The sequence below is a fragment of the Kitasatospora sp. NPDC051914 genome (assembly GCF_040680995.1).
Classification (GTDB): domain Bacteria; phylum Actinomycetota; class Actinomycetes; order Streptomycetales; family Streptomycetaceae; genus Kitasatospora.
Map to the genome: position 1 here is coordinate 1 of NZ_JBFAXX010000010.1, position 57,671 is coordinate 57,671.

The window sequence follows — 57,671 nt, forward strand, 5'->3', positions numbered from 1 at the left end:
TCTGCTGGGCCTCCTACGGCCCTGACCTGGCCGAAGCCATTCGTGGTCTGTGAGCCACGCGGGCGACCTTGATCCACTTTCGCAACAGACCCTAGGTGGCGAAGGTGTTCGCGGTGCGATCGGCGAGGACGTCGATCGGGCGGTGGGTGTCCATGTCCACGAGGACTGTCGCGTAGGTGCGACCGCGGCGAACGGCGAACTCGTCCACGCCCAGATGCGGGACGGGCCCGACGGTGGGACGGGCAGCGCGCGGATGAGACGGAGCAGGGTGTCCCGGCACGTGGTCATGGCCAGACGCCCGGAGATCCGGGCTCCGGCCCGTCCGCCGAGGAACAGCGCGATGTCGGTGAGCTGAGCGGTGAGGGCGGTTGTGCGACGCGCGTGCCGGGACGTCAGAGCCGGGATCTGCTCGGCGAACGTCCGTCGCCCACCGGTTGTTCCCGCACACGAGACGACGCGCCCTCAGGTCCAGCCGCACCCGTCGGCCGGCTATCGGACGGTCCGCAAGACGCCGCCGGTAGTAGCAGTGCAGCCGCGATGATCTCCGCTCGCACCCCGGGCAGACGGCCGAGGCCGCCGCCGACCGCACGGCGAGACGAACCTCGTCATCCCGAGAACCATCTCCTCGACCTCCACGCCGATCCCGGGAAGAGAAGGTCAGCCACACGCACCGCATCCATCACGCCGAGGTCATGCCCACCACCCGAGCACGGTCGGCACGGACCCCTCAATCAGCGACAGAGCCCGTAATTCCCCACCCGCACCGTCACGCTTCACCTTGGGGACGGCGGTTACGAGTGGATGCCCGACGGCAGGGGAAGGCCCGTCCCCGCCTCTCCCTGCCATGCACATGAACAACGGGTCGACCGGCGGCCATGGGTAGCCCAGTTGCTCGGCATCATGCGAGCCTCCCCAGGCCTCGGCGGTGGCACGGGGATCGTCTGCGGTCAGCCGCGCTTCAAGGCGCTCGGCCTGGTCCGTTGGGGTGTCCGCGGGGATCGGGAGAGTCATCCCGAACTGGAGCCAGGGCAGATCTGCATCGGCCCTATCGGCCCGGTCAGGGGGATGCCTCAGGACGACGTGGATTCGATCGGGTTCCTTGCGGGAGGCCCAGACGCCTTCCAACTCGCACTCCCACCGAACGAGCCAGTCCCCGCGTTCTCTCAGCCCCGCCTCGAGCAGCCGTGCAACCGCTCCTGCCGGCCATTCCCAACTGCGGTCCTCTTCGGCTCGCAGGACCTCGGCCTCGTACTGGCCTGCGGTGAACGAAGCTCCGGCAGGTCGAAGTCCTGATTGGCCGGGTCGCGCCAGCCCGCCCGGACAACAAGATCCCCGTCACGCCCGACCGTCACGTACAGGGCACCACAGCACGCCTCCACGCCGCGCCCGGACCAAGCGAGACGAACCTCACGGGCCGTCGCCGCGGCATGCAACGGCCCGTCCTGGCCCAACAGATACCGGGGGCCTGCTCCCAGGTACCGGGAGCCTCCCGCGCCACCGGGGACCACCTCGGCCAGAAGATCCCGGCCATTGACGATCGGGCGGACCTCCACGCCGCCCTCGTCGGGCGGTGGACACACGATGCTCAGACTCAGAAGGTCCGGTCCCATGGTCATCGGCCGATGATCGCGGAGCCGGCTCGCAACCGTCATGCGGATTCGCGTGGAATCCCGGAGGAGGGGTGGTTCAGCCCCGCAGGCGGATCGCGGCGCCGGTCTCCGCGGTGGAGCCGTCGACGAGGATCCGGGCACTGGCCTGCGCCTGGCCGCCCCGGAACTCACCGTTGCTCGACGGGACGAGGGCCGTCCAGGTCCCGGTCGCGCCCGGCGTGCACTCCGGGATGTCGGCGAAGGAACTGCCGGAGACGGTCGACACCCGGCCGACCTGCTGCGAAAGCACGAGCTCGATGGTGGCGAACCCCGAGCTGTCCCCGCAGGCGAAGGTACCGGTGAGCGTGGCCACTCCGGTCTGCGCGTCGAACGTCCCGATCGACGCCACGGTCACCTCGGGACCGGTCTGGGCGAACACGGCTCCGGCCGGAATGAGGGTGAGGGCCGCGGTGAGTACCAGGGAGCCCAGGAGTGTTGTTCTTTTCATAATGTTCTCCATGCTGAGGACAACCGGACTGCCAACGTAGGTGGCAGCGGGGAGTCGGCATGTCGATCTCGACCGCGGGCGGGAGGTTCGAAGGCCCTCCGGGATGCTCGGGCCGACGGCCGTAGCTCCTTTCGTAAACGAACACGCTGTCGCCACACCGGCGGTTCCCGGCCGACCCAGTGTCCTGCGCCGCAAATCATGAGGGCGAGTTTTGCTCTGACGTCGGGCCTGGCGGGTTGATCTTGGTGAGGTAGTCGGCGAGGGATTTTGAGGATCCCGTCGGCGGTCTTGGACCAGACGGAACGCCGCCGCGTCACCGTAGCCGCCCGCGCGGAACGAGCCGGTGCCGTTCCACTGTGCCCTGTCCGGAAGCCGACGCCCCTCACGGCGCCGCGTGACCCCAGCCCGTGCCCGGCCTACCCGGCCTACCCGGCCTGCCCGGCATGCCGGGTCGGTCCGCCGGCGCGGGCCGTTCGGGATGCGGGGCAGGATGGGACGTGCCTGAGCAGCGCCGCACGCTATGGCGCAGGAATCAGTTCGCCGCGTGCGATGGCCTCGCACAGGACGTCCTTGAACTGCTGGGGCATCAGGTTCAGCGCTCCGACAGCCTCCTCGGTGAGCGGGATCTCTTCGAGGATGTACTCGCCGCGGTCGGTGCGGGCGAACTCGGGGCCGGTGCGGTTGTTGAAGTCCCACTTCTCGATTCGGGCCAGGTAGAAGTACTCCGTCTCCCCCTGGGGGTTGTCCAATTGGTGGAGCAGGCACAGGACCTCGGCGGCGCCGGCGATCTCCTCGCTGATCTCGCGCAGGAGTGCGGCCTCGCGGTCGGTGTCGATGGCCTCGACGCCGCCGCCGACGATCACCCAGTACGGGTCGATGCCGGCGCGGATGCGCTTGATCAGGAGCGTGGTGTTGTTCGGGGTGATCAGGACGGCTCGGACGCGCTCGGTCATGGGGTGGGTCCTCTCTCGTGGTTGGTGGAGCGGGTTGGTCAGTGAAGCAGCCAGCCGCCGTCGATGTGCAACGTCCGGCCGGTGATGAGGGATGCGGCCGGGCCGGCGAGGAAGGCGATGGCGTCGGCGTCGGGCTGGCCCCGGCGGGGGACGCACTGTCGGGCGACCTGGTCCTCGGGCCTGGCGCGGTGGTGTATGGGCAGGACGTTCTCGGCGTTGACCTGGATCGTCCCCGGGACGACAGTGTTCACGCAGATGCCGTGCGGGCCAAGTTCCCTGGCCAGGGAGCGGGTGAGGCCGATCAGGCCGGCCTTGGCGGTGCTGTAGGCGGCGAGGCCGGCGCGGGCGTTGATGCTGGAGATGTCGACGATCCTGCCCCACTGGCGGTCGATCATGGTGGGCGTGACGGCATGGCAGACGCGGTAGTGGGTGGTGAGGTTGAGCTCGATCGCGCGGGCCCCCGGCGGTCTCGTCGGTATCCTCTCAGGTGAGGCGCGGGTAGGCGCCGGCGTTGTTGACGAGGATGTCCACCGGGCCGATCTCGTTGGTGACCTGGCTGGTCATCATGGTGACGGCGTCCGGGTCGGTGAGGTCCGCGCTGATCTCGATGCCGTCGGCGCCCGGACGACGAGCGCCGTCCAGGACGGTGCGGGCCTGCTCGATCGGGGCGAAGTGGTTGACGGCGATGGTGGCGCCGACCGCGGCGAGGGCCTTGGCGGTGGCGGCGCCGAGATCCGAGGTGAGGCGTGTGAGCAACCGGGAGAGGGCTGTGCGCCGTCCGGGACCGGTCGGCCAGGAGTACTGCAGGTCGAGGCGGGCACCAGCTGGTATCCCGGCCCTGCGCATCGTCCATGGTCTCGGCAAGTTTCGGTGCCGACACACCGGCGCACTCGTCCGTCGACCGCGGCGTTCGGCGGCGCCGGCAGCAATACCAGGCAGCCCCCGGACCTGTCAGTGCCGGCCGATAGGTTGCCCGGCATGACCTCCTCGAACACCATGGCGACCTGTCCGAAGACGATCCGGTCGGCCACCGGCCCCGGGCGCACCGCCAACACTCGCGACGCTGCTCATGTTCGGGTCGTTCCCCTGTGGGAGGCACCCTGCGCCCCTGCCTTGCAGGTCTCCACGAAGCGCTGAGCCGAACGGGCCGGCCGAACCCGGACGGCCGACGTACTACACCTGCTTGCCGCCACCCTGACCGCCGGCACTACCCTGCGCATCAACGGCGGGGCCTACCTGATCACCACCGCCCGCACCGTCTACGCGACGTCGCGGGTCTGTCCAGTGATATGAACGGCTATGGCCTACATCCGGTGGTGACGCGTGGTGACTATCGCTGCTTACCGCGATTTGCCCAGCTCACGGCGGAGGCCAGCGGCCTGCTTCCTGGGTGCGCCGAAGAGAATGGCAGAGACCAGGGCAGGCTCTACCAGGCCCAATTCGTCATCCCTCTCCGTCGCCGGCGTGGGTCCTTCCGGCGTCGGCGAGGAGCCGGCCCAGATTCGCCAGGGCGTCCATGTCGTCGGCCGTAGGCTTACCTGGTGACGACACCTGACAGCCCGATAGCAATCGATCCTGCGACACCGTCCGACGCCGACCCGGTGACCGCACTGGTCGCCGACCCGTACGCCGGCTACGCCCGTCTGCGGGCGGCCGGTCCCGTGCACCGGGTCACCGGGCCGGACGGACTGCCGGTCTGGCTGGTCACCCGGTACGCGGATGTCCGCCAGGCGCTCGCCGACCCCCGGCTCGCCCTGGACAAGCAGCACGCCGCACCCGGCAACTACCGCGGCTTCGCCCTGCCGCCCGCACTGGACGCCAACCTGCTCAACATGGACCCGCCGGACCACACCCGGATCCGGCGGCTCGTCGCCCGGGCCTTCACCCCGCGGCGGATCGCCGCACTGCGCGCACCGATCGAGCAGATCGCCGGCGCACTGCTCGACGCGATGGCCCCGCACGGCCGGGCCGACCTGATCACCGCCTACGCCGCACCGCTGCCGATCACCGTGATCTGCGACCTGCTCGGTGTGCCCGCCGAGGACCGCCGCGACTTCCGCGCCTGGACGGACAGCCTGATCACGCCCGATCCGGCCCGCCCGCAGGACGCCCGGGCCGCCGTCGCCGCGATGCTCGCCTTCTTCACCGCACTGATCGACCGCAAGCGCGCCGAGCCGGGCGACGACCTGCTCTCCGATCTGATCGCCGTCCGCGACGAACAGGACCGGCTCGGCGAGGACGAACTCACCTCGCTCGCCTTCCTGATCCTCTTCGCCGGCTACGAGAACACCGTCCACCTGATCGGCAATGCCGTCCTCGCCCTGCTGCGCCACCCCGATCAACTGGCGCTGCTGCGCGAGGACCCGGGCTTGGTCACGGCCGCCGTCGAGGAGTTCGCCCGGTACGACGGCCCTGCGCCGCTGGCGATCCGCCGCTTCCCGCGCGAGGACGTCGTCATCGGCGGCGTCACCGTCCCGGCAGGCGAGACGGTGCTGTGCGCCCTCGCCTCCGCCAACCGCGACCCCGAACAGTTCCCGGAGCCCGACCGGCTCGACCTGCACCGGCAGGAGAACGGCCACCTCGCCCTCGGCCACGGCATCCACTACTGCCTGGGCGCCCCGCTCGCCCGCCTGGAAACCTCGATCGCACTGACCGCACTGCTGCGCCGCTTCCCCGAACTCTCCCTGGACGTACCGGAGTCGGAGCTGCGGCACCGCCCTTCGCTGCGGGCCCGCGGTCTGCTCGGCCTTCCCGTCCGGTTCTGACACCGGAACGTTGACTTCCTCCCGGCCCTAGCGCGTATCGAGTCGTGATCATCGGGTGGTCCTGGTGAGGTCCTTGATCCAGATCATCGAGGCGTGCAGGTGTAGGCCGGCGAGGTAGCTGTCGGGAGTCTTGTCGTATCGGGTGTCTCACCGTCCCCGTTCCGGCCTCCTGGTACGTCACGCTCCGGGGCGGGTGAGGCACGTGGAGCCGACGTGAGCCGACCGGTGCACTGATGTCCGGGCGGGGACCCATAGGACATGGCCCGGCACCCGGCTCAGGTTCCGGGGAGGATACGGCGCGTTTCGTAGGCCCACATCGCGATCTCGACCCGGTTGCGGGCGCCGAGTTTGGCCATCAGGCTGGCCAGATGCGTCTTCACCGTACTGAGGCTGATGTGCAGTGCATCGGCGATCTCGGTGTTGGTCAGCCCACGAGCGACGGCGAGGAGCACCTGCTCCTCGCGGGCGGTGACGGGTGAGACCGGCTGGGCCGCGGGCCGGCCGGCGGGCAGGTCCGCGAATGCCTGGAGCAGACGGACGGTGACGCTGGGCGCGATGAGCGCCTCCCCGTCGGACGCCGACCGTACGGCCTGGGCCAGAAGGTCCGGTCCCGTGTCCTTCAGGAGGAATCCGCGGGCGCCGGCACGCAGCGAGCCGTAGACGTACTCGTCGAGGTCGAACGTGGTGATGACGACCACGGCCAGCGGGTCGGCGACGCCCGGGCCGGCGACCAGCCGGGTGGCCTCGAGCCCGTCGAGTACGGGCATGCGGATGTCGAACAGGCAGACGTCGGGGCGCAGTTCGCGGGCCAGACATACCGCTTCCTGTCCGTCGGCGGCCTCGCCGACCACCTCGATGCCGGGCTGGGCGTTCAGCATCATCCGCAGCCCGGTGCGGATGATCGTCTGGTCGTCAGCGACGAGGACGCGTACGGACACCGCTCTCGCTCCTCACTCTCGGCAGCTCGGCTTCGACATGCCAGCCCCGGTCGGTGCCCGGGCCGGCTCGTAGTGTGCCGCCGATCAGGGTCGCGCGCTCGCGCAGTCCGGTAAGTCCGTATCCGTCGCGACCCCGGCCGGTGCGCCGGCCGTCGTCCCGCACGCTCACCCGTACCGTGTGCCGTTCCGCGGCGACCCGGACGACGACCTCGGTCGCGTCGACCGCGTGGCGCAGCGCGTTGGTCACCGACTCCTGCACGATCCGGTAGACGGCGGCGTCCACGGCCGGGGGCAGCGTGTCCAGCTCGCCGTCGAGCCCCAGGTCGACCCTGATGCGACCGCCGGGGGTGCGCACCAGGCGCTCCAGATCCGCGACGCCGGCCGGGGGCGCCAGCTCGGCGCCGACCCCGCGGTCGCGCAGCGCGGCGACCATGGCGCGCATTTCCTCCAGCGTGCGCGCCCCTTCCTCCTCGACCCCCTCCAGCGCCTCGACCGCGGCGGACGGGTCGGTGCCCGCGAGCACCCGGCCCGCCTGGGCGATGATCACCATGGCCGACACGTGGTGGGCCACCGTGTCATGAAGTTCCCGGGCGAGCTGCTCGCGCTCGCGGGAACGCACCTGCTCCAACTGCCGCTCGCGAGCGGTCACCCGGAACCGCACCGCAGCCCCGAGTACGCCGGGCAGCAGCCCGAAGACGAAGCCCACGACCTTTTCGACGACCGGGGCCTCGGCCGTGACGGCACACAGCGCGCACGCCGCGACGATCACCGCGCCGCCCAGCACGATCTCCCGTCCCGATCCCCACCGGGACAGCGCGTACACCAGCACGAGCACGACCGCGCCCGTGTCCAGGCCGACGGGCCCGTGCGGTGCGGCGACGAGCGCGGCCACCTGAAGCAGGATCACCGAGCCGAACGCCAGCGTGACCGTCGCCAGCGGGCGGGTCCGGCGCCACAGGGGCATCAGGCACAGCCATACGGCGAACACCACCGCCACCGGACGCCACACGACGTTCTCGCGCAGCGTGGCCTCCAGCGCCACACCGGCAAGGCCCGCGGCGAGCAGCGCCCAATCCCGCCGCACCCGGGCGGGCGCGTCGGGCGGCCGGGGTTCGGTCCACAGGGTTCGCAGGTCGTCTCGGAGCACGGTTCTCAGCCTAGGGGTTGCGGCGTGCCGCGCATCGGCCGAAAGGACGGGTCGTCACTCCGCCCCGGGGCCGACGGATCCGCGGCCCGGGGGCCGATGCCGCGGAGCGCCGTGGCGGCGAGGCTCGACATCGGCGGCCGTACAAGGACGGCCGACGAGGTGGTTGGAGGACCCGATGCTCTCGAAAGCCCTGTTGCGCCTGGGCGCAACCGCCGCCCGCCGTCCCTGGCGGGTGATCGCGACATGGCTGGTCGTCGCCACGCTCGCCGTCCTCGCCGCCGTCGCCTTCGGCGGGCGGAATGCGGATTCGATGACCGCTCCGGGACTGGACTCCCAGCGGGCCGCGGAACTGATCGAACGGGCCGGCACCGGCCAGGAGGGGATGACCGCCCAAGTGGTCGTCACCCCCCTCGACGGCGCTGCGACGTTCTTCGACCACGACAGTGCGCGCACCGCTCTCACGCGGCTGCAGACCGAGGTGCAGCGGCTGCCGCACGTGCTCGGCACGAGCGACCCGGCGGGGGCGCTCGACGCAGGCGGGGACACCGCCGTGCGCGGCGGCCTCGTCTCGGCCGACGGGCGGATCGCGGTCGTCCGGGTGCAGTACCCCGACCAGAGCCGGCTGTCGGCCGAAGACCTCGACGCCCTCGTCGATCTCGGCGACCGGCTGCGCGCCGAACTGCCCCTGCGCATCGAGATGGGCGGGAGCCTCTTCTACGCCTTCTCCGACCCCGACGGCGGCGCGAGCGAGTTGATCGGCCTCCTCGCCGCGGCCACGATCCTGTTCCTGGCCTTCGGTTCGCTCGTCGCCGCCGCGCTGCCGATCGGCATGGCGGTCTTCGGACTGACCGTCGGGGTCGCCACGATGACCGTGCTGGCAGGGGTGACGGACGTCCCCACCTTCGCACCGGTCCTGGGCAGCATGGTCGGGCTCGGAGTGGGCATCGACTACGCGCTGTTCGTGCTCGCCAGGCACCGGGAGTACCTCGCGCGCGGGCTCGATCCCCGTGAGGCGGCGGGGCGAGCGGTGGCCACGGCGGGAAGGCCCGTGGTCTTCGCCGGCGGCACCGTCGTCGTATCGATCCTCGGCCTGGCGGTCGCGAACGTACCGTTCATGACGGTGGGCGGGCTCGCCGTCTCGATCGTCGTTCTGACCATGGTGCTCGCGTCGGTGACGCTGCTGCCGGCCTTCCTCGGCGCCGCCGGCCCACGCCTGGCACGGGCCGGCCGGATCGGCCGGGCTCTGCAGACCAGGAAGCCGGGCCGACTCGCACGGCGGCAGGGCCCGGCGGCAGGCACCGCCCAGGCCGCCGGGTGGCGTCGCTGGACCGGGCACGTCAGCCGGCACCCGGTGCCGTACGCGGTCGGCGCGGCGGCGCTGCTGCTGACGGCGACGCTGCCCCTGCTCGGCCTGCGCGTCGGCCTGCCCGACGACGGCTCGCTGCCGCAGAGCCGTACCGAGCGCCGTGCCTACGACCTCGTCGCCGAGGGGTTCGGCCCGGGCACCAACGGTCCCCTCGTCATCGCCGCGGACCCCGCCGGTGATCCGGGAGTGCTGAACCGTCTCGTCGCGACGGTCGCGGCGGATCCGGGGATCGCGTCCGTCGCGCCGGCGCGCATCGATCGGGCCACCGGCGTCGCGACCCTGGTGGTGTTCCCGACCACCAGCCCTCAGGACAAGGCCACGACCGACACCATCTCCCGGCTGCGCACCGAGGTGCTGCCCGCGGCGATCGGGCACGGCCCGGCCAGGGCGCACGTCGGCGGCGCCGCCGCGAGCCTGTCCGACGTGGGCCGACGCACCAGCGACCGCCTGCCGCTGTTCGTCGCCGCCGTGCTGGCGCTCTCGTTCCTGCTGCTGATGCTGGTCTTCCGCTCGGTCGCCGTACCGCTCAAGGCGGTGCTGCTGAACCTGCTGAGCATCGGCGCGTCCTACGGCATCATGGTCGCGGTCTTCCAGTGGGGCTGGGGAGGCGCGCTCATCGGGCTGGAGGCGACGGTTCCGATCGTGTCGTTCATCCCGATGTTCCTCTTCGCCATCCTGTTCGGCCTGTCGATGGACTACGAGGTGTTCCTTCTCTCGCGGGTGCGCGAGGAGTACGTGCGCACCGGCGACAACGGCACGGCGATCGTGGAGGGCGTCGCGGGCACCGCCCGGATCATCACGTCGGCCGCGCTCATCATGGTGGCGGTCTTCCTGTCCTTCGCCGTCGCCGAGGACCCCTCCGCCAAGATGTTCGGGCTCGGCCTGGCCACCGCGATCCTCATCGACGCGACGGTCGTCCGCATGGTGCTGGTACCGGCGACCATGACCCTCCTCGGCCGGGCCAACTGGTGGCTGCCGGGGTGGCTGGACCGGCTGCTTCCCCGAGGCCCGGTCGGCACCGACGACACCGACGCGGAATCCACGGGTGAGGACCCGCGTCCACGGCTGGTTGACCGTTGACTCAACTCCTGCCCGTCGGGCTTCGCGGCCCGGGGCACCGCCTCCGCCGGCTAACGCAGCCCTTCGGAGACGAGTTCCCGCGGATCGAGACGCCGTCCAGCCAGGTACCCCGCAACGGCGAGGGCCCATCGCCCCTTCTTCAGTCGGCCGAGGACGTATCCGACGACGACCGCGATGCCGAGGGCGATCTTGGTGGTGATCTTCATCGGGCGCTCCCTTCGCTCGTGCCCTTCTCGGTGCACATCGCCGTGCGGAGGGCGGCGCGAGGTGGGACACCCTGCCCGGCCGGGTACGTAGCGCTTCTGACCGGGGTCGGCCGGCGAGTAACCACGATCGGCGCCCCAATGCGGGGCTCTGCCCGCTGCAACCGCTCTGCCGAACGCCAAGACCGAGGACGCTGCCCCGCCCGGCGCCGTGCACGTGCACTCGTTCCCAGCAGGTCCGACGCAAACGGCGGACCTCGGCGAGCAGCTGCACTCCCTCCTCGCTGGCTGGGACTGAACGCACTCTGCCGATGACCTGCCGAAGGCCCGGTTCCGCACCGGCGCCACCTGGATGGCACCGCAGGCCACCCTCTGTTGCACCGCACTCTCCGTCCCCTTCGTCACTGCCTGCGCCTCCGACCTCGCCGAGGTCGGAGGCGCCGGTCACAACGGCAACCGGCACCCTCGAGCAGCACGACGGGGCCGAGGCCGGAGGGCATCCGGAGCCCCGCCGGTCAGCGCAGCAGGGAGGCGTCCGGGTCGGAGAACGCCACGGCAGGCACCGTCGCGGGCCGGACGGGTTCCGCCCCGCGGGCGGTCTCGTCCCCGGGTGGGACCAGGAACAGCGGCGAGCCGGCAGGCGAGAGCGGTCGGTGGTGGCGCGGCACGGTGGCGGCGGCCCGCTCGGTGGGGGCCGGCCAACGAACAGGGCGCAGGCGGTGGTGATCAGCTGTCACACCGGGCAGTGTGGCCGGTCGCCTCTGCGGTGAAACACCGCCGGTGACCTGCAAACGGCCGAGGGCGGAACGGAGCCCTGCGTCACCGGGCGCGGAACACCGCAGTGCCGCGCCGGCTCTTCCCCGCCCGGCATGAGCCGGACGGGGAACGAGAAGCCTTCACGGGTCAGTCGGCCACCGCATACAGGCCGCGGCCGGTGCGCTTGGCCCGCGAGGCCTTGGCGAGGCGCTCCAGCATCGTGCGCACCGCGTCGACGGCACCGTTCGTGTCGGCGAGCCCGAGGCGGTCCGCCACGTCCCGGGCACGCAGGGGCTCCTCTGCCTGCCGGAGAACGCCGAGAACACTGTCGGCGTCGGTCCGCCGCCGGCGCCCCTTCGACGGCTCCTGCGCCTGGTCGACCGCGGCCGGTGCCGTCTTCGCCCTGGTGGACTTCCTGGCCGCGACCGGGGTCGCCGTCTTCGCCCGCACCGGGCCCGGGCCCGTCGTCCTGGCCGCCGACCGTGCGGTCTTCTTCACGGCGGCCGGCTCCTGCTCGGCGTCCTGCTGCGTGGCGCTCGGGGCGGCGGACTTCTTGGCCGCCCGGCCCTTCCCTACGGCCGCCTTCCGCGGGGCCGTCTTCTTGGCGACAGCCTTCTTCGCAGTCGCCTTCTTCGTCGTCTTCTTCGCTGCCGTCTTCTTCACGACGGCGGGAGCCTGCTCGTCAGCGACGGCGGTCTCGACGGGCGCCGCGGCTTCGACGGGCTCGACGGACTCCGCGAGCTCGCCTGCAGCGGCGGGCGCCTCGTCGGCGGGCTGCACCGGCAGGACGGCCTGCGCATCCTCCGCTTCGCCGAGCGGCGCATCCGACAGGGCGGCCAGGCCCTCGAGCACGGCCACCATCGCGTTCTCCTGCGCGATGACGGCCGCCAACTCCTCCTCCAGCCTCGTGCGCTCTTCCCGCACGGCCGGCAGCCGCGCCTCGAGGAGTGCCCGCGTCGATCCCACACCGCTGTCCGAGCCGAACGTTCGTCCGTTTCCCACAAGCACTCCCATGGCGTCAACTGTTGGTCGTGCCATCGAATTTACGGCGGTTGTACAAGGACCGCCCGGCAATACTGCAAAATCCGACCTTCCGGCATCCACTACAGGGCACGGCCGAGACACCACAACCGTCGCGGAGCCCCTTTCACGGCGCAGGATGTCAGCGGAAATCCGCACCAGAACGGCACCAGCCGCTCCCCCGCGGCCGCCGGCCTGGTCGTGCATGCACGGGCACGCCCACGCGGGCTACGAGCTGTCGCCGCGTCCACCGCGGCGGTCGCCGGCGCCCGGCGGACGTCGAGGTGCGCACGGGTTTGCCGCCCGGCACCCCGGGCAGCCGCTCAACGGTGCCCGGCTCCCAAGAACCGTGCGGTCGACGACCCGCGGATCGAGGCACCGGGCGACGCGCTCGTCCGGACCACGCCGGCGAACGGTTGCGGATCCGGCCTCCACCCGTCCGAGGGGTGCGCCCCGGTCGAGACCGGCGAGGTGCTCGGCCCGGCCCGGCCGAACGCGGGCACCTCGTCCCGCTGCGGGCCGGTCCCGCCGGCCGCCTGATGAGAGGAACCCGGGCGTGGAGGCGTTCGAGAAGTTCGTCGCACTGCTGGACTACCCCGTGTTCGTGGTCACCGCCGCGGCGGAGGGCGAGCGGGCGGGCTGCCTGGTGGGCTTCGCCGGACAGTGCTCGATCGATCCGCCACGGTTCGTCGTGTGGCTCTCGAAGGCGAACCACACGTACGGGGTCGCCTGCCGGGCCGGGGTCCTGGCCGTCCACCTCCTGCCGCGCGACCACCATCTGGCGGAGCTGTTCGGCGGGACGACCGGCGACGAGGTGGACAAGTTCCGCGAGGTCCCCTGGTCCGCCGGGCCCGACGGTGTGCCGGTCCTCGCCGACGTCCCCGGCTGGTTCGCCGGCCGGGTGCTCGACCACGCCGACTGGGGCGACCACACCGGCTTCCTCCTCGCCCCGGTCGCCGCCCGCGTGCCGGGAGCGGCCGATCCGGTGCTCCGCTTCGGCGACGTCGACGACATCGACGCCGGACACCCGGCGTGAGGTCCGCCGCCTGCCCGGTCCGCTACGGCGTGCTGGTGAAGACGCGCCGGTAGGAGCGAGGAGGCACGCCTCGGCGCCGTACGAACTGCTCGCGCGGCACGGCCGCGCTTCCGTAACCGACCCGGCGGGCGACCTCCTCGACCGGGAGGTCCGTGCCTTCCACGAGTTCCTCGGCTCTGTTCGGCCGCAGGCCGGCCCGGAAGGCCCCCGAACACACGGCTGGGTGGGCGCAGAGGCCGCAGACCGTCAGGTCTTCACCGCTGGGGGGTGAGGCTGTGCGACGCCGACTCGGAGCGGTTCTCGAAGCACAGGCAGAGGCAGGGGCTGCGCCGAGGAGAACTCCGGCGGTGGTGCCCGTGTCGGTTGGTGTGTGGGTCGTTGGTCTTCGTGTCGCTGCCCGGGGTGTGGAGGACGGTGACGTCCCGCTCCCCGGCCGGCGGCCGGGATCCGGTCAGGCCGGGCGGTGGGGCGTGCGGCCCACGGGGAGCCCGCGTGGCTCTTTGATCCGCTTCATGATGATCTGGGAGTTCACTTCGGTCACCCCGGACAGTGATGTCAGCCGCTCGATCCACAGCCGCTCGTACGCTTTCAGGTCCGCCACCGCGATGCGCAGCAGGCAGCCGGGACTGCCGAAGAGCCGGTAGGCCTCGATGACGTCGGGGATGTCCTGGAGTGCGGCTTCGAACGTCTCCACGGCGTGGCGGTCGCGTTTCACTTCTACGGAGACGAGCACCTCGAAGCTGCGGCTGCTGTCCTGCGGGCCCCGGGCCGGGCTCGCCGAGATCAACCTGCCCGCCGTACAGGCCGGCTCCAGCATCATGCCGGGCAAGGTCAACCCGGTGATCCCCGAGGTCGTCAACCAGATCGCCTTCGAGGTGATCGGTAACGACCTGACCGTCACCATGGCCGCCGAGGCCGGCCAGCTCCAGCTCAACGCCTTCGAGCCGGTGATCGTGCACAGCCTGCTGAAGAGCCTCACCCACCTGCGGGCCGGCTGCCTGATCCTGGCCGAGCGGTGCGTCGGCGGCATCACCGCCAACCGTGAACACCTGGCCCGTCAGGTCGGCCGGTCCATCGGTCTGGCCACCGCCCTCAACCCGCACATCGGCTATGAGCAGGCCACCGCGATAGCCCGCCGGGCCCTGGCCACCGACCGCAGCGTCCACGACCTGGTGCTCGAACAGGGCCTGCTGAACCCGGACGAACTACGAACGGTGCTGCACCCCGACAACCTCGCCCGTCCGCACGTCCGCCCCACAAGCCCCGCCTCCCCCACCACCGACCCGGCCGGGGAGGTCGGATAGCCGTTCAGCCCGCAGAGCACCCCGTGCCGCCGCGGGGCGACACCGACTGCACCCCGGCGCTCGCTTCCGAACCGCTCCACACCGCCTCGGCCCGACCCGCCCGGGCGGCGGCCTCCAGCAACGCGATGCCCTCCGGACCCGCCAACTCCTCGTCCGGGACACGGTCGAGGAGCCGGGCGAACCCGGACTCGTTGCCTTCGGCGAGTGCGAGGGTCAGCGCGTTGCGGTCCATCCGCGCGAGTCTGCCGTGACGAGCCGGCACCGTCGAACAGTTTCCCCGCTCGGCTGACGGGAGCATCGTCCAACTGCGCTGGACTCGACCCAGCCGGGGTATCGGCGCAGTGTCAGGGGCAGGCTCTGTGGTGCATGGCCGTGGATGCTGCTGATCTTGACCACCGGGCCCGGACGCGGTCCGGATGCATCCCGCCGGGGCTGGTCGCGCGGCTGCTCGAACGAGGCCGTTTCGACGTGGTGGAGCTGCAGGCGGGGCGTGGAAGAGCTCGTCATCTCCCGTGTGTCCCATGCTCGGCAGTTGCGGGCATCCCGCGCCCGGCATCGCTGAGCCGGCACCCGCGGATCAGCTCCGCCGCCCGGGGGGCGGCTACCGCGTGGGCAGGGTCGGCAGCTGCGCACGCGCCTGGTCCTTCATGGACAACTGCGCGCCGATCATGACCTGCGGCGAGCCGCTGCCGATGCCTGCGCAGAAGCGCCCGTCCTTGACCGGGACGGTCAGGAAGAGCTTGCCCTCGTTGCGGGCCAGGACGAGCCGGGAACCGCTGGTGCAGTCGGCATCGGAGCCGGTCGGTGGGGCCGACAGCCAACTGACGGCGTGGTAGAGCGACTCGCCCGGATTGATCACCATCGATTCCTCCCTGGTGGTGATGAACCGCAAGGTGCCCAGGACACCGGTGGTGAGCTCGGTGTACGAGCCGCCCGTGCCGTCGGTCCGCACATCAGCGGGTCCGGACAGCTTGCAGGAGTACGGCAGGGTGTTGGTCACCTGGATGAGGCCGGAGTGCCGGGAGCCGCTCTCGTGCAGCTCGATCAGCCGGGCGGTGACATCGGCTCCCGGCCCCGAACCACCACACACCGGATCCTTCGGGACGTTCGTCAAGGTGGGCCTGGCGCCGGCCGCCGGCACGCCGTCCTGGGTTGCGGACGCGGAGGCGGGCGCTGCGGCGACGGGAGCCCGCCGGGGCCGCCGTCGGACTCGCGTCGGGCCGCTGACCTGCCCGGCGCGCTGTGGCAGGCACTCGGTGACGCCGCCGACGGGCTGCTCCCGGCCAGTGGCCGTTCGGTCCGGCGGGCGGTTGCAGTCGGTGCGACAGTGGCTGTGCCGCCTGGCGGGCCAACGGGCGCCCACGCCTTTCTGTCCGGCCTCGGCAGATCGTCGTCGCCGGGACGGCGGACACAACACGGCCCGGCCGCCAGGGGGAGGAGGGCCGGGCACCAAGGGAGCGAAACGGTCACCGTCTCGTTTGAACGACCATACGGCCGACGGCTGCCCGGAACGGGAAGGCGCGCCCCGTGTCCGGGCCGCCGCCCTCGGCACAGGACGCAGAGCGCGGCATCCGGCACGGCGCCGCCGCGCCACCACCCGGCCGGCCGCGGCGGCCGGGATGCGGCGCAGGGGGCGTCCGGGCCGACCGCTGCGGTCGTCCGCGCGTGCTGCTGGTCAGCGGCCGGGTCCGGGCTGTGTGAGCACGGCGATCCGGGCCACCAGGATCCCGGCCGCCACCCAGGTGCTGCCCCACACGGCGGCCCCGGCGAGCACCCCGGTTGCCGTGGCGGTGGCCCAGCCGGCGACGACCGCCGCCGCCCCGCCGACCGCGAGTACCACCAGCAACTCGGTGAGTGTCCGCACACTCCCCCACCAGCGCGGACCGACACGGTGCCGGACCAGCCTCCGGGCCAGGCGCCGGTCACGGGCGAGGTCACCCTCGGCTTCGGCAAGCAGAAGCAGTTCACGCGGTGTGAGCACGGGGCACCTCCCGAACCAGTACGAAATCGCACATGTCGGCACCAGATCCTGTACCCGCAGGCAAAGGCACGATGCACGAAGTCCCCGGGCAGCCCAGGGCCCGAGCCGAGCCGTCGGTCGGTCAGCGCCTTGCTCTGTTGGAGGCGTAGGCGAGGAACACGCCGACCTGGCTGTTCTCGATCCGGCCCGCAGTGCGGTGTACTGCCGTTGCACGCCCGCCGAGCTTCTGCTCTTCTTCGAGAACCCCGTCTCGTCGACGATCAGTACGCCGTCGTCGGTGCCGAGGTGCTCGAAGACGCAGGCGCGGACGTCGTCGCAAACCTTGTCGGCGTCCCAGCGGGCGGATCGCAGCGGCCGCTGCATCGGCCCGCGGCCACCGCGACCGGACCGCTCGGTATGGCGGCCGGCGTCCGGCCGGATTGGCCGCGGTGCCCCGCGAGGGGCGCGGGGCACCGCACGGGGCGCGGGCCGGGCGGCTCGGTGTCGGGCCTGCCCATGCATGCGGGTTCCCCGCGCGCCCGTCCGCGGCGTGCCGACCACCCGGACCACCCGGGCTACGTCGTCATGGTGGCGAGGGTCGCGGGCCAGGACTCGGTGGGTTCCGGGGCGAGGTGGGGGGCGAGGGCCGGCGAGGGGTAGCGCCAGGGGCGGGCCAGGTCGGGGTCGGCCGTGGTGGTGAGGTGGACGGCGCTGGTGGAGCGCAGCAGGCGGACCAGTTCGGTGGCGAGGTCGGGCCAGGCGACGTGCCCGGTGACCGCGTTCAGCACCTGTCCGGCGCCCGGTCCGCAGGCCTGCGCGCAGGCGGCCACCGCCCGCGCCAGCGCGGCGGAGTGCACCCACGCGGCCCCGTACCACTGCCACCCGTCCGTGACCGGATCCGGTAGCTCGATGGCCCGTCCGGCCAGCGCCGCCTGGTACAGCGCGCCGGTGGCCCCCCAGCGGAGCTGCTCGCGCAGGCGGCGGTGCGGCCCCCACACGATCGGCGAGCGGACCACCACGCCCGCGCCCCGCCCGCCGGTGCCGGCGGCCTCCAGCAGGATCCGCTCGCACTCCAGCTTGGCCCGCCCGTACGGGCTGACCGGCCCCTGGGCGGCGGCGCCCTCGGGCACCTCGGCGGCGGTGGGCCGGCCGTAGGCGTCCACGCTGCTGACGAAGACGAACCGGCCGCCGCCGCGCCAGCCATCGACCAGCGCCCGCATGGCGGCGACGTCGACGTGGTGCTCGGTGAAGGTGCAGGCGGCGTGGATCACGCTGTCCACGCCGGCCACCGCACGGCGCAGGCCGTCCGGGTCGGCGAGGTCGCCCTCCACCACCTCCACGCCGTCCAGGGCTACCAGGTGCGCGGACTCGGGCCTGGCCAGCGCCCGGACCGGCCGCCCCTGGGCCATCAGCTCCTGGAGGACGGCGGCGCCGACCCCGCCGGTCGCCCCCGTGACCAGTACGGTTCCCTCCCTGGCCGCGGCGGCCGGCCGGCCGCCGCGGCGGAAGCCGGGACCGGCGGCGGCGTCGCGTTCGACGCGCCGGGCCTCCAGCAGGGCGGCCAGGGCGCGCGGGGTGCGCTGCTCCAGGACGTCCAGGCCGGTGAGCGGCAGGCCGGTGCGGATCCGCAGTCGCTCCGCGAGCTGGACGGCGATCAGCGAATGCCCGCCGAGGACGAAGAAGTCGCCGTCGGGTTCGGGACGGCTGCCGAGCAGCTCGCCGAAGGCGGTCAGGACTGCCTCCAGCGGCCCGCGCACCGGCGCGGCCCTGCGGGCGGTGCCGGGCAGCCGGACGGCGTCGACCTCCCCCGTCGGAGTGCGCGGCAGGGCGTCCAGCAGCGTGACGGCGGCCGGCAGCAGGTCGGCGGGCAGACGGCGGCGCAGCGCCGCCCGCAGCTCTGCCCCGCCGGGGCCGCCCGGTCCGCGGACCACCGCGAACGCCAGCAGCGGGCCGCCCTCCGGCTCCGCGACCGCCGCCTCGACCACCCGAGGGTCGGCGAGCAGAGCGGTCACCACCGGGTGCGCCACCGGGGCGGTGTCGAGCCGCCCGGCCGGGGCGGTGTCGAGCCGTTCCCCCGGCAGCCGGGACAGCGGCGCGGAGCCGTCCGCCGCCACGGCGGCGAGCAGCGCGGCGAAGGAGTCGAGCAGCCGGCGGGCGACGGGTTCGGCCAGCGCGTCCACGTCGTGCTGGATCAGACAGCGCGGCCGGGGGCCGTCCTCCACCAGCAGGGCCAGGGCGAACTTGGCGAGCTGGAGGTCCACCCCCACCGCCTCGGCGGCGAGACCGGGCAGCGCGAGGGCGCCGACCGGCTGGACCAGGTCGCAGCTGACCGCCGTCAGCGGGCTTCCGTCCGCGCCCCGGGCACCGGCCCCGAGCCGTTCGACGACCAGGTCGAACGGCACCTCGTGATAGCGCTGCGCGCCGAGCAGCGCGGCCCGTACCCGGGCGAGGACCTCGGTGAACTCCGGGTCGCCGGGCAGGTGGGCCCGGATCGGCAGGGTGTTGACGTTGAGGCCGACCATCCGGCGCAGCTCCGGCCGGCCGCGGTGGCCGCTGGCGCAGCCGACGGTCAGGTCGGCCTCGCCGGTGGCCAGGCGGAGCGTGGCGAAGGCGGCGGCCAGCACCACGGTGAACAGGGTGGCACCGTGGGCGGTCCCGAGCCTGCGCAGGCCCTCCAGGGTGGCGGTGGTCAGCGGGGCGTGGTGCAGGACGGCGGTGCGGGCGCGCGGCCCCGGCGCCAGGGGGCGCAGCAGCGGGAGCGGCCGGGCGCCGGCGAGTTCCAACGCCCGGGTGTCGGCCGCGGCCGCGAGTTCGGCGTCCCGGCTGCGTTCCCAGCGGGCGAAATCGGCGTAATGAGGGCCGGCCGGCGGCAGGTCGGGCCGGCAGCCGGTGCGCGCGGCGGCGTACAGCGCGGCGAGGTCGCCGGTGACCTGCGGCAGACAGCCGCCGTCCACCGCGATGTGGTGCAGCGTCAGCAGGAGGGTGTGGTCCTCGGCGGCGTGGCGCAGCAGCAGGGCGCGCAGCACCGGCCCGGTGGCCAGGTCGAAGGGCCGGGCGGCCTCGGCGCGCAGCAGGGCCGGCGCGTCCCCGGGGGCGGCGTCCACCACCGGCAGCGGGACCGGCCCGGCCGGTCGGATCTCCTGGTGGGGCGGGGCGTCGCCGTGCTGCCGGTAGCGGGTGCGCAGGATCGGGTGGCGCTCGGTCAGCGCGGTCAGCGCCGCGGCCAGCGCGGCCGGATCGAGCGGGCCGCGCAGCCGGGTGGCGACCGGCACGTTGTACAGGGCGCCGCCCTGCCCGAGCCGGTCCATCAGCCACATCCGCTGCTGGGCGTGCGAGAGCGGTGCGGGGCCATCGCCGGTGCGGGGGATCGTCGTCGCGCGGGCCGCGGTGCCCCGCCCGGCCGCGGTCCGCTGCCGGGCCAGGCGCAGCAGTTCCTCCTGGTCGACGGTGTCGGCGGGCGGCGGGGTGGTGGTGCCGGTCATCGGGCGGCCTCCGCGGTGGCGGCGAGCAGGGCGCGCTCGACCAGGTCGGCCTGGGCGGCGACGGTCGGGTGGTCGAGGAACTCGGCGAGCGAGAGGTCCACGCCGAGTTCCTCGCGCAGGTCGTCCACCACCCACATGGCGAGCAGCGAGTGCCCGCCCTCGGCGAGGAAGTCGGCCTGCGGGTCGGTCACGGTGCGCTCCAACGCCCGGGACCACACCGCGGCGACGGCCTGCTGGAGGGGGGTGAGGGCGGCGGGGGCGGCAGACGGGCCGGCACCGGCCCCGGTGGAGGGCTCCTCGGCGAGGGCGCGCCGGTCCACCTTGCCGGTGCCGGTGAGCGGCAGGGCCTCCAGCAGGGTCCAGACGGTGGGCACCAGGTGGGCGGGCAGCCGGTCGGCGAGAGCCCGGCGCAGCGCCTCGACGGTGGGGCGGCGGTCCTCGGCCGGGACGACGAAGGCGGCGAGGGCGGCGTCCTCCCGGCCGGGGCCGCGGACCACCACCGCGGCCTCGGCGACCTCGGGCAGGCAGCGCAACGCGTGCTCCACCTCGCCCGGTTCGATCCGAAAGCCCCGCACCTTGACCTGGTCGTCGACGCGGCCGTGGAAGGCCAGCGTGCCGTCCGTCCGGTGGGAGACCACGTCGCCGCTGCGGTACATCCGGCCCTCCCCGGGCAGGACTTGGAACCGGTCGGCGGTCAGCTCGGGCCGGCCGAGGTAGCCGAGCGCCAGCCGGCTGCCGCCGATCCACAGCTCGCCGCGCTCCCCCGGTGCCACCGGCCGCCGCCGCTCGTCCAGCACCAGCACCCGCGCCCCGCCGAACGGCCGGCCGATCGGCGGCGGGCCCGCGCAGTCCGCCGGGCGGAGGGGGTGCAGGGTGGTGAAGGTGGTGCCCTCGGTCGGCCCGTACCCGTTGATCAGCCGGAGCCAGGGGAAAGCCCGCAGCACCGCCGCCGCGTGCTCGGCGGACAACGCCTCGCCGCCGACCACCACGGTCCGCAGCACCCCGAAGATCCGCGACCGGCGGGCGGCCAGGTGGTGGAACAGGGCGGTGGTGAGGAAGGCGCAGGTCACCCCGAGGCGCTCGACGTCCCGGGCGAGTTCCTCGGCCGTGGGCCGGTCGGCGGTGCAGACGGCCAGGGCCGCGCCGCGGGTCAGCGGGGCCCACAGCTCGAAGGTGGAGGCGTCGAAGGCGACCGGGGAGTGGAACAGCATCCGCTCCCCCGGGTGGAGGACGATCCCGTCCGCCGCCGTCACCAGGTCGGCCACCGCGCCGTGCGGCACCACGACGCCCTTCGGGCGGCCGGTGGACCCGGAGGTGTACAGCACCAGGGCCGGGGCGTCGGCGCCGCACGGGTGGGGCGAGGCGGCGCGGGCGGTGGATCCGGCGGCCGGCGAGTCCTCGACCAGGACCAGCGTCCGGTCCACGGACAGGCCGGCCTCGGCCAGCAGTGCCTTGTCGCCGAGGGTGAGGAGCACCCCGGCGTCCTCGGCCATGGCCGCAATCCGTTCCCGCGGGTACGCGGGATCGAGCGGCACCGTGTGGGCACCGGCCCACCAGACGGCGAGCTGGGCGACGACCAGGCGGACGGACCGGGCCGCGAGCAGCCCGACAGCACTACCCGGACCGACCCCGCGGTCGGCCAGCTCGGACGCCAACCCTGCGGCACAGGCCACGAGTTCGCGGTAGGTCAAGGCGGTGGTGCCGTCGGTCACGGCGAGGGCGTCGGGCCGCTCGGCGGCTTGGCGGGCCACCAGGGCGGGAACGGCGGCGTAGGAGGGGAGGATGGTGGGAACGGGCGGCAGCGGTTCGGCTGCGGTGGGCATGGCGGGCTCCTTCCGCGGCCCCCGGTGATCGGACCGGGGGCCGCTGGGACGGCGGGCGGTCAGGAGGCGGCGGCTGCGGTGGCCGCGGTGGCTGCGGTGGCCGGCCGGCGGTCCGCGACCAGCCGGGCGACCGCGCGCAGGTCGGGCTGGCGCAGCAGGTGCGGGGCGCGCAGCCGGACGCCGTACTCCTGTTCCAGGGCGGTGAGCAGCCGGGCGGCGGCGAGGGAGTTGCCGCCGGCGTCGGTGAAGTTGTCCTGGGGAGTGAGGTCCGCGCGCCCCAGTAGTTCGCGGCACAGCCGCAGGACGGTTCGCTCCACCGGGTCGGCCGCCGCGTCCCCGTCCGGGCCGTCGGCGGCTCCTGCGGCGAGCCCGGCGGGTCCTGCGGGTTCGGTGGGTTCGGCGGCGAGCAGGGCGGCCCGGTCGACCTTGCCGTTGGCGTCCAGCGGGAAGGCGTCGACCAGCCGGACCACCGCGGGTACGGCCTGTTCCGGCAGCCAGTCCCGGACGGCCGGCAGCAGGTCGGCGCCGGAGGCGGGCGCGGCCTCGGGCGCGGGCTGGACGAAGGCGAGCAGCCGGGCGCCGCCGGCCGGGTGGGGCAAGGCCGCGACGGCGGCACGCCGCACCCGCGGATCCCGCTCGAACGCGGCCTCCACCTCGGCCGGTTCGATCCGTACCCCGCTGACCTTCACCTGGTCGTCCAGGCGGCCCTGGAACTCCAGTACTCCGTCGGCCCGCATCAGCACCCGGTCGCCGGTGCGGTAGTACCGGCCGGCATCCGCGCCGCCGGCCGCGCTGCTGTCCGGTTCCACGCCGTCCGACGGGCGGACGAAGCGGCGGGCGGTGAGCTCCGGGTCGAGGTAGCCGAGCGCCAGGCAGCGGCCACCGACCCACAGCTCCCCGGCGCGCCCGCGAGGCACCGGCCGGCCGTGCTCGTCGGCCACCCGGACGACCGCGCCCGGGACCGGCAGGCCGATCGGCGGCGCCCCCGTGCCGTGGTCCGCCCCCGGCGCCATGGTGTGCACGGTGGTGACCACGGTCGCCTCGGCCGGGCCGTACGCGTTGTGGACGGTCGCGGTGACCTCCGGGCCGGGGGCGCGGCGCAGCCGGTCGCCGCCGATCGTCAGGTGGCGCAGCGGCAGGCCGGCCGGCCACGGCCGGTCCAGCAGCGGCTCGGCCAATGGCGTGGGCAGCACGGCGACGGTGATGCGGGCCGCGCGCCACCAGTCGGTGAGCGCGCCCGAGTCCCAGCGGACCGCCTCGGGGGCGACCACGAGCGCGGCGCCCGAGGTGAGCGCGGCCCACAGTTCCATCAGGTGCGGGTCGAAGGCCACGCCGATCAGCATGCTGTGCCGGTCGCCGGGGCCGAGGCCGGTCAGTTCGCGGTACCAGTGCACCAGGTTGGCCAGCGACGCCTCGCCGACGGTCACGGCCTTCGGGGTGCCGGTGGAGCCGGAGGTCAGCACCGCGTAGAAGGTGCCCTCCGGCGCGGGCCGGGCGCCCGCCGGTGCCTGGGCGAACGCGGCGACCGTGCCGGCGTCCGGCAGGGGCAGCGGCAGATGGTCGGCCGTCCGGTGGCCGGGCGGCAGCACCGCCGGGTCGCCGACCAGGCAGGCCAGCCGGACGTTCTCGGCGACCGCCTGGAGCCGGCGCCCACCGGGGCGGGGGCCGAGCGGCAGGGCGGCCGCGCCGAGCCGGGCGAGCGCGACGGCGACAGCGGCCAGCGCCGCCGAGTGGTCCAGGCAGACGCCGACCAGGTCACCGGGGTGCACCCGGTCGCGCAGCATCCCGGCCACCTCGTCGGCCAGGGCGTCCAGTTCGGCGTAGCTGACGACGCGGTCGGCGTCGACCACAGCCGGCGCGTCGGGCGTGCGCCGGGCCCGGTCGGTGAAGCGGGCGAGCACGGATCCGTCCCGGTGCGGCCGGCCGTGCACGATGCTGGGGGTGAGAGCGGTGTCGCCGGGGGTGAGAGCGGTGTCGGTCATGTCGTGGTCTCCGAGCAGGTGGCGGTGGTCGGGTCAGCCCAGGCCCATGGCCCGGGCGACGATCACCTTCTGGACCTCGGAGGTCCCCTCGATGATCGTCATCATCCGGACGTGGCGGTACAGGAACTCCAGCGGGTGCCCGCGCACCCAACCGGTGGCGCCGTGGACCTGGAGCGAGCGGTCCACCGCCCGCACCGCGGTCTCCGAGGCGGTCAGCTTGGCCAGCGCCGCGTTCTCCGGCGCCTCGGTGCCCTCGTCCACCAGCCGGGCGCAGGCCAGGGTGAGCAGCTTGGACGCCTCGACCTCCGCCCGGGTGCTCACCAGGTGCTCCTGGACGTGCTGGTAGCTGCCGATCCGCGCCCCGAACGCCTCCCGCTCACGGGCGTACTCCACGCCCAGGCGCAGGGCGTACTCGGCGACGCCGTTGCACATCGCGGCGACCACCAGGCGCCCGCGGGAGAGGCTGTCCATGGCCAGTGCGGTGGCCGCGCCGATCCCCTCCGCACCGCCGACCACGGCCGAGGTCGGCACCCGCACCCCGTCCAGGGTCAGCTCGAACAGCGGCTCCCCGGACATGCCCTCGTAGCGCTGGCCGATCCGCAGGCCCGGCCGGTCCATCGGGATCGCGAAGGCGGTGGCGCCGGCCGTCGGCCCCGCCCCGTCGCCCAGGTCGGTGGCGGTGACCACCAGGGCCAGGTCGGCCCGGTCGGCGTTGCTCACGAAGGTCTTCCGACCGTCGATCACCCAGTCGTCGCCGTCCCGGACGGCGGTGGTGGTCAGCCGGAACGCGTCCGAGCCGGCCTGCGGCTCGGTCAGCGCCAGGCAGCGCGCGGCCTCCCCGCGCACCAGCGGCACCAGGTACCGCTCGATCTGCTCCGGGGTGCCGTGCCGCAGCAGCGGACTCGGCCCGTCCGACCCGGCCAGCGCGTACGGCGCCAGCGGGCAGCCGCTGCGCCCGGCGGCGTGGTGCAGCAGCACCACCGCGGTGAACGGCATGCCGGAGCCGCCCAGCTCCTCCGGGTAGTCGCCGGCGTAGAACCCGAGGGCCGCCGAGCGCTTGCGAACATAAGTCCGCAGCTCGGCCGGCGGCTGATCGGCAGTCTCCGGCAACTCGGCTGCCAACGGGACGAGTTCGCGGCGCACGAAGCTCTCGAAGGCATCCACCAGCTCGCGGTGGCCGTCCTCCAGGACGGCCGAGGGGAAGGAGTTCACCGCTCGCCTCCCGTCAGGGCGCGGGCCTGGTCGGCCCCGGTCAGGGCCCGGGCCTGGTCGGCCAGGACGGGGTGCTGGAACAGGGTGCGCAGCGCCGGACGGCTGCCCAGCCTCGGCTCCAGCCAGGCCGCCAGCTGCGCGGCGAGCAGCGAGTGCCCGCCGACCTCGAAGAAGTGCGAGTCGGGCGTGAACCGGTCGTGGCCCAGCACCTCCCGCCAGGCCTCGGCCAGCAGCGCCTGACCCGGCCCGGTGAAAGCGGCGTCCGACCGGGCGGGCGCCTGCTCGGCGGGTGCCGGCCGCTCGGAGGCCGTCCGGGCGAGCGCGACCCGGTCCGGCTTGCCGCCCGGCAGGACGGGCATGGCGGGCAGCGCCGTCCAGTGGGCGGGCACCAGCGCGGCCGGCAGCCGGCGGGCCAGCGCCGCGTGCAGGGCGGCCTGGTCGGGCTGCTCCGCGCCCTCCAGGAAGCCGACCAGACGAGGGCCCCCGACCGGGTCCCGGTGGAGGACCACCGCGCAGGACCGGCCGCCGAGTTCGGCGGAGGCCGCCGCCTCGATCTCCTCCAGCTCGATCCGGTGGCCGCGCAGCTTGACCTGGTTGTCCTGCCGGCCGAGGAACCACAGCCGGCCGGTGAGGTCGCGGTAGCCGCGGTCGCCGGTGCGGTACACCCGCTCCCCGCCGGGCAGGGCGGTGAACCGCTCGGCGGTCACCTCCGGCAGGCCGAGGTAGCCCTCGGCGAGCGCCGCGCCGCCGATCGCCAGTTCGCCCACCGCGCCGTCCGGCAGCGGCCGCAGCCCCGCGTCCAGCACGTGCACCCGCACCCCCGGCAGCTCGGTGCCGAGCGGGACCTCCGGGTGCTCCTCCAGGTCCGCCGCGGTGACCGCGTGCACGGTGGAGGTGACGGTCGCCTCGGTGACGCCGTACGCATTGAGCACGGTCGCCGAGGTCTCGCCGAGCAGACCGCGCAGCGCCTCGGCGGGCAGCCGCTCGCCACCCAGCACCAGCAGCCGCGGCGACCAGCGGCCGTCCCGCAGCGCTTCCCGCAGGTCCTCCCGGACGGCCAGCAGGTAGCTGGTGGGCAGGTTGGCCACGGTCACCCCGCGGGCGGCCAGCACCGCGACCAGCTCCGGCCCGGTCGGCACCTCGCGCTGCGGCAGCACCAGGGCCGCCCCGGCGGCCAGCGAGGGCAGCACCTCCTCCAGCGCCACGTCGAAGGACGGCCGGGCGAACAGCAGCACCCGGTCCTCCGGCCCCAGGCCGTACCGGCGGGCCACCGCCGCGGTGTAGCGGGCCAGCGCGGGCCGCCCGACCAGCACCGGCTTGGGCACCCCGGTCGACCCGGAGGTGTGGATCACGTACGCGGCGTCCGCCAGCACCGCGGCGGGCGCGGCCGACGGGAAGGCCGGGCCGTCCAGCAGGGCCGGGACCACGCCCTCGGCGGGCAGCGCCAGGGCGCTCTGCCGGGTGGCCAGCACCAGCGCGGGGGCGAGCCGCTCCAGCAGCAGACCCAGGCGCGCCGCCGGGTCCTCGGTGGACAGCGGCGCGTACACCGCCCCCATCCGCAGGCAGGCGAGCAGCGCCACCACGCTGTCCAGCCCGCGCGGCAGCACGGCGGCCACCGGCTGTCCCGGCGTCACGCCGGCGGCCCGCAGCCGGTCGACCAGCCCGGCCACCCGGCGGTCCAGGTCGCCGTAGGTGAGCCGCTCGGTGCCGGCGATCAGGGCGAGGGCGGCGGGGTCGCCGGCGGCGGCCGGATCCAGCACCGAGGCCGGGTCGGCGGCGTCCGAGACCGGCGCCGAGGCCGAGTCGGCGGCGGGCGCCTGCGCGGGGGCGAGGTCGGCGAGCGCGGCCCCGGGCTCGTCCAGGTACGAGCGCAGCAGCTCCAGCAGGCGCTCGGCCAGCAGTTCGGCGGTCTGCGGCGCGAACAGGTCGGCGTCGTAGTCCCAGACCAGGGTCATCCCGGCCGCGCCGTGCTTCTCGCCGACCACCCGGCGGTCGTCCGGGAGCAGCACCACGTCCAGGTCGAACCGCGTGGTGCCGGTGTTGTGCCCCTCGAACAGGGAGACCTCCAGTCCGGGCGCCTGGATCCCGGGCAGCGCGGCGTCGTGGGCGCTGAACATCACGTCGAACAGCGGGTTGTCCGCGCCGCCGGTCCGCAGTCCGAGCGCCCGCGTCAGCTCCTGCACCGGCACGTCCTGGTGGGGCAGGGCGCGCAGCAGCACCTCGGTGACCTCGTCCACCGCCTCGGTGCCGGGCGCGTCCGGGTCGAGGCGCAGCCGCAGCGGCACCGTGTTGACGAACATCCCGACCGTGCCCTCGAAGCCCCGCGGCCGGTTGCCCACGGCCGTGCCGACCACCAGCTCGCGGTGCCCGCCGTGACGGCGCAGCAGCTCGGCGAAGAGCGTCAGCAGGGTGCTGAACGGCGTGTGACCGTCGGTCCGGCTGCGCTCGCGCAGCCGCTCGGCCAGGTCGGCCCCGACCGACTGGCGCAGCTGCCGTCCCCGGTGCCGGCGGACCGCACCCGGACGGGCCAACCCCGGCAGGACCAGGTCGGTCGGGGCGTCCTGCAGCTCCCCGCGCCAGAACTCCAGCCCGGCCGCCCGGGCCTCCTCCCGCGAGCCGTCGCTCTCGGCCCGCACGTGCTCCTCGTAGGAGGGCGCCGGGGGCAGCTCGTACACCTCGCCGAGGACCTCGGCGCGGTAGACGGTGAACAGGTCGCGCAGCAGGATCGCGAAGGAATGCCCGTCGTGGATCAGGTGGTGCTCCACGTGGACCAGCCGGTGGTGGTCCTCGCCGATCCGGACCAGGTGCCAGCGCAGCAGCGGCGCCTCGGTGGTGTCCAGCGGCTCCTCGGCCTCGGCCTCCAGCAGTCGTTGGAACGCGGCCTCGGGGTCGGCCTCGCCGCTCAGGTCGCTGGTGCGCAGCCGCGGCTCGGTGCGGCCGCCGACCCGCTGCGCCGGCAGGCCCTCCGGGCGCTCGACCAACTCCAGGCGCAGGCCCGGGTGGTGGGCGAGGACGGCGGTCAGGCCGGCGCGCAGTGCGCCGGTGTCGAGCGTCCCCCAGAGGTCGAGTGCCGCGGTGAAGTTGTACGCGCGACTGCCCGGCAGCATCTGCTCGTGCAGCCAGACGATCTCCTGCGATGAGGAGAGAGCGAACATGAACGCATCCCTTTGCTGGTGGCGGGTTGGGTGTTCGGACGGGCGGGGTGGGGCCCGGTGGCGGCGGGAGCCATGGGGTGGTGGCTCCCGTCGTGGTGGCCTCCGCCGGTGGTGGGACGCACCGGGTCGGGGCGGTGCGTCACGTCGGCGACGACGGTTGACGGTCCGCCGGACCGCGGTGGCGGTCGGGCGGTGCGCGGGGGCTGGTCGGTTGGTCGGGCGGGCGGTGCCCGGGGGCTGGTCGGTTGGTCGGGCGGTGCCCGGGGGCTGGTCGGGGTCAGCCGGTGGGATGCAGGTGGTGCCGCAGGGTGCTCAGCAGGGTCCGGAAGGCGGCTTCGGCGGCGGTGTCCCGGAACCGGTCACGGTCCCAGGCGAGCCGGACCAGCAACTCCGAGCCGTGCGAGGCGGAGACCGCGAAGGGGGCGGCCACCGGGCGGCCGGCGAGGTGGGTCTCCCGGCCCACGGCGTCGTCGAGCACCAGCGGGGGCCGGCGGCCCAGGTCCTCGAAGGTCAGTAGCCCGTCCAGGGCTCCGGACCAGTGCGCACCACCGGACCGGGCGGCGTGCACCACCTCGTCGAACGGAGTGTCGGCGTGGTCCAGGTCGTCCCACCAGGAGGCGCTGAGCCCGTCGAGGTCCCCGGGGCCGGGTGCGGCCGGGTGGACCAGCGTGTTGAGGAAGCATCCCAGGACGTCCGGCGCGGTGCCGGCCGGACGCCCGCCCCAGGGGTAGCCCAGGGCGAGCGGACGGTCCGGGCCGAACAGCGCGTACCCGGCGGCCGACACGGCGTCCAGCAGGGCGGGGAAGACGGCGCCGCGCGCGGCCCCGGTGGCGGCCGGCAGCCGTTCGACGAGCATGCCGGTGGGCCGGGTGCCGGGCCGGGTGGCACCGCTCACCGGCGTACCGGACAGGCCGCCGAGCCGGGCGCCCCAGTGGGCGTGCGCGGTGGGACTCGCGGCGGCCGCCTCGGCGGCCAACTGCCGTTCCACCGCGTCCCGGTAGGCGGCCAGGCCGTCCCCCGGAGCGCCCGGGTCCACGGCGCCGTCCCGATAGTGGGCGCCGAGCCCGTCGGTGACGATGCCCAGCGACTGCTCGTCGCAGGCGGCGTGGTCGAGGACCAGGGCCAGCACCTCCTCGTCGGCCTCGGGCTCGGCGGCGACCAGCAGCCGCAGCACCGGGCCGTCCGCGGGCCGGTCCAGCAGCGCCTGCCGCAGCGCCTCGACCGCCGTGCCGCCGGGACCGACCGCCACGGTGGCGACCTCCACCGAGGGTTCGCCGAGCCTGAGCACCGGTGTCCCGCGCAGCGCGGTGAGGCGGCCGCGCAGGGCCGGGTGGCGGGCGGCCAGCCGGACGGCGGCGCGGCGCAGCCGCTCCGGGTCGACCGTGCCGCGGGGGAAGGCGAAGAACAGCGGCACCACGTCCGGGCGGCCCTGCGGGTCGAGCCGGCGGGTGAGCAGGAAGCGGCGCTGGGCGCCGGTGAGCGGCAGCAGCTCCGCCGGGCCGCCCGAGTCCGCGACGGACCGGTACCGGTCGAGGTACGCGGCGGTGATGCTGGTGGGCACGGGTGTCCTGCTTTCTGGGACGGGTCTCGGTGGTGGGTGAGGGGGGCGTACCCGGCGGGCCGGTGGCGTTCCCGGTGGGCCGGTCGGCTCAGGCCGTTCCGCTTCTCGTCTCCCGGTCCGGGGCGGCATCGCGCGGTCCGGCGGTGCCGGACTCGGCGGTGGGGACGGCGACCTCCGTCGCGGCGGGCAGGTCGCGCATCCCGCGCAGCGGGGAGAACAGCAGCGGGAGCGGTACGGCGAGGAAGCCGAGGGCACACACCCACAGGGCGGCTCGCGGCCCGGCGGCGTCGGCGACCGCTCCGCCCGCGAGGGCTCCGAGCGGCAGGGTGCCCCAGACCAGGAAGCGCATGGTCGCGTTCATCCGCCCCAGCAGCTCCGGCGGACAGACGGACTGCCGGAAGCTGACCTGGGCGACGTTGTAGACCACCGCGCCGCACAGCACCGCACCCGAGCCGACCGCGAACAACACGCCGCCGCCGGCGCCGCCGCGGGCCAGCGGCCAGAGCAGCGCGAACGGCGCGGTCACCGCGGTGGACAGCAGGATCAGCCGGGCCTGGCCCACCCGGCCTGCCAGCCATCCGGCGCAGAGCGCGCCGGCCAGCCCGCCGACCGCCGAGACCGACAGGAGGAGACCGACGGCCACCGGGGAGAGTTCCAGGACCCGGATCCAGAAGACGGTCTGGACCGCCATCAGCACCGCGGCGAACAGGTTGGACAGCGCCGTCGCGGCCGCGATCACCCGCAGCAGCCGGTGCCGCAGCACGAACCGGATCCCCTCGGCGACCTCCGCGCGCAAGGTCCGCCCGGGCTCCGGCGCGGGCGGCGCCGCCTCGGTGACCCTGATGCGCAGCAACAGCACGGCCGAGGTCAGGTAGCCCACCGCGTCGGCGGCGATCGCCAGCGGGGCTCCGAGCAACTGCACCAGGCCGCCGCCCAGGCCGGGCCCGGCGATCTGCGCCGAGGACCGAACGGTCTCCAACGCGCCGTTCCCTCCGACCAGTTGCTCGCGCGGCAGCACCTGCGGGAGGAAGGACTGGTGGGCGACGTCGAAGAAGACCGTCGCCACCCCGGTGACCAGGGCGACCAGGTAGAGCTGGGCCATCGTCAGCACACCGGCCAGCGCGGCCGGCGGGATCGATCCGACGGCCAAGCAGCGCACCACGTCGGCACGGACCAGGACCGGCAGCTTGCGCACCCGGTCCAGCCACGCGCCGGCGGGCAGGCCCACCAGCAGGAAGGCGGCGGTCTCCGCCGCGGTCAGCAGGCCGACCTGGAAGGGGCTCGCGTCCAGCTCCAGCACCGCGACCAGCGGTAGTGCCACCAGGGTCACTTGGCTGCCCGCCTGGGCGGCGGCCGCGCCGGCCAGCAGGTGTCGGAAGTCGCGGTGGGCCAGCAGGCGGTCCCGGCCCGGACGAGGCGTGTCGTTCATCTCTTCGACTCTCGGTCACGAATTCGATACCGCGAAACCGACAGGACCATTTCCGGACTTCCCCCCTGACATCCGGATCCGGCCGCGCCCGTCCCGGCTCCGGCGGGACGCGAGGCGCCCGGCCGGCACCCGAAGGCCGTACGGGCCGCGGGGAAGGCGGCACTCCGGGGCTCGACCGGCCACCCACTCCCATCGTCGTCCGTTATCCGGACGCACACTTTCACGCCATCGGACGGACCTCTCCAACATGGCCGGATCGCGTGAACGGCTGGCGGATCGTCATGTTCCGCTCACCGTACGGTGATACGGTCGATCGTTCGTCTACGCCCTCCGCGCGTGGCGGGGACCAGCGGGCGCTCCGGCCCGGGCGGGACCGGCGGCCGCCTCGGCACGGGTGGCGCATGCCGGCGCCGGTGGTGATGCGGCGACCGGGACTTCGGTCCCGTCCGTTCGGCCGCTCGACCGGCCCGTTGCCGGTCGATGCCGCCGTCAGCTGCGTGCTCCTCCGACAGGTCACCGGCGCCGGCCGCACCCGTCGCCTCCGACAACGGCAGCCACTGCCCCTGCGCCACCCTGCCGACGCCGGACCGCGATTGCGATCCTCGACCGCCTACACCCGCGTCTCGCCCGTTCGGCCGCTTCCGCCCCGATCGCCCCCGCGGATCACCGATCAGCCTTCCCCAGATCGTCCGACTTCAGGAAGACCGGGCCGGGCGTGGTGTCCGGGAGTGCCCCGGCGGGCTGCCCCGCGGCGGCGGCGTGCGACCACAGGACGATCTCGACCGGGCCGCCGGGCACACCCACGGCGAGGAAACACCCGTCCGGGTTCGGACAGTCGATCCGCTTCTCCAGCTCGAGCTGCCGCGTGCAGAAGTCCAAGGCGCGGTCCTGGTCGGTCACGTAGAGCGTCACGTACATGATCGCGTTCAGCCGGCGGCCAGGTGGTGGCTGAAGACCGACGTACGGGCCGATTGGGCACAGCTTCCCGAGGAGACGGTGTTCGAGGGCGAGCAGCTCGACCGGTGGGTCGTGGCGCAGCGCGCCGGCCGACCCGGCCTGGAGAGCGATCAGCAGGACCTGCTGGCCGCGATCGGCGTCGAGGGCCTGGCCGCCCTCGCCGCGTTCGTCGAGCGGGAGGGTCACGTGCGGGCCCCGCGTCCCCGCAAGGAGCCGCTGGAGGTCACGGTGGTCGGCGCCGGTGGGGAGGAGAGCACCGAGGTCGTCCACGTCGGCCTCGGTGCATGGCTGAACAACCAGCCGGCCCGCCGCGCGAAACCGACACCGGCAGCCGGCGCGACTCGCAGAGCACGGCGTGGAGCGGGCGGCGGTGTGGTCCCGGGTCGGCGTTGGACGTTCACTCGGGCGGAGCAGTCCGGTCGCCTCGTATGCGATCTGTTTTCCCTCTCGCCGACAGGGCCAGAAGGGCGCAGCACTGCCGGGAGGGCCTGGTGCCGAGTGGCGCGTCGACCGGGTCTTCGTACCTTGAGTGATGGTTCGACTACTCAAGGCAGGGATCATGTGATGCGCCTTCGTGTTGCCCTCAGTGCCGCAGCCCTCGCCGCCGGCGCGTGCCTCCCGCTGGCCGGCATGTCCCATGCGCAGGATCTCGACTGTGCCAACTTTTCGACCCAGGAACAGGCTCAGGCGGTGTTCAACGCCGACCCGTTCGATTCCGACAACCTGGACGCCGACAACGACGGCATCGCGTGCGAGGTCTTGCCCCGCGCCACCACGGGTGCCGTCACGACAGCTCCGGCCGCTGACGGCTCGTCGGCCGTGTCCGCTCCGGCGTCCGCCCCCGCAGCGGCGGTGCAGGTGCCCGTCGGCGGCGTGCCGGCCGGTACCGGCCCCGCACGGGATGGCACGCGGCTCCTGGTCGCCGCCGGCCTGGCGGGCGGGGCCGTGCTCGTGGCCGTCGGCGCCGGCATCGCGCGCCGACGGCTGGGTGGCCGATCGAACTGACCACTCGCTCCTGGACGTGGGGCCCGCGGCTGCGGCCCCACGGCCGGCCATTGCGCCGAGACCGAACCGTGGACCGATGACGAGAGTGAGGGGGCGGTGTGTCTGACCACCCAGAGCCGGTTGAGACCGTACCCACCCATCGGCAGAGCGCGGTCTTCGTGCCGATGGTCTTGGTGGTCATCGCGCTGTTCCTGGCGGCCGCCGCCTGGGTGACCTTCTCCGAGGCCGTCGCACCCATGCCGGTCCGGCCCCGAGCGGCGCAGAACCCCCCAACCAGGACGGCGGCGCCGACACCGGAACCGCAGGGTGCTCGCGTAGCGATGTTCCGCTCGGATCCGACACGGATCCGCATCCCGGACTTGGGAATCGACGCCCCATTGATCCCGGTACGTCTGGACTCCACAAGCACGCTGCAGCCACCCGCATCGGACGACCGCAACCTGGCCGGCTGGTACGACGGCGGGGTCTCGCCAGGTGAAGTCGGCACCGCCCTCGTCGTGGGCCACCTCGACACCCGCACCGGGCCCGCCGTCTTCTACCGACTCTCCGCCCTCACGCCCGGCCAGACAGTGGCGCTGGACCGCCGCGACGGGCAAACCGCGGTCTTCACCATCGACGCGATCGAGGACTACCCCAAGACCGATTTTCCGAGCAACCGCGTCTACCAACCGGCCACGCGGGCCGAACTGCGCCTCATCACCTGCGCCGGGCCCTTCGACCGCGAACGCGGCGGCTACCAGGACAACACCGTCGTCTACGCCCACCTGACGGCAGTCCGGTGTTGTCGTGCAGGCAAGGCGCACCCACTCGGGCCCCCAGCGTTCACCGGATCTCCTGCCCCTGCCCCTGCCCCTGCCCCTGCCCCTGCCGTTGCCGTTGCCGTTGCCGCCTCAGGGGTACGGCAGGAAGCCGGCCCCCGGCCCCGTCCGCATCACCGGCCGCTTGGCTTGCCGAGCTGAGATCAGCGGCCCAGGGCACGGCCGGCGAACCCGGGGCGCTCGCCCCGAAGCGGCGGCGGGCGAGCGTCAGCTGGAGCAGGGTGCGTGATACTCACGCTCCGTGACGGTGACGACGCTGCGCAAGGGCAGGTTGCAGCCGGGGGCAGCCAGCGGGCTCGGGACGGTGGGGGCGCGAGTGTGCTGCAAATCGGGACCGCAGACGGTTTGCCTGCGCCCCTCCGCCCCGGTGCCGGGCGAGCAGAAGCCGAGAAAGCCGGTGGGGGCGTGGGCTGCGGGACGTCGACTGCCGCAGCTGGGATCTCACCGGCCCAGGCCGGCCGCACAACACGGCCCGGCTGTCAGGGGGAGGACGACCGGGCCGGGCACCACGGGGACGGGGCGGACACCGCCTCGCCCAAACGGCCATACGACCGACCGCGGCCCGGCCAGGGAAGGCGCGCACGTGTTCCGGGAGTCTCCTCCGACGCGGTGCGTGCGCGGCAGCGGGACGAGGCGGCGCGAGGCCACACCGCCGCCCGGCCGAGGCTGCCCGCACGTGTGCGGTGCACGGGTGGCGTGGCTCAGCCGGGCGGGTGATGTTGCCGGGGTGTCGGCCGGGCAGCGGCCGCGGTGTGTGCGATCGCTGGAAGGGCGGTGCCCCGGGCGGCGGCCGCCCGATCGCCGACCCTCTCGGGGAGTGAAGTCCGCCATGTCCGTCGCCCACCGGATCCTGCAGTTACTCCTCGCCCGCGCCGCCGGCCTGTGGACCGCCACCACCGCCCCCGCAAGCGCGCCCCCGCCCGAACCGCGACTGCCGCGGGCACGGCCGCCGGACAGGGCATCGACTGGGACAAGGTCGCGGCGTGCGAGAGCGGCCGCCGCTGGCACCTCAACACCGGCAACGGCCACTACGGCGGCCTCCAGTTCGACCAGTCAACGTGGCGCGCCAACGGCGGCACCGCCTACGCGGCCCGCCCTGACCTCGCCACCCGCGAGCAGCAGATCGCCGTCGCCGAACACCTTGCCGCCCGCCGGGACTTACCCCCTGGCCCGCCTGCGGCGCACGGGCCAACCGCACCACCAGCCACCACAGCGTCCCCGCGCCCCGGTCCGCCGCCGACCAGCCCGCCGCCCCGAAGCCGACCACCGGCCAGAGCGCGACGGCCGCCGAACCGGACACGGCCGCGGACTCCGGCCCGGCGGATGACGGCATCGTCGTGGTGCAGGACGACGACGACACTCTCGGCGCCATCGCCCAAGGCCTGCAGGTTCCCGGCGGCTGGCCCGCCCTCTAGCAGGCCAACCACGACACCATCGGCGACAACCCCGACCTCATCCTGGCCGGACAGACCCTCCGTCTCCCCTGACGTCCCGATCCGGCTCACCCCAGGTCAACAGCCACCTGACTGCCTCTCAGGACGTCGCGGACCCGTCGGAACCTGGAGTCGGCCGACGAGGACGCGGTCGGCGTGTACTGCGGAGGGCGTCGACCGTCGGTGAGGTAGTGGTCGGCGCTGCCGCGACGTGTCCTGCTCCGCCGTCCCCGGGGTGGGTGGGAGCACCACGCTGCAGCGCTCGCGGCGCCGTTCCAGGGAGCTCAGATGGTCCCGCGCAGTTTGGCCAGTGCCTCGTTGAGCAGGATCTCGCCGTCCTCCTGGGTGCGGCGTTGCCGGACGTAGCCCAGGTGCGTCCGGTAGGGGGCGTGGCCCTGGGCGACAGGCACGTCGTCGGGGTCGGGGCCGGCGGGCAGACCGCAGCTGCGGCAGTCCCACTCCTGCGGGATGACCGCCTCGATCGCGAAGCTGATCTGGGTCCGGTGGCCGTTGCCGCACCAGAACGACACCGCCGTACGAGGGGCGAGATCGCCGCGCTCGGACTCCCCCATCGGCCCCGAACCGATCCGCGCACCCCTGATGCCGCCACGTCCCTGTGCCACGATCGCTCTCCTCGGTCATGATGTCCACGCCTCGGATGTGCATGGGGACGCCCAGCGTACGCCCACGCCGGCAAACCTGGCCCACACCCCCCGCGCAGGCGCCGGGCCGTCGCCGATCTCTGGAAATCAGCCCCTGTGGCTTCCCGCCTGAACTGCAGCTCGCTGAAGTGCGCAGCGCGCGCCACCGTCAACCGGCACACAGCCCGAGAAGGGCTCGACGGAACAAGACAAACCGCATGACGCACAAGCGATCGGCGCACCCTGGCCGTCGGCACCCTGCCAGAACTGCGAAATCCGCAGCTCACCATGGGCCCGCTACGCAGAATGAACGGGCCGCTGCACCAGGCCGGCTCGGCCGGGACGACGACCAGCTGCACACCGGTGAGCCGTCCCGTTGCCTCGCCCGCCTCCTCGTCCAGCACCTGGAGCGCCACGGACTCGACCTGGAGGACGCACCCGTGCTGGAGGCCCCGGAATCGTCGATCGCCCCGCTGGGCGAGGCGATGGCCGAGTGCATCGCCCAGACGCTGAACGCGAGCCGCTGGATCGTCTACGCGACTGTCAGCGCCAACACCACGAACTCAGTGGGTCCGGACCGGCCGATGTGGTCGCGGCAAAGCCGCCGGTGCGGTTTGGCTTGGAGGCCGCGGGTGTGGTGCGCGGCTCGCGCGCGAAACCACCCGCAGATTCCCCACGGGCGTCCGGAAGGGGCTCGCCTCCACCGTTGTCACTACTTCTCTTGGAGCTCGCGCAGATTGGCGGGGTGGGGCTTCGACGGCAAGGCAGGCACAGGTGTCAGTGATCATGGAGTTGCGACGCTCTGCAACCACTGGGGAGACCTGTGCCCGTCCTTCCGGCATGGCTGACCGACCCGCTGTGGGACCGATTCGCGGCGCTGCTGCCTGCCGTGGGGTTAGCGGCCGATCTTGTCCAGCTCGGCAAGATCGTCGTCGGAGAGCCGGCGTCCCGCGCCTGCGACGTTCTCTCGCAGGTGTGCCACCGACGAGGTGCCGGGGATCAGCAGGATGTTCGGCGACCGCTGCAACAGCCAGGCCAGAGCGACCGACATCGGCGTTGCGTCCAGCCGGGAGGCCACGGCCGTGAGCGCGGAGGACTGCAGCGGGCTGAAGCCGCCGAGGGGGAAGAAGGGCACGTAGGCGATGTCATGTTCGGCGAGTTCGTCGATCAGCTCGTCGTCTTGGCGGTGGGCGAGGTTGTACATGTTCTGGACGCACACGATCGGCGCGATCGAGCGTGCCTCTGCGACCTGTGCCGCCGTCGCGTTGCTCACGCCGAGGTGCCGGATCAGTCCCTGCTGCTGGAGTTCGACGAGTGTTTCGAACGCCTCGGCGAGCGAACCCGGCACTGGACTCTGGGCGTCGCCGAGCCGGAGGTTGACCACATCCAGCGTCTCGAGGCCGAGGTTCTCCAGGTTCTCCTGGACAGCCCTGCGCAGCTCTTCGGGCCTGCGTGCCGGGGGCCAGCCGCCCTCCTGGTCCCGGGTCGCGCCGACCTTGGTCACGATGTGCAGCGTGTCGCGGTACGGGTGCAGGGCTTCGCGGATCAGTTGGTTGGTGATGTGCGGGCCGTAGGCGTCGGCGGTGTCGATGTGGGTGATGCCGAGGCCGGCGGCCTCGCGCAGGACGGTGAGTGCGCTGTCGCGGTCGGCGGGCGGGCCCATGACCCAGGGGCCGGCGAGCTGCATGGCACCGTAGCCGAACCGGGTGACGGTCAGGTCGCCCAGGGTCCAGATGCCGCCGGGAAGCGTGGCGGGGAGCGTGCTCATTCTCTGCCTTTCGTGTCCAGCGAGGTGGTGGTGCCTGTCGGCACCTTGCACCATCATTGGTGGGTAGCTTCCTGACAGGAAGTAGGTACTACGGAGTGCGTAAGGCACTCGCGGGTGAGAGGAGCGGCCGATGGCGACGATGACGGCGGCCCAGCAGAGGGCACTGGCCAAGGTGGAGTACGACGCCTTCGTGGCGCTCTGCCCCAGTCGCAAGCTGCTCGACCGGATCTCCGACAAATGGGTTGCACTGATCCTGGCCGCGCTCGGCAGCGACGCCCCGCATCAGCCGGGCACCGACTGCGCCGGCGAGCCCCGGGCGTTGCGCTACTCGGAGCTGCTGCGCCTGCTGGCCGGCGTCAGCCAGAAGATGCTCACCCAGACACTGCGCTCCCTGGAGCGCGACGGCCTGGTGTCCCGCACCGTGGTGCCGACCGTGCCGGTCACGGTCTCCTACGAGCTGACCGATCTCGGCATGTCGTTGTACGAGATGATGCGCGGCCTCAAAGCCTGGGCCGAGGCGCACATGGACGATGTGCTCGCCAACCGCGAGACCTACGACACCCGCGTCGTCTGAAAGCCACAAGGGCGGACGAGGCCGACTGCCCGTTTCGGGCACCTGGCCTGGATGCTCATGGGCGTCGCTTCGGGCGGTCGTCCCAGCGGTGGGTGGTCCAGAGGCCCGCTCGATGCGCTGGGGATGATCTGGTCCGTCTCTGACGCCGGGTTCGAGGCCGGCCCGGGCTGGGCGCAGGTGCCGGCGAAGGAGCATGCCGGCTCGTTGGCGGCGCCGGCGCGGGCGTCGATCGGCGGGTATCCGATCGGAACGTGGCTCGCCGAGCTGCGGGCCGCCGCCCAGGTGCCCACGGGCGAGCCGGTGCCCTCGCGCCGGAGCGGCGCCGCGCGTTGGAGGAGATCGACCCGTGGTGGTGCCCGAGCCGGCCGATCGTGTGGCAGCGCATCCATGGCGTAGCCAGGTCGTGGTGGCTGGAGTCCGACGGCCAGGTGGACTGGGCGCAGTTGCCCGAGGAGACCATGTTCGAGGGCGAGCAGCTCGGCCGCTGGGTCCGGGCGCAGCGGGCGGGCTTCGCCGAGCTCGACCAGGAGCAGCAGGACCTCCTGGCGCCGGCGGTCGGCATCGAGGAGGACCAGGAGCCGGCGGCCGCGCGGGCGGCGGCCGCGGCGGAGCCGAAGGTGTCCCGCGCGGACCGCTTTACCCAGGGCCTGACGGCGCTCGGGCAGTTGGAGGCCCTGGGCGTGGCCTGGTAGGGCCCGCCGGTCGGTCAGCGGCTGCCCCTCCGGACAGCCAGGAGGAACCAGTGCTGGAAGAAACCCAGGAGACCGAGGAGATCGTCGAACTCGTCGCCGCCCTGGACATCGGCAAGAAATCGGATGTCGACGCCGTAGGCGTCCGGGCCCGGCGGATCCGCCGGGCCCGGACGCTCGGTGTCGGCAGGCGAGCCTGCGAGCCTCCGTCAGGGGAGCGCGACGAACGGCTCGAGGAACGCCCGCGCGGCCGGAGCGTCGAGCCGGTACGACACGTTGGTCGCGTAGCAGGGCCCGTCCCCGGTGATGGTCGTCGCAACCAACAGGAACTGCCCGTCGATCTCGGCGAAGTTCGGCCCGCCGGAGTCCCCGTAGCAGGCGCCACCGTTGCCCTGCGGCGCGGTCATTGCCAGCCGTACCCACGGCGCGTTCAGCGCGTCGAACGTCACAGGGGCCTTCATCCGGACGCCGCCGCCCGGATGGGTCTGTCCGCCGGGTCCGCGCTGCGCCTCCTGGGTGCCGTAGCCGACCAGCTGGAAGGATGTCGTGTTCAGCCCCTGCGGGCCGAGCCCGTCGAGCTGGCCCGCCGTGGGCAGGGCGGCCGGGGTGAACGCCCAGCGCGCGGCGACCGCCCGCCCGGGCAGCTGGATCACGGCGATGTCGTGCGGATCGGCGGACGGGCCCGGGTACGCGGGGTCCTGGTGGGCGACACCCTCCACGGCGACCGCTGAGGCGACGGCGGCCGGATCTCCGGGGTGCGCGGCCGCGGCGGCGTCGAGGGCGGACTGCACGTCCTGCCCCAGGGAGACGTAGAAGCGGGCACCGGTCGGCCAGTCGCTGGTGCAGTGCGCGGCGGTGAGGAACGTGTCGCGGTCCACCATGGTGCCCGAGCACATCCAGTCCACCCGGTCCGCAGTGGCGGGGTTCTCGTCGTCGTCCCACTGCACCACCAGCGCCCCGACCTCGGTGCGCTCGGGCGCGGGCGCGGCGTTGTACGAGTTGATCGCGGCGGCGGGCCCCGCCAGCGCGGCGAGCAGACCCGCGCCGGCCGCGGCCGTACCGACCGCGACGCCGGCCTGTCTCAGCAGGGCCTCGGTTCTCTTGCTGGGCATGATTCGGATCTCCTTCCGGGCCGCCCGTCCCCGGCGGCCTCGCCTGGTGTCGGTCTTCTCAGTCGACCGGTTGTGGTCCGTCGACGAGCGCCGGGGCCCGGCCGTACCCGCCGTGCGCGCGGCGGCCGGGCCCCGGGCCGGTCAGAAGACGCTCACGTTGTACTTGGCGAGCGCCTCGTTGACGGGCTGGAAGAAGGTCGTGCCACCCGTACGGCAGTCGCCGCTGCCGCCCGAGGTGATGCCGAGCGCCTTGGTGCCGTCGTAGAGCGGGCCGCCGGAGTCGCCGGGCTCGGCGCAGACGTTGGTCTGGATCATGCCCCGGACGGTGCCGCCGCCGGAGTAGTGGACGGTGGCATCCAGCCCCGTCACGGTGCCGCCGTGCGTGCCGGTGGTCGACCCGGTGCGCTTGACCGACTCGCCCACGTACGCGTCGGGAGCGGAGGAGAAGCCGCCGGTGTGGCTCAGCGAGGCGTTGTCGTACCGGACCAGCGCGTAGTCGTTGCCCGGGAAGCTGGAGTTGACGGTCGCACCGATCGGCGTGCTCTGGCTGGACGTCGTGTACCAGGTGTTGGCGACGTTGCCGCAGTGCCCGGCGGTGATGAAGTAGTAGGTGCTCCCGCTGACCACGTTGAAGCCGAGCGAGCAGCGGTAGCCGCCACCGTAGATGGCGTTGCCGGCGGCCAGCAGCGGGGCGAACGTACCGGCCGCCCGCTGGATTCTGAGCGCGCCGGCATCCGCCCCGGCCGCCTTCTTGATCTTGGCGAGCGCGGCGGGGGAGACGGTGCTGTCGGCGGTCACGACCACGCGACCGGAGCGGTGGTCCACGTACCATGCGGTGCCGCCGACGTCCGCGCCCAGCACGGCCTCGCTCACCGCGGAGAGCTGGGCCGGGCTGAAGGACTCGGCCGGAGCGGCGATGGCGCTCGGCGCGGCTACCGCGGTGGCGGACAGCAGGCCGATGGTGGCGGCGAGGACTCGGGTGTGCCTCGCGATCCTTCTGGTGGGGGTGGTGCGCTTGATCCTCACTGATCTCCTCCTGGGAGTGCCCGTGTCGGGGTTGGGCCGTGAGGCGCAGTCAGGAAGGTGGCAGCGTAGGGTGATCTGCCCCTGACAGGCGCGCTGAGAGGGAGTATTGGGCACCTCGGCGTGGCGGCACAAGACTGCCGCCACGATGACGGCGACCATTTCGCTCCGGAAGGCTGATGAAGATGTCGGGTTCCGGCCCCGCCGCGCGAGTGGTAGTGGCGGCGGGCGGCCGCGGAGCGCAACGCACGTACGAAGGCGGGGCGTTCGGGCAGATCCCGCTTCATGCTCTCGTCCCAGGTCAACCGACGGGTGGAGAGGATGCGCCTACGGCTTGTCCCTTCCACCCGCCGCTGCTGGTCGTACACGCTCACCGCCTTGATGAGGGCCGGTAGCCGACCGACCCCCACCGCTCCTTGCGGTGAGGGTCGGAGGCACGGGCTCCGAACTTGACCTCCTATTCGGTGCGCAGGGCCGTGGCGGTTCGGGCCCTGGCTGCCCAGCCGGCGGGCAGGAGCGCACCCAGGGTGGCGATGAGCAGGCCACCGAGTGCGAGCGGGAACAGTTCGGCTCCGTGGTAAACCGCGATGACGGAACCGGGGAGGCGGAGCCCCACGCTGTCGCCCATCGCGGGGACGACCCAGCCGTGCAGGGCTACGCCGAGCGGCACGCCCAGAGTGCCCGCGACCAGTCCGGTCACGACGACCGAGGTGATGACCATCGCGATGGTCTGCTGGGGCGTCATGCCGAGCGCCTTGTGGACGCCGATCTCCCGGACGCGCTCGCGGGTGTCGAGCAGCACGCCGTTGAGCACGCCCAGCGCGGCGACGGCGACGAGCATCAGCGTGAGGATCGCGGACAGCGCGTTGAGCGTGACGACCATGTCGCTGCCGGCGTCAAGCCCGCCGGCCCGGGCGGTGACACCCAGCGGTGCCAGATCCTTGTTCAGCGTGTCGACGTAGGCGGAGACATCGGTGCCTGATGTGACCGCGATGTGATGGCTCGTCTCCGCCAGGTCGGGATGCGCGGCCGTGAGGGTCGAGGCGTCGGTGAAGACCTGCATGCCGTCGTTGCGGGGGTCGAGGACCTCGCCGACGATCCTGACCGTGACCGGCTCGGCCAGGCCGTTCAGGGTGACGGTGTCGCCGATGCGGGCGCCGGTGGCGGCCAGGAAGGGGGTCGGGACCACGGCCTCGCCGGGCTTGTCGATCCAGCGGCCCGAGACCATCGTGTAGCCGCCCCAGGAGGCGTCGCCCGTGAAGGCGTTCACGTCGATGGTGCCGGTCAGGCCGGACACGGTCGCCCGTACCGTCGCGGCACTGTAGTGCTTCCCGGTCCCGGCGGCGGCCTCGATGGCAGCGGCAACCGCAGCAGGATCGACCTCGGACTGCTTCTCGGGGCCAGCGCCTCGGGGGCCGAAGTCCGGCAAGGGCGCGGGCACGACGACATCGGCGGTGTCGTGGGCCCTGGCTTTCATCACCTGGCCGAGCGAGGCGCCCATCCCCACGGTGAACGTGACGGCGATGGCGCCGAACAGGATCGCCGTGCCCATGGCCAGCGTGCGGGCGGGCCGCGCGAAGGGCCGGGCAAGGCCCAGGGCGACGGGCTGCGGCAACGGCAGCCGTCCGGCCAGGCGGGCCGCCCACCGGCCGCGCCCCGCCGAAGCGGTACGCCCGACGGCGAGCGCATCGACCGTACGCAGCCGCCCGGCCCGCCAGGAACTCGCCCAGGCGGTCACCGCCACCAGGCCGAGCACCCCGGCGACCACCGCCAGGTCGACCCAGGGGGTGATGGCCAGGGACGAGGTGCCGTAGACCTCCTCGGTCTCGGCCAGTACGGGGACGGCGAGCAGGTGACCGGCGAGGACACCGAGAGCCGTGCCGACGGTGGTCGGGATCAGCGCCTGGCCCACGTAGGCCCGCACGACCTGGGACGGGGTGAAGCCGAGGGCCTTGAGGATGCCGATGCGGCGCGTTCCCGTGCCGACGGCCGACGCGACGACGTTGCCGACGATGAGCACCGACATGACCAGGCCCAGAGCGCCGAACGCGATGAGGAACGGGACGTAGACGGCGGTATCGCGCTCGGCGGTCTTCTTGACGGTGAGCCATGACTGTTCACCGACGGCCGTTCCCGGTGGCAGGGATTCGGTCACTGCCTTGCCGCCCGCGGTGATCTGCGCGACGGTACCCGCGTCGGTGAAGCGGTAGAGCATCTGGTAGCCGCCGCTGCCGGGCGCGGTGAGCGCGGGTATCTGGGAGGGAACCACCCAGGCGTCAGCGGTGTGCGTGACCGAGCGGGCCACACCGACCACCGTCAGTGTCGGACTACCGGACAGATCGGGGAAGGCGATCTTCATGCCCATGGTGGGGAAGAGCGAGGAGTCGGCGGACAGCACGATCTCGCCGGAGCGCGTGGGCCACCGCCCGTCGAGCAGTGCCACCTCGTCCACGTCCCGGCCGGGATCGCCCCGGCCGACCACGGTCATCGGCCACCCGGGGCCTGCCCCGTCCGACTGCGGGGTGACCGTCGCCGTACGGAACGGCCCGGCCGCGTCGCTCACCCCTTCGGCGTCCTTGGATCCCGACAGCTGCCCGGCGCTCACCTTGCCCGCGTCGAACTGCACGGACAGATGCGCGCCGTGCTGCCGGACGAAGGCGTCGTCGAAGGGTGCGCCGGAAACCACGAGCAGCGATCCGCCGAGGACGGAGGCGGCCGCCGCCATCATCGTGGCGAGCCCGATCGCCAGCGTCTGCACCCGGCGTCGTCCCACCCCCGAGCGCACCACCTTGCCGAGCGCGCTCATCGAACGGCCTCCGATGCGACGGCCTGCGACCGGACGTCCTCGGTGATCCGGCCGTCGGCGATCCGGACCGTACGGTTCGTGCAGGACCGGGCCAGGGCCAGGTCGTGGGTGACCACGACGATGGTCTGGCCCTCGGCGTTGAGGCCGGAGAGCAGCTCGCTGACGTCCTGTCCGGCGGCCGTGTCCAGGGCCCCGGTCGGCTCGTCGGCCAGGAGCAGCGCCGGCCGGTTCATCAACGCCCGGGCCACCGCGACGCGCTGCCGCTCGCCGCCGGACAGCCGCCCCGGGTAGGCGCGGGCGTGCCGGTCGATGCCCAGCAGCTCCAGGAGTTCCGCCGTCCGGCGGTCTGCCTCGCCACGTGCCGTACCCGCGAGGCGCGCGGGCAGGACGACATTGTCGGTGACGGTCAGATCGTCGAGCAGGTTGAAGAACTGGAAGACCATGCCGATCTTCGACCGCCGGTAGAGCGCCGCTCCGGCTTCGCCCAGCTGGTCCACCCGCACCCCGTCCACAGTGACGGTTCCCGTGTCGGGCCGGTCCAGGCCCGCGATCAGATTGAGCAGCGTGGACTTACCACTGCCGGAAGGGCCGAGGATCGCGACGGCCTCGCCGGGCTGCACGGTCAGCGACGCCTCGTGCAGAGCGGGCGGTCCGCCGTCGTACCGGCGGCTCACCTCGTGCAGTTCGATCACCGGCATGGTCATGAAAGGCTCCTAGGGTACGGGCAGTTGGCTGTGTGAACGCTAGGAGCAGGTCCGGCCCGCACGCGTCGCCCGCCCGAACCCATTGCGGTACCGCACTCGGATGAGCACCGGAAACGTCATCCCTGCGATGTAGGCGGGTGATGTATCCGGTACGGCGGGAATGACCACTGGGACGGATTCCGCGGGTTCGCACGGCGGCGACAATGATCCGGTGATGGACGCACGTACGACGATGGAGCGACTGCGGGAAGCCGCCCGCCGGACGGTCCGCGACGCCAGGCTCCCGAGCGGTCCACCGCTGCGGCCGACCCGGCGCGCCTGGCAGTTCGACGCGCTGGTGGCACTGGTACTCGGAATCGCCACCGTCTACTACGGCATCGACAATGCCGATAACGTCGTGCTGCGTGAGATCGCACCCGGCGTGGAGCTCGTCATACCGCGCCCGTCCGGCCCCGGCGGCCTGGCCTTCATGGTGACCCTCGCGGTCGTCGCCTCGGGCGCCCTGGCACTGCGCCGCCGCTACCCGCTCGCTGTGCTGTGCGTCGTGACGGCCGCGACACTGGCGACACCGCAGAGCGTTCTGCGGCTGACCTTCTACGCGTTCATCGTCGCCGTCTACAGCGCCGCCGTGTACAGCCCGTACAGGGTGGCGACCCTGGCGGCGCTGCCGGTGTCGGTCGTCCTGGTCGGCACGTCGGGGAACTCGGTGACACCGATCGTCCCCAACGAATACATCGCCCTGCTGATCCTGGTCCCGATGGCCGTGGCCGCCGTCGGCCTGCGTACCTGGAAACTCCGCACCGACGAGGGCCGCACCCGGCTCTCCGTCCTGGAACGCGAACAGGCCGAGGCGCTGCGCCGGGCCGTCGAGCACGAGCGAGCCAGGATCGCCCGCGAACTGCACGACGTCGTCACGCACAACGTCAGCGTGATGATCATCCAGGCGGGTGCCGCCCGCAAGATCATGAAAACCTCCCCCGAGGAGGCCGGCGAGGCGCTGCTCGCCGTCGAGGCGGGCGGACGGGCGGCCATGACCGAGCTGCGCCACGTCATGGGACTGCTCACCATGGCCGACGAGGGCGAGGGGACGGACGGAGGTGCGGACCTGGCCGACACGGCGGCGGAGCTGGCCCCGCAACCCGGCCTGGACCAGCTGGAAACGCTGGTCGGACGGGTCCGGGACAGCGGACTGCCCGTCGACCTGACCGTGGCCGGCCCGCCCCGTCCCCTCCCGCCCGGCCTCGAACTCGCGGCCTACCGCGTGGTCCAGGAAGCCCTGACCAACACCGTGAAGCACGCGTCCGGCGCCACCGCCGCCGTGACCGTCGAATACGGCCCGGAACGGCTCCGGGTGGAAGTCACCGACACCGGTGGAAGCCCGGGCGCGGGCGCCGGCAGCGGCCGGGGCCTGATCGGCCTGCGCGAGCGCCTCGCCGTCTACGACGGAACCCTGAACACCGGCCGACGTCTGACCGGCGGCTACCGTGTGGAGGCCTTGATCCCCTTGGAGACACCGTGACCGAGCCGCTGCGTGTGCTCCTCGCCGACGACCAGACACTGGTCCGCACCGGATTCCGATTGATCCTCAGGGCCGATGGCATCGACGTCGTCGCCGAGGCGACCAACGGAGCCGAAGCGGTCGAAGCGGTCCGCCGGACACGTCCCGACGTGGTCCTGATGGACGTCCGAATGCCCGAGATGGACGGTCTGGAGGCCACCCGCCGCATCCTCACCGGCGCCCCCGACCAACCTCGCGTCATCATCCTGACCACGTTCGACCTCGACCGCTACGTCTACGCGGCACTGTCCGCCGGGGCCAGCGGCTTCCTCCTCAAGGACGTCACCCCCGAGCATCTGACCGCGGCCGTCCACACGGTCCGTACCGGCGACGCCCTCCTCGCGCCCGCCATCACCCGCCGCCTCGTACAGAGGTTCACCCGGCGCGGCAGCGACACCACCACCCTCCACCGCGACCTCGCCTCGCTCACCCCACGCGAACTGGAGGTCCTCGGCCTGCTGGCCCGAGGGCTGAGCAACGCCGAACTCGCCACCCGCCTCCACCTGGCCGAGGCAACCGTCAAGACGCACGTCGCCCGCATCCTCGCCAAGCTCGGCCTCCGTGACCGTGTCCAGGCCGTCATCGTCGCCTACGAAACAGGCCTGGTCAGCGTCGGCGCAGGCGAGGCCGCCCAGCAGTCCACCGAGCAGACGTAGACCTGGAGGGACGCGATGCCGCTTCGGAGCGTGACACGGGCCGATGCCCCGCTCCTGCCGTGATGCGACACGACCCGTGTGGGACACAGCGACTGCAACGACTCGCTGGGGCCGGCCGAAGCTCCTCGCCCACCTGCAGGAACGCCTCGGTGTCGCGTACCCCAAGAGCTACCGCCGGGCATGCCCGTACCCGGTGTCGGCCGGCTCCCTGCCCGACCACATGACCCGGGCCCAGCGCTTCCCCGCGCAGAGCAGTTCGGGCAGCTGAGACCCTGGGCGTGGCCTGGTGGCCCGCTCCCCGGTCGGGCCGCTGTCCTTGCCTGGCTGTACGCTGCTGCGGCCCTGAGAAAGCACTGGAAGGCCGCCACCCTGCGGGGTGGCGGCCTTCTGGCGTTGCGGCCCACCAAAACCATCGCAGGGCCAAAGAGGTTGTCAGCGTGTCGGGGGTTACTCGGGGCAGACGGGCCCGGGACTCCCTGTTGCGGCCCCACCTCGACCGCGACGGCGACAGGCCGCCCCGGCTGCGCGTGCTCCTCCTCGACCCGGACACGATGAACCGCCCCCGGCCGAGCCAGGACGGGGGCGGTTCCTTGAGACGGCGGCGGGCGAGGGCGAGAACGGCTTGCTTGTGGGTCTTGCCCTCACTCCTCTTGCGCTCGTAGAACATCCTGAACGTGGGGCAGCAGCGGGCGGTGACCTGGGCGGATGGTTCGAGTTGGCGAGCGTGAACTGCCGCAAGGGCCCGAAGTACGCCTCGATCGGGTTCGCCCAGGACGCGTCGGCCGGGGTGAAGCACAGGTGGACGTTGTTGTTCTTTGCCCAGCACAGGACCTTCTTACCGTCGTAGGCGAAGAGGTTGTCCAGGATCACGTAGACCTCGGAAGGATCGGAAGATCGCGACGGTGATAGTGTCCGGCGGTCGACGACCGGACTCGGATGCCCTCCAGGACCACCACCAACGGCACGTCACGGCCCGCTGCAGCAGCTTCGAGCCGGAGGGGGTTCACGGTGGCCGCGTCATTCGTCGAACGGCGACGCCTGCCGAAGCCCTCGACCCTCTGGCTTCCAGGCGGGACCAGTTGCGGTACGAGAACGATGAAAGGCCAAGCATGACGCGCGGACACGCCAGGACCATCGGCGATGTGGTGGCCGGGCGGTTCGAACTCAAGGAACGCCTCGGCGCCGGAGGAATGGGCACCGTCTGGCGGGCCCACGATCCGGCGCTGGAACGCGACGTGGCACTCAAGGAGATGCGTTCCACCGGCCACGACGACCCCGAGCGGGCCGCGCAGATGCGCGAGCGCGCACTGCGCGAGGCCAAGGCACTGGCCCGGATCAACCATCCCGGCGCGGTGACCATCTACGAGGTCGTCGACGACCAGCCCTACCCGTGGCTGGTCATGGAGTTCGTCGACGGCACCCCGCTGGACGCTCTGCTGCGCGGCGGCGCCCTGGCCCCGGTCCAGGCTGCACGCATCGGCGCGGACGTCCTGTCCGCCCTGCGAGCCGCCCACGCGACGGGAATCCTGCACCGCGACGTCAAGCCCGCGAACGTGCTCATCCGTCCGGACGGCAGCGCCGTTCTCACCGACTTCGGCATCGCCGCCCTTCAGGGCTCCCGGACCCTCACCACCACGGGCGACCTCATCGGCTCCCCGGAGTACATGGCCCCGGAACTCATCCGGCCCGGCGAGGCCCGGGCAGGTACCGCCAGCGATCTCTGGTCGCTCGGTGTCCTGCTGTATGTCTGCGTCGAGGGAACGAACCCGATGCGGCGTGATTCCGTCTGGGAGATCCTCGTCGCCGTCTGCGACGACCCCGTGCCGCCCCCGCTGCGTGCCGGCCCGCTCGCCCCCGTCATCACCGCCCTGCTCACCAGGGACCCGGGCGGTCGGCCGGATGCCGACGAGACCGCCAGGGTGCTCGCGGCCGTCCGTGACGAGTTGCCGACCCCCGTGGAGGCCGGCGCGCCCGCGGGCACCCGAGTGCCCGTCACCCAGGACGGCGGACCGACCCGCCCCCTGCCTCCGCGCGCATCCGGCGCCCACCCCGAACCTGCCCCGAGCACCGGTGTCGAGCCGGTCCGTCCCAGCACGCCGGTTCCCGCTCGGAAGCAACGCCTCACCTGGGTGCTCCTCACCGTCGTCACGCTCCTCGCCGTCGGCGCCGGCCTCTACGCGACCCTCCCCGACCCGCGCACCACAGCCACCGACCCCGCCAACCCCACCGTCACCGTCACCACGTCCGGCAGCCCCACGCCGACACCATCCCCGGCGGGCCGGTGGATCGCCCAGATCTCCACCATCCCCCACTCCGCCGACCCGGCCGCGCGCGACAAGGAACTCCTCACCACCCAGCGCCGGATCCCCGGCGCCAGACTCCTCAACAGCGACGACTGGAAGTCCCTCCAGCCGGGGTACTGGGTGATCTACACCACCGGCGACTTCTCCGACGGCGACAGCGCCCTCGCGTTCTGCACCCAGCACGGCCGCAGCAAGTGCGTCGGCCGCTACCTCAGCCAGGACACGGCCGACAGCCTCTTCATTTGCCTGCCCGCACCCAGCCCCGGACAGCCCTCCAGCCGCGAGGGCTGCCACCGCCCCTGACCCTCCACCCCGACGGAGAATCCGGGCCCCTCCCTCTTACGAAACCCGCGGCAGGCCACCGCCCTGTCCCTACCTGTGGATGTGGCACCGCCTACTTCGAGCTCGACACGGCATCGGTCCGGCCGGCGCCCTCCTGGTCGAGCACGGTGGTAGCAGCAGAAGCGCAGATCTGCACGGGGAACGGCGATTGCCCGGCGAAGTCCTGGTCTTTGCCGAGGCGGGCGACTCCGGTGCTCTATTCGGGTTCGGCGATCAGGCCGCGAGTCGGTGGGCGAGCCGGGTGAGTCGGCTGGTCCGGGGCGGCTGGACTGGTCGGTCCAGTGGGCGTCGAGGCGGATGACGTTGATCGCGGTGGCGGAGTAGGCGTGCTGGAGGCTGACCTTGGGCAGGCCGCGGTAGCGGGAGTGCCGCGCGCACGCTCTCTCCCGCCAGCTCCAGCCGGTTCAAGTCCCGCACGGCGCCGATGTCATGGGTGGAGTCGGTGCGCTGCTTGCCCCCGGCCGAGATCAGCCCCTCCTGGCGGCAGTGCTCCACCAGCCGGTCGAAGATCAGGCGCTCCGTACCGTGCTCGACCAACCGGGCTCGGAACCCGGCCAGCACCGTGAAGTCGAAGCCGGGATCGGTCAGCTCCGGACCGATCGCGTACTTCCAGTCGATCGTCCGGACCGTCATCCCGGCTGCCTGACGGTCGGTCAGTTCTCGGCGAACTGCAGCACCGTGACCAGTGCCGGCATCCCCGGTGACATACCTGGAGCCCCGCACCCCCGAACGCGGGCGCGAACGGCTCGTCCGCGAAGACCTCGGCCGGCTTCTCCCGCATCGCCAGCGTCCCTCCGGCAGTCCCGCCGCCCTCATCGACACCCGCAGCACCCCCGCGACCGCCTGCCCATGAGACAACCGCACGAGCGATCGTGCCGCAGTCAGCGACCCACGACCGAATAGAGCAACAGAGTCGTCAGCTCCTCCAAAGTAGGGACAGGTGGTGATGCGGACACAGGTACTCCTGGTGGGCGAGGGACCGTAGCCAGCCGGCCGTGCGGGAGGCCCGGGGCGTAGCGCGCACGGCCGGAACCGGCCACGGCCGCCGGGAGAGAACCGGCCGCACCGTAGAAGCAGCAACCGGCCGGTCAACCCATGTGCGGCGCGGGCCATACGGCGGGGAAGCAACAACGGCAGCTGCGGGGGCACTCCGAGCCGGGCGCGCCCCGTGCCTTACGAAGTTATCTGGACAGATCACCTGATTCAGCGACTGTGCAGGCCGTACGGGGTGCGTATGGTTCCGGCCGTGCGAGTGATGAAGGTGCCCGACGCTGTGGCCGGTCAGCCGCAGGTGCGGCTGATGGACACGGCTGGTGAGCCAGTGGTTGAAGTCGATGACTTCCTGCGGTTGTTGACCGTGCGGGCGTACTCGACGAACACGGTCCGCGCTTACGCGTACGACCTCCTGAAGCTGTACCTGTTCTGCGAGGAACGCGGTATCACAGCAGCCGAGTTCACGCCGGTGAGGGCGATGGAGTTTCTGGAGTGGCTGCGACTTGTGTCGTCGTCTCGGCGCGCGCAGCGCCTGGAGCTTGGCGTCGCGACGAGCGGGGGCCGACTGCTGTCGCCGAAGACGTGCAACCGGGTGCTCGCCGCGGTGTCGTCGTTCTACGAGTTCCTGATCGCCAGCGAGCGGTACACCGGCCGGGACAACCCGATCGTCAAGAAGGTCGACCAGGCCGCGGCACGAGTACCGGACCGATACCGGCCACCGTTGGCGAATGCTCGCCGGCAGCAGCCGGTCCGCCGAGTCCTGCGAGTCAAGACGGTGGAACCGGTCCCGCGACCGATGCCGGCCGGCGTCTATCGGGCGCTCGTCGACGAGCTGCGGACCCGTCGAGACCTGGCTCTGCTGGAGCTGATGTGGGAGGGCGGGCTTCGTCCGGGCGAAGTGCTGGGGCTGCAACTGGAGGACATCTCCTATGGACAGCGCCGGGTGACGGTCCGCAAACGGGACGATCATCCCCGCGGGGTACGGCAGAAATCGCGCCGTGACCGGGTGGTCGATCTGCGGGAGGGCCGGGCCCTGGCGGCGCTGAACGCCTACGTGATGCGTGAGCGTCCAGCCGATGTGGACACGCCGTGGGTGTTCCTGGTCGGTGGCCGCGGCAAGCGCCGAGAGGAGGCGTTGGGCTACGACGCCCTGGTGCGAATGTTCGCCCGCGCTGCCCAGCGGGCTGGGGTGCGGGACGCGTGGCTGACCCCGCACAGCCTGCGGCATTCCCATGCGACGCGGATGTTCGAGGGTGGAATGCGGGAGCTGACGCTGATGACCCGGCTTGGGCACGCGACACCCGACTCGATGAAGGTCTATACCCGGGTGAGCGATCCCGAGGTCGTCAAGGACTACCGCCGGGCGATCGGAGAGCAGGACGCGTGAACGTGAACGCGCTCGTGCGAGCGGCAGCATCACCAGGTGCCTCATCGAGCTGGGCCCCTCGGCACTGTCCCGAGACCGAGTACGTGGCATTCGTCAACTCGCTTACGGTCAGCGATCGTTGGCTCCGTAAGCACCTCCAGTTCCACCTGCGGTTCCGGCGCACATACCCGGACCTGCAGACCTGGTTCGCTCAGCCACTGCGTGACCGGCTGGGCTGGCGCAACGGCGAGGGACAGAACCGGCGCCTGGCCCCCGAGCCCGGCTTCGACGCGACCGCAGCATGGATCAACTTCAACGCCCGCCACTACCTGACCTACCTCGCCCTCACCGGCCGCTTGCGCATGGACTGGGGCTGGCTGTTGGGGATCGGCGTGCTCAAGCCGTTTCATGTCGCCGACCAGCTCGGGCTGCCATTGCGGGAAACTGCCGAGCTGCTGCGCGACCGCCTCGTGACGCTCGGACACATCCGCGATGACGAGGGATTCCGGATTCCCTGGGGCCTGATCCGGCTGGCCATGCACCGCGGCGACCCGGAGGTGAGCACCATCAGCGGTGACGACGTCGAGGAGCTGCGGCACGCCATCCGGTACTGCGATCGCATCCCCGGCCTGATCCAGGTCGTCGGTGAGGACCGCTGCCCCACCTTGAAGATGGCCTGGGCGACCAACGCCTTCCGCACCGGCCTGGCGCTGTTCCACGCCGGCATCACCGACCGGCCGCCCTCCCGCGAACAGGCGACGCCGCCCCCCCGGTTGTGCTCGAAGCCACGCGTCGATGCGATCTTCGAACGCTTCCTTGCTGAACGCGCCCTGGTCCTGCGGCCGGAGAGCATGTCCAGCGCCCGTGGCGGGCTTCGCCGCTTCGGGCTGTGGCTTGACACCGAGCGCCCGCAGATCGACAGCCTCGACCAGCTCAACCGTGCCGACATGGTCGCATTCATGGAGTCGGTCCACCGACTGCGCAAGATCAAGCAGCCCGACGAGCCACTCAGTCGGGCCTACCGGGCAGGCATCATCTCGACCGTCGCCGTGCTCTTCCGCCATGCCGCCGTCGCCGAGTGGGACGACGTCCCGGCCCGCCCTTTGATCACACACGCCGACATGCCCCGCGTCATCGAACGCGTCCCCCGGTTCATCCCCCAGGACCAGCTCGAACCCGTCATGAACCGGGTCCGCCAGCTCGACTGCGCGTTGCAGCGGTGCGCGCTGCTGGTCGCCCGGTGGAGCGGAGCCCGCCGCACCGAGATCCGCAAGCTCCACCTCGACTGCCTCGACACCTACCCGGACGGCACCCCTCGGCTGCGGCTCGCGGCAGGAAAAGCTCTCAAGGAACGTACCGTCCCACTGCACGACGAGGCCGCCGACGCGATCCGCGCGCTGGTCGAACTGCGGCAGCTCCAACACGACCGAGGCATCCACGACCCCGACCTCGGACGCCCCGTGCGCTACCTGTTCTTGCGTAACGGCGGCCTGGCAGGTCCCGACTACCTCTTCGCCAACCCACTGCGTGAGATCTGCCAGGCGCTCGGCATCCTGAACAGCGTCGGCAAGCCCGCGATCCACCCCCACCGCTTCCGGCACACCCTGGGCACCCAACTCGCCGAGAGAGGCGCCCGCGTGCAGACCATCATGAAAGTCCTCGGCCACAAGAGCCCAGGCATGTCGATGACCTACACCCACATCTCCGACCCCACGGTCCTGGCCGACTACCAAGCCGTTCTGACGCCCGGCGCGGTCATCGCCGGCCCGCTCGCCGACACCCTGCGCTCCGGACACCTCGACCAGGACGCGCTGGACTGGCTCAAGACCAACTTCTACAAGACCGAGCTCGAACTCGGCCGTTGCCTTCGCCTGCCCCAGGAGGGCCCCTGCGAGTGTGACCTCTATCTCAGCTGCGCGAAGTTCGTCACCACACCCCAGTACGCGCCACGTCTGCGTGAACGGCTCTGCACCGAGCGGCAACTGATCACCGACGCAAGGGACCGCGGCTGGGAGCGGGAGATCGAGCGCCACCAGCGCATCGCCGACCGCATCACCACCCTCCTCGACGACCTCGGCGAACCGCACGACGAGCCCGCCGAGTGAACGGTGCAGCCGAGAAATGCACTGGTCAGGGAGCCTTACGCAGGGCAGGATGCGGCCATGCGCTACGTCCACGAGGACCCCGAGCTGCAAGCTCTTGTCCACCGATACGTCACGCCCGACCGGCGCTACCTCAAACTCGGCGGCAGCCTCGGTCGCATGACCAGGCCTGAACGCACCAAGTTCGCACGGGCGCTCGGCGAGGCTGCCGCCGACATCACCCCACGTGAGCTGACCATCCTGCTTGAGGGCGGGTGGCGCGAGCGCAAGACCGCAGCCTGGCTCATCGCCGTCGCCCGCAGAACCGAGTTCCGCGAGCGCCTCGGCGAACTGCTGCTTGCCAGCGAGGTCTGCTTCGCAGGCTCGGCCTACTCCGTCGCCCTCGCCACCTTCGGCACCTCTGCCGACGCAGACCTGTTGGCCGCCTACCTCGATCGCTACCTCCGACGCCCCGACCTCTACTACGACCAGACAGCTGCCATGGGCGCACTCCTGCACCTCGACACCAAGCTTCGTGCCGATCGAGCAGCCCGGTTCTTGGCTCCAGACGGCCTGTGGCACCAGTGGATTGACGGGCCACCCCGCAAGGAGCACCACCACACGCCGGACAGCTACCGGGAGAGCATCAGCCAGTTCTGCGTCTTCGCCGATGAGAGCACCGAGCACTGCGCGGCAAAGCCCCGATGAGGCAGCCCTCGGAAGGGTGACACCTGATCGAAGGAACTCACCGCCGCACAACTCAAAGTTGTCCAGATAAGTATCGGACACCCGGCCCCGCCGGTGCGGGGCCCTGTGAGGCTGGGAACGGGTCGCGGCCCGGGTGCCGAAGCCCGAACGCGTCATTGCGGCAGGCGGCTCGCCGATGGCCAATAGCTGCTGGCGGCAGGTAGTACTGGACGGACGCATGGTGGCCGGTGTCGATCAGCAGGGTGTCACCGCGGGCCGGGCATGCATGGTGTGCTTCGTTGCCAATATGATCTAATGACCGCTCAGATGTGGAGCTACTTATGCCGGCTTGTTGCTCCGCGACCCCGATGGAAGACCCGCGGAGTTCAGGATGATGCTCACGACTGCCAGGCCGTCGCATGCCGGGGCGTCGGACGTCCCGTGCGGAGCGCCATCGCGTTGGGGAGCGACAGCTCGGCGATGAGCTGAGCGACAGGGTGCGCACCTGCCGCTCAACGTGACATATTTGTCGCGCACATGGCGCATCAATCGCAACGTCCGGCCTCGCCCGGCGCTGCTCCATCGACCACATTTCGTCCACAATCTGCCGGGACTCCAGAGGTCGGGCGCTCGTTCGCCATGAACGGGCGGCTCCTCAATGTCTGGCCTCCGGAGCCGGCTCGAGCCCGAGGACCCGACCGTTGACCTCGATTCCCGAGACTGCCGCAGTGGTGCTCGGCGCCACGACCGCAGCCGGTGCCGTAGCCACGGCGCTGCTGGCACGTTCGCGTCGCGCCCTGGTCGCGCAGAGAGCCGCGCAGTCCGAGGCGCTGAATGCTTCCGAGAGGCGCGGGCAGGCGCTCCATGACCAACTCCAGCTGCTCGGCGACGAGCTCCAGCATCTGGTCGCCAACCGTCTCCCCGGCCTGGCGCTGCACATGGTCAGCTCGCACCACCCGGTTCCCGGTCCGAAGCACGAGGCGCTGGCCGGGACCGTGTACGCCCCCCTGTATGAGGCCGTTCTCGGCCACTACTCGGACACGGTGGTCAAGGAACGCCGGCGGATCGATGCCTCCGCCCGCGCGGCGCTGCGTGGCGCGTGCCAGGACATCCAGGCGCTGTCGTACCGGCTGCAGACGCAGGTCGAGAGCCTGCAGAGCGACTTCGACGACCCGCGTCTGCTCGACAGCCTGTTCAAGGTCGACCACCTCAACGAGCAGGCGATCCGTCTGGTCCAGAAGGCCGCGATCGTCTGCGGAGCCTGGCCCGGGCACGTGCGTCCGGACACGTACGTCGTCGAGATCGTCAGCGGGGCGTCGTCCCGGCTCCACGGCTACGAACGCATCAAGATCAGTTCGCGGCTGCTCGATTCGAACCTCGCGGTCGTCGGCCGCGCCGCGGAGCCCATCGCCGTGGCTCTTACCGAACTCATGGCCAATGCCCTGGAGCACTCCCGCGACGACCTCGCGGTGGAGGCCAATGTGATCCAGACCGGCAACGGCAGCGTCTGCATCATCATCGACGACGCGGGCACCGGCATGAGCGCGGAGGCCGTCCGTCGCGGTGTCCGCCTGGTCGCGGGTGAGGACCAACAGGACACGCTCCTCACCGAGCTCGGCGATCCGCCGGCCCTGGGCCTCGCAGCCATCGGCCGGCTCGTCGCCGACCACGGCTTCCAGGTCTCGATCGACCAGGTCTCCCCCTACAACGGGGTCCGCGCGGTCCTCACCGTCCCCCCGCACCTGTTGACGACGATCGACGAGGAGAAGGAACCGATCTCGGCGATGGCTCCCCTGCCTGCCGCACCCCCTGCTGCACCACGGTGGCCCGCGCCGGCCGGCCCGGAAAGCACCCCGGACGACGGCAGCGACCTGCCCCAGCGCCGTCGGCGTACCCGCACGGAGCCCGCCCGCAGCGACGCTCCCGGCATCGAGCCTCGGGAGTTGAACCCGGAAACGGCTCGTGACACCTGGAGCCAGTTCCAGGCGGGCCTCGCCGCAGGCCTGGCCCCTACCGATTCGAAGGATGCACAGTGACCCTCTCCACCTCGCGCCCCGTGATCGAGGACCCGTCGTGGGTCCTGAATCCCATCGCCGAAGTCAGCAACGAGGTCAAGCACGCCCTGATCCTGTCGAGCGACGGCATGGTCATCGGCGCAACGGAAGGACTCGCCCGAGAGTCCGCGGAAGGCATCTCCGCCATGACGGCGGCCCTTCACGGCGCGGCCCGCGCCGCGGCCAACGCGGCGCTGGACGCAGCGGACGGAACTCCCATCACGACCATCACTGTGCAGAACACCCACGGTACGTACATGATCATGCCGGCCGGTGCCCGCACCAACACCTTCATCGCCGTCGCAGGAGGCCTCGACATGCCCATGGGTACGGTCGCGCACATCATGGCCCGGCAGGCCAAGAAGCTCGGCGAACAACTCATGTCCGTTCCCGCCCGCACACGGGAGGCGTCATGAGCCGCTCTCCGCAGGGGCGACGGATGATCCCCAGCTACCTGGCGACCCGAGGCATCGGCACCCCGACCCGCAACACTCTTCATTCGCTCATGGCCGTGGTCGCCACGGGCCTTCCGCCCGCCCCTCATCACACACCCGTGCATCAGCGGATCGTCTCGCTGCTCACGGGGGGCGCTCTGACCATCAGTGAGACGGCTGCTTACCTCCGTCTGCAGACCAGTGTGTGCAAAGTCCTGGTCTCCCAACTCCTCGACGGCGGCCACCTGCAGGTCCGAGTGCCGGCCCCCGTCGGCTTACTCCCCGACGCAGGCGCCGATCGTCCGTCGAAAGAACTCCTGGAAGAGGTGCTGAGTGGACTCCGCGCGCTCAGGCAGTAGCCCGCGTCCTGTCTATCTGCCCGAGGCGGACCACCAGCG

General features: G+C 72.6%; 47 protein-coding genes and 5 pseudogenes. 19 read left to right on the plus strand and 33 right to left on the minus strand.

Annotated features, from left to right (window positions below; all coding sequences use genetic code 11):
- Window positions 1-91: 91 nt before the first annotated feature.
- The 6 genes and pseudogenes from AB0M03_RS09025 to AB0M03_RS09050 form a co-directional block, all read right to left on the minus strand.
- Window positions 92-208 (minus strand): transposase, encoded by a 117-nt coding sequence (locus AB0M03_RS09025; RefSeq protein ID WP_363490274.1) that lies wholly within the window; start codon window positions 206-208, stop codon window positions 92-94.
- A 246-nt stretch (window positions 209-454) separates the two neighbouring features.
- Window positions 455-676 (minus strand): annotated as a pseudogene (locus AB0M03_RS09030) (transposase family protein); the annotation flags it as partial.
- A 1,010-nt stretch (window positions 677-1,686) separates the two neighbouring features.
- A complete protein-coding gene (locus tag AB0M03_RS09035; RefSeq protein WP_363490066.1) occupies window positions 1,687-2,097 on the minus strand; it encodes a hypothetical protein in 411 nt (136 codons plus the stop codon).
- Window positions 2,098-2,615: 518 nt separating this feature from the next.
- A complete protein-coding gene (locus AB0M03_RS09040; RefSeq protein ID WP_363490068.1) occupies window positions 2,616-3,050 on the minus strand; it encodes an NUDIX domain-containing protein in 435 nt (144 codons plus the stop codon).
- Between the two features lie 38 nt (window positions 3,051-3,088).
- Entirely contained in the window at window positions 3,089-3,529 is a 441-nt protein-coding gene (locus AB0M03_RS09045) for an SDR family oxidoreductase (protein WP_363490276.1), read from the minus strand.
- 4 nt (window positions 3,530-3,533) lie between these two features.
- Window positions 3,534-3,806 (minus strand): SDR family oxidoreductase, encoded by a 273-nt coding sequence (locus tag AB0M03_RS09050; protein ID WP_363490070.1) that lies wholly within the window; start codon window positions 3,804-3,806, stop codon window positions 3,534-3,536.
- An 812-nt stretch (window positions 3,807-4,618) separates the two neighbouring features.
- Here AB0M03_RS09050 and AB0M03_RS09055 point away from each other — a divergent pair.
- Window positions 4,619-5,815, plus strand: a complete 1,197-nt coding sequence (locus AB0M03_RS09055) for a cytochrome P450 (RefSeq protein WP_363490278.1) — start codon at window positions 4,619-4,621, stop codon at window positions 5,813-5,815.
- A 275-nt stretch (window positions 5,816-6,090) separates the two neighbouring features.
- On the opposite strand, the gene AB0M03_RS09060 is transcribed toward AB0M03_RS09055, so the two are convergent.
- Both AB0M03_RS09060 and AB0M03_RS09065 read right to left on the minus strand, forming a co-directional pair.
- Window positions 6,091-6,753 (minus strand): response regulator transcription factor, encoded by a 663-nt coding sequence (locus tag AB0M03_RS09060; protein WP_363490072.1) that lies wholly within the window; start codon window positions 6,751-6,753, stop codon window positions 6,091-6,093.
- On the minus strand, window positions 6,728-7,900 hold the full coding sequence (locus AB0M03_RS09065) for a histidine kinase (RefSeq protein ID WP_363490074.1): 1,173 nt from the start codon (window positions 7,898-7,900) through the stop codon (window positions 6,728-6,730). The genes AB0M03_RS09060 and AB0M03_RS09065 overlap by 26 nt, the downstream gene beginning before the upstream one ends.
- 175 nt (window positions 7,901-8,075) lie before the next feature.
- Between AB0M03_RS09065 and AB0M03_RS09070 the strand changes: the two genes are divergently transcribed.
- The gene (locus AB0M03_RS09070; protein WP_363490076.1) at window positions 8,076-10,346 is read left to right on the plus strand and encodes an MMPL family transporter; all 2,271 of its coding nucleotides are present in this window, start codon (window positions 8,076-8,078) and stop codon (window positions 10,344-10,346) included.
- 50 nt (window positions 10,347-10,396) lie between these two features.
- Here AB0M03_RS09070 and AB0M03_RS09075 read toward each other — a convergent pair whose 3' ends face one another.
- The 3 genes from AB0M03_RS09075 to AB0M03_RS09085 all read right to left on the minus strand — a co-directional run bounded on the left by AB0M03_RS09075 (window position 10,397) and on the right by AB0M03_RS09085 (window position 12,271).
- Window positions 10,397-10,552 (minus strand): hypothetical protein, encoded by a 156-nt coding sequence (locus AB0M03_RS09075; RefSeq protein WP_363490078.1) that lies wholly within the window; start codon window positions 10,550-10,552, stop codon window positions 10,397-10,399.
- A gap of 512 nt (window positions 10,553-11,064) precedes the next feature.
- A complete protein-coding gene (locus tag AB0M03_RS09080; protein WP_363490080.1) occupies window positions 11,065-11,286 on the minus strand; it encodes a hypothetical protein in 222 nt (73 codons plus the stop codon).
- A 166-nt stretch (window positions 11,287-11,452) separates the two neighbouring features.
- The gene (locus AB0M03_RS09085) at window positions 11,453-12,271 is read right to left on the minus strand and encodes a hypothetical protein (protein ID WP_363490082.1); all 819 of its coding nucleotides are present in this window, start codon (window positions 12,269-12,271) and stop codon (window positions 11,453-11,455) included.
- 610 nt (window positions 12,272-12,881) lie between these two features.
- On the opposite strand from AB0M03_RS09085, the gene AB0M03_RS09090 reads away from it, so the two are divergent.
- Entirely contained in the window at window positions 12,882-13,361 is a 480-nt protein-coding gene (locus AB0M03_RS09090) for a flavin reductase family protein (RefSeq protein ID WP_363490084.1), read from the plus strand.
- A gap of 22 nt (window positions 13,362-13,383) precedes the next feature.
- Here the strand turns inward: AB0M03_RS09090 and AB0M03_RS09095 are convergent.
- Window positions 13,384-13,551 (minus strand): annotated as a pseudogene (locus AB0M03_RS09095) (helix-turn-helix domain-containing protein); the annotation flags it as partial.
- A gap of 261 nt (window positions 13,552-13,812) precedes the next feature.
- The gene (locus AB0M03_RS09100) at window positions 13,813-14,181 is read right to left on the minus strand and encodes an Lrp/AsnC ligand binding domain-containing protein (RefSeq protein WP_363490086.1); all 369 of its coding nucleotides are present in this window, start codon (window positions 14,179-14,181) and stop codon (window positions 13,813-13,815) included.
- On the opposite strand from AB0M03_RS09100, the pseudogene AB0M03_RS09105 reads away from it, so the two are divergent.
- Window positions 14,102-14,665: pseudogene (locus AB0M03_RS09105) on the plus strand (lyase family protein); the annotation flags it as partial. The gene AB0M03_RS09100 and the pseudogene AB0M03_RS09105 overlap by 80 nt on opposite strands.
- 4 nt (window positions 14,666-14,669) lie before the next feature.
- Here AB0M03_RS09105 and AB0M03_RS09110 read toward each other — a convergent pair.
- From AB0M03_RS09110 to AB0M03_RS09165, 12 genes and pseudogenes are all read right to left on the minus strand, one after another.
- Window positions 14,670-14,897 carry a hypothetical protein gene (locus AB0M03_RS09110; protein WP_363490088.1) on the minus strand — a complete coding sequence of 76 codons (228 nt, stop codon included), beginning with the start codon at window positions 14,895-14,897 and terminating at the stop codon, window positions 14,670-14,672.
- Window positions 14,898-15,266: 369 nt separating this feature from the next.
- Window positions 15,267-15,755, minus strand: coding sequence for a hypothetical protein (locus AB0M03_RS09115; protein WP_363490090.1), 489 nt, complete (start codon window positions 15,753-15,755; stop codon window positions 15,267-15,269).
- 585 nt (window positions 15,756-16,340) lie between these two features.
- Window positions 16,341-16,511, minus strand: a complete 171-nt coding sequence (locus AB0M03_RS09120; RefSeq protein ID WP_363490092.1) for a hypothetical protein — start codon at window positions 16,509-16,511, stop codon at window positions 16,341-16,343.
- A gap of 274 nt (window positions 16,512-16,785) precedes the next feature.
- Window positions 16,786-16,985: pseudogene (locus tag AB0M03_RS09125) on the minus strand (transposase); the annotation flags it as partial.
- Window positions 16,986-17,200: 215 nt separating this feature from the next.
- Window positions 17,201-20,107: a condensation domain-containing protein gene (locus AB0M03_RS09130; protein ID WP_363490094.1), complete on the minus strand. Its 2,907-nt coding sequence runs from the start codon at window positions 20,105-20,107 to the stop codon at window positions 17,201-17,203.
- Window positions 20,104-21,930 (minus strand): non-ribosomal peptide synthetase, encoded by a 1,827-nt coding sequence (locus AB0M03_RS09135; protein ID WP_363490096.1) that lies wholly within the window; start codon window positions 21,928-21,930, stop codon window positions 20,104-20,106. Before AB0M03_RS09135 ends, AB0M03_RS09130 begins: the two co-directional genes overlap by 4 nt.
- A gap of 59 nt (window positions 21,931-21,989) precedes the next feature.
- Window positions 21,990-23,912: a non-ribosomal peptide synthetase gene (locus tag AB0M03_RS09140; protein WP_363490098.1), complete on the minus strand. Its 1,923-nt coding sequence runs from the start codon at window positions 23,910-23,912 to the stop codon at window positions 21,990-21,992.
- Window positions 23,913-23,945: 33 nt separating this feature from the next.
- Window positions 23,946-25,124 carry an acyl-CoA dehydrogenase family protein gene (locus tag AB0M03_RS09145; RefSeq protein WP_363490100.1) on the minus strand — a complete coding sequence of 393 codons (1,179 nt, stop codon included), beginning with the start codon at window positions 25,122-25,124 and terminating at the stop codon, window positions 23,946-23,948.
- A complete protein-coding gene (locus AB0M03_RS09150; RefSeq protein ID WP_363490102.1) occupies window positions 25,121-28,279 on the minus strand; it encodes an amino acid adenylation domain-containing protein in 3,159 nt (1,052 codons plus the stop codon). The genes AB0M03_RS09145 and AB0M03_RS09150 overlap by 4 nt, the downstream gene beginning before the upstream one ends.
- Window positions 28,280-28,556: 277 nt before the next feature.
- Window positions 28,557-29,840, minus strand: coding sequence for a non-ribosomal peptide synthetase (locus tag AB0M03_RS09155; protein WP_363490104.1), 1,284 nt, complete (start codon window positions 29,838-29,840; stop codon window positions 28,557-28,559).
- Between the two features lie 88 nt (window positions 29,841-29,928).
- Window positions 29,929-31,269 carry an MFS transporter gene (locus AB0M03_RS09160; RefSeq protein WP_363490106.1) on the minus strand — a complete coding sequence of 447 codons (1,341 nt, stop codon included), beginning with the start codon at window positions 31,267-31,269 and terminating at the stop codon, window positions 29,929-29,931.
- Window positions 31,270-31,932: 663 nt separating this feature from the next.
- Window positions 31,933-32,496 carry a hypothetical protein gene (locus tag AB0M03_RS09165; protein ID WP_363490108.1) on the minus strand — a complete coding sequence of 188 codons (564 nt, stop codon included), beginning with the start codon at window positions 32,494-32,496 and terminating at the stop codon, window positions 31,933-31,935.
- A 294-nt stretch (window positions 32,497-32,790) separates the two neighbouring features.
- Between AB0M03_RS09165 and AB0M03_RS09170 the strand changes: the two genes are divergently transcribed.
- The 3 genes from AB0M03_RS09170 to AB0M03_RS09180 all read left to right on the plus strand — a co-directional run bounded on the left by AB0M03_RS09170 (window position 32,791) and on the right by AB0M03_RS09180 (window position 35,669).
- Window positions 32,791-33,231, plus strand: a complete 441-nt coding sequence (locus AB0M03_RS09170) for an excalibur calcium-binding domain-containing protein (RefSeq protein ID WP_363490110.1) — start codon at window positions 32,791-32,793, stop codon at window positions 33,229-33,231.
- 98 nt (window positions 33,232-33,329) lie between these two features.
- Window positions 33,330-34,190, plus strand: coding sequence for a class F sortase (locus AB0M03_RS09175; RefSeq protein ID WP_363490112.1), 861 nt, complete (start codon window positions 33,330-33,332; stop codon window positions 34,188-34,190).
- Between the two features lie 741 nt (window positions 34,191-34,931).
- Window positions 34,932-35,669 carry a transglycosylase family protein gene (locus tag AB0M03_RS09180; RefSeq protein WP_363490114.1) on the plus strand — a complete coding sequence of 246 codons (738 nt, stop codon included), beginning with the start codon at window positions 34,932-34,934 and terminating at the stop codon, window positions 35,667-35,669.
- A 97-nt stretch (window positions 35,670-35,766) separates the two neighbouring features.
- On the opposite strand, the gene AB0M03_RS09185 is transcribed toward AB0M03_RS09180, so the two are convergent.
- Both AB0M03_RS09185 and AB0M03_RS09190 read right to left on the minus strand, forming a co-directional pair.
- On the minus strand, window positions 35,767-36,105 hold the full coding sequence (locus AB0M03_RS09185; RefSeq protein WP_363490116.1) for an RNA polymerase-binding protein RbpA: 339 nt from the start codon (window positions 36,103-36,105) through the stop codon (window positions 35,767-35,769).
- A gap of 913 nt (window positions 36,106-37,018) precedes the next feature.
- Window positions 37,019-37,891, minus strand: coding sequence for an aldo/keto reductase family oxidoreductase (locus tag AB0M03_RS09190; RefSeq protein ID WP_363490118.1), 873 nt, complete (start codon window positions 37,889-37,891; stop codon window positions 37,019-37,021).
- Between the two features lie 130 nt (window positions 37,892-38,021).
- Here AB0M03_RS09190 and AB0M03_RS09195 point away from each other — a divergent pair, with 130 nt between their 5' ends.
- Together AB0M03_RS09195 and AB0M03_RS09200 are read left to right on the plus strand one after the other, a co-directional pair.
- Window positions 38,022-38,465, plus strand: a complete 444-nt coding sequence (locus AB0M03_RS09195; protein ID WP_363490120.1) for a helix-turn-helix domain-containing protein — start codon at window positions 38,022-38,024, stop codon at window positions 38,463-38,465.
- A 329-nt stretch (window positions 38,466-38,794) separates the two neighbouring features.
- Window positions 38,795-39,157, plus strand: coding sequence for a hypothetical protein (locus AB0M03_RS09200; RefSeq protein ID WP_363490122.1), 363 nt, complete (start codon window positions 38,795-38,797; stop codon window positions 39,155-39,157).
- Window positions 39,158-39,363: 206 nt separating this feature from the next.
- Here AB0M03_RS09200 and AB0M03_RS09205 read toward each other — a convergent pair whose 3' ends face one another.
- The 4 genes from AB0M03_RS09205 to AB0M03_RS09220 all read right to left on the minus strand — a co-directional run bounded on the left by AB0M03_RS09205 (window position 39,364) and on the right by AB0M03_RS09220 (window position 44,799).
- Entirely contained in the window at window positions 39,364-40,266 is a 903-nt protein-coding gene (locus tag AB0M03_RS09205; RefSeq protein WP_363490124.1) for a trypsin-like serine protease, read from the minus strand.
- A 141-nt stretch (window positions 40,267-40,407) separates the two neighbouring features.
- A complete protein-coding gene (locus AB0M03_RS09210) occupies window positions 40,408-41,292 on the minus strand; it encodes a S1 family peptidase (RefSeq protein ID WP_363490126.1) in 885 nt (294 codons plus the stop codon).
- Window positions 41,293-41,746: 454 nt separating this feature from the next.
- On the minus strand, window positions 41,747-44,095 hold the full coding sequence (locus AB0M03_RS09215; protein WP_363490128.1) for an FtsX-like permease family protein: 2,349 nt from the start codon (window positions 44,093-44,095) through the stop codon (window positions 41,747-41,749).
- Window positions 44,092-44,799: an ABC transporter ATP-binding protein gene (locus AB0M03_RS09220; RefSeq protein ID WP_363490130.1), complete on the minus strand. Its 708-nt coding sequence runs from the start codon at window positions 44,797-44,799 to the stop codon at window positions 44,092-44,094. Before AB0M03_RS09220 ends, AB0M03_RS09215 begins: the two co-directional genes overlap by 4 nt.
- Window positions 44,800-45,031: 232 nt before the next feature.
- On the opposite strand from AB0M03_RS09220, the gene AB0M03_RS09225 reads away from it, so the two are divergent.
- The 3 genes from AB0M03_RS09225 to AB0M03_RS09235 all read left to right on the plus strand — a co-directional run bounded on the left by AB0M03_RS09225 (window position 45,032) and on the right by AB0M03_RS09235 (window position 47,281).
- Window positions 45,032-46,318 (plus strand): histidine kinase, encoded by a 1,287-nt coding sequence (locus AB0M03_RS09225; RefSeq protein WP_363490280.1) that lies wholly within the window; start codon window positions 45,032-45,034, stop codon window positions 46,316-46,318.
- The gene (locus AB0M03_RS09230; RefSeq protein WP_363490132.1) at window positions 46,315-47,013 is read left to right on the plus strand and encodes a response regulator transcription factor; all 699 of its coding nucleotides are present in this window, start codon (window positions 46,315-46,317) and stop codon (window positions 47,011-47,013) included. The genes AB0M03_RS09225 and AB0M03_RS09230 overlap by 4 nt, the downstream gene beginning before the upstream one ends.
- 76 nt (window positions 47,014-47,089) lie before the next feature.
- Window positions 47,090-47,281 (plus strand): hypothetical protein, encoded by a 192-nt coding sequence (locus AB0M03_RS09235; RefSeq protein ID WP_363490294.1) that lies wholly within the window; start codon window positions 47,090-47,092, stop codon window positions 47,279-47,281.
- A 434-nt stretch (window positions 47,282-47,715) separates the two neighbouring features.
- Here the strand turns inward: AB0M03_RS09235 and AB0M03_RS09240 are convergent.
- Window positions 47,716-47,928, minus strand: a pseudogene (locus AB0M03_RS09240) (transposase); the annotation flags it as partial.
- Between the two features lie 194 nt (window positions 47,929-48,122).
- Between AB0M03_RS09240 and AB0M03_RS09245 the strand changes: the two are divergent.
- Complete coding sequence (locus tag AB0M03_RS09245) at window positions 48,123-49,619, plus strand: protein kinase (RefSeq protein WP_363490134.1); 1,497 nt, start codon at window positions 48,123-48,125, stop codon at window positions 49,617-49,619.
- 252 nt (window positions 49,620-49,871) lie between these two features.
- Here AB0M03_RS09245 and AB0M03_RS09250 read toward each other — a convergent pair whose 3' ends face one another.
- Window positions 49,872-50,291 (minus strand): hypothetical protein, encoded by a 420-nt coding sequence (locus tag AB0M03_RS09250; protein ID WP_363490136.1) that lies wholly within the window; start codon window positions 50,289-50,291, stop codon window positions 49,872-49,874.
- 622 nt (window positions 50,292-50,913) lie between these two features.
- On the opposite strand from AB0M03_RS09250, the gene AB0M03_RS09255 reads away from it, so the two are divergent.
- The 6 genes from AB0M03_RS09255 (at window position 50,914) to AB0M03_RS09280 (ending at window position 57,632) form a co-directional block, all read left to right on the plus strand.
- A complete protein-coding gene (locus AB0M03_RS09255) occupies window positions 50,914-52,038 on the plus strand; it encodes a tyrosine-type recombinase/integrase (RefSeq protein ID WP_363490282.1) in 1,125 nt (374 codons plus the stop codon).
- 2 nt (window positions 52,039-52,040) lie between these two features.
- Window positions 52,041-54,122, plus strand: coding sequence for a tyrosine-type recombinase/integrase (locus AB0M03_RS09260; RefSeq protein ID WP_363490138.1), 2,082 nt, complete (start codon window positions 52,041-52,043; stop codon window positions 54,120-54,122).
- 57 nt (window positions 54,123-54,179) lie between these two features.
- Window positions 54,180-54,806, plus strand: coding sequence for a DUF6000 family protein (locus AB0M03_RS09265; RefSeq protein WP_363490140.1), 627 nt, complete (start codon window positions 54,180-54,182; stop codon window positions 54,804-54,806).
- A 680-nt stretch (window positions 54,807-55,486) separates the two neighbouring features.
- Window positions 55,487-56,821: an ATP-binding protein gene (locus AB0M03_RS09270; protein WP_363490142.1), complete on the plus strand. Its 1,335-nt coding sequence runs from the start codon at window positions 55,487-55,489 to the stop codon at window positions 56,819-56,821.
- Window positions 56,818-57,255, plus strand: a complete 438-nt coding sequence (locus AB0M03_RS09275; RefSeq protein WP_363490144.1) for a roadblock/LC7 domain-containing protein — start codon at window positions 56,818-56,820, stop codon at window positions 57,253-57,255. Before AB0M03_RS09270 ends, AB0M03_RS09275 begins: the two co-directional genes overlap by 4 nt.
- 89 nt (window positions 57,256-57,344) lie before the next feature.
- Window positions 57,345-57,632 (plus strand): DUF742 domain-containing protein, encoded by a 288-nt coding sequence (locus AB0M03_RS09280; RefSeq protein WP_363490284.1) that lies wholly within the window; start codon window positions 57,345-57,347, stop codon window positions 57,630-57,632.
- The last annotated feature ends 39 nt before the right edge of the window (window positions 57,633-57,671 follow it).

What these genes read in the sequence shown, in the direction of transcription:
- AB0M03_RS09035 (WP_363490066.1), bottom strand. Translation starts at nt 2,097, where the DNA reads ATGAAAAGAACAACACTCCTGGGCTCCCTGGTACTCACCGCGGCCCTC.
- AB0M03_RS09040 (WP_363490068.1), bottom strand. Translation starts at nt 3,050, where the DNA reads ATGACCGAGCGCGTCCGAGCCGTCCTGATCACCCCGAACAACACCACG.
- AB0M03_RS09070 (WP_363490076.1), top strand. Translation starts at nt 8,076, where the DNA reads ATGCTCTCGAAAGCCCTGTTGCGCCTGGGCGCAACCGCCGCCCGCCGT.
- AB0M03_RS09075 (WP_363490078.1), bottom strand. Translation starts at nt 10,552, where the DNA reads ATGAAGATCACCACCAAGATCGCCCTCGGCATCGCGGTCGTCGTCGGA.
- AB0M03_RS09100 (WP_363490086.1), bottom strand. Translation starts at nt 14,181, where the DNA reads ATGATGCTGGAGCCGGCCTGTACGGCGGGCAGGTTGATCTCGGCGAGC.
- AB0M03_RS09110 (WP_363490088.1), bottom strand. Translation starts at nt 14,897, where the DNA reads ATGGACCGCAACGCGCTGACCCTCGCACTCGCCGAAGGCAACGAGTCC.
- AB0M03_RS09130 (WP_363490094.1), bottom strand. Translation starts at nt 20,107, where the DNA reads ATGACCGGCACCACCACCCCGCCGCCCGCCGACACCGTCGACCAGGAG.
- AB0M03_RS09135 (WP_363490096.1), bottom strand. Translation starts at nt 21,930, where the DNA reads ATGCCCACCGCAGCCGAACCGCTGCCGCCCGTTCCCACCATCCTCCCC.
- AB0M03_RS09140 (WP_363490098.1), bottom strand. Translation starts at nt 23,912, where the DNA reads ATGACCGACACCGCTCTCACCCCCGGCGACACCGCTCTCACCCCCAGC.
- AB0M03_RS09150 (WP_363490102.1), bottom strand. Translation starts at nt 28,279, where the DNA reads ATGTTCGCTCTCTCCTCATCGCAGGAGATCGTCTGGCTGCACGAGCAG.
- AB0M03_RS09160 (WP_363490106.1), bottom strand. Translation starts at nt 31,269, where the DNA reads ATGAACGACACGCCTCGTCCGGGCCGGGACCGCCTGCTGGCCCACCGC.
- AB0M03_RS09170 (WP_363490110.1), top strand. Translation starts at nt 32,791, where the DNA reads ATGCGCCTTCGTGTTGCCCTCAGTGCCGCAGCCCTCGCCGCCGGCGCG.
- AB0M03_RS09190 (WP_363490118.1), bottom strand. Translation starts at nt 37,891, where the DNA reads ATGAGCACGCTCCCCGCCACGCTTCCCGGCGGCATCTGGACCCTGGGC.
- AB0M03_RS09195 (WP_363490120.1), top strand. Translation starts at nt 38,022, where the DNA reads ATGGCGACGATGACGGCGGCCCAGCAGAGGGCACTGGCCAAGGTGGAG.
- AB0M03_RS09205 (WP_363490124.1), bottom strand. Translation starts at nt 40,266, where the DNA reads ATGCCCAGCAAGAGAACCGAGGCCCTGCTGAGACAGGCCGGCGTCGCG.
- AB0M03_RS09215 (WP_363490128.1), bottom strand. Translation starts at nt 44,095, where the DNA reads ATGAGCGCGCTCGGCAAGGTGGTGCGCTCGGGGGTGGGACGACGCCGG.
- AB0M03_RS09220 (WP_363490130.1), bottom strand. Translation starts at nt 44,799, where the DNA reads ATGACCATGCCGGTGATCGAACTGCACGAGGTGAGCCGCCGGTACGAC.
- AB0M03_RS09225 (WP_363490280.1), top strand. Translation starts at nt 45,032, where the DNA reads ATGGAGCGACTGCGGGAAGCCGCCCGCCGGACGGTCCGCGACGCCAGG.
- AB0M03_RS09245 (WP_363490134.1), top strand. Translation starts at nt 48,123, where the DNA reads ATGACGCGCGGACACGCCAGGACCATCGGCGATGTGGTGGCCGGGCGG.
- AB0M03_RS09250 (WP_363490136.1), bottom strand. Translation starts at nt 50,291, where the DNA reads ATGACGGTCCGGACGATCGACTGGAAGTACGCGATCGGTCCGGAGCTG.
- AB0M03_RS09255 (WP_363490282.1), top strand. Translation starts at nt 50,914, where the DNA reads ATGAAGGTGCCCGACGCTGTGGCCGGTCAGCCGCAGGTGCGGCTGATG.
- AB0M03_RS09265 (WP_363490140.1), top strand. Translation starts at nt 54,180, where the DNA reads ATGCGCTACGTCCACGAGGACCCCGAGCTGCAAGCTCTTGTCCACCGA.
- AB0M03_RS09280 (WP_363490284.1), top strand. Translation starts at nt 57,345, where the DNA reads ATGGCCGTGGTCGCCACGGGCCTTCCGCCCGCCCCTCATCACACACCC.